The organism is Achromobacter sp. CSND-B12 (assembly GCF_052906545.1).
On sequence record NZ_JBREGJ010000001.1, the window covers coordinates 844,275 to 900,339 of the forward strand.

57 protein-coding genes and 1 pseudogene (2 of these 58 only partly in view) are annotated in these 56,065 nt (G+C 65.6%); 31 read left to right on the forward strand and 27 right to left on the reverse strand.

Annotation, left to right across the window (positions count from 1 at the left end):
• Together ACUTAG_RS03730 and ACUTAG_RS03735 are read right to left on the reverse strand one after the other, a co-directional pair.
• Positions 1-685, reverse strand: partial view of a Bug family tripartite tricarboxylate transporter substrate binding protein gene (locus ACUTAG_RS03730; protein ID WP_148318639.1) — the 5' portion only. Its footprint begins 278 nt before the window's first position; 685 of the gene's 963 nt are visible here — the first part of the coding sequence; the start codon lies at positions 683-685; its stop codon lies beyond the left edge, outside the window.
• A 776-nt stretch (positions 686-1,461) separates the two neighbouring features.
• A complete protein-coding gene (locus ACUTAG_RS03735; RefSeq protein WP_223821449.1) occupies positions 1,462-2,337 on the reverse strand; it encodes an alpha/beta fold hydrolase in 876 nt (291 codons plus the stop codon).
• Between the two features lie 122 nt (positions 2,338-2,459).
• On the opposite strand from ACUTAG_RS03735, the gene ACUTAG_RS03740 reads away from it, so the two are divergent.
• A complete protein-coding gene (locus ACUTAG_RS03740) occupies positions 2,460-3,344 on the forward strand; it encodes a LysR family transcriptional regulator (protein ID WP_045953259.1) in 885 nt (294 codons plus the stop codon).
• 6 nt (positions 3,345-3,350) lie between these two features.
• Here the strand turns inward: ACUTAG_RS03740 and ACUTAG_RS03745 are convergent, their stop codons facing one another.
• The 4 genes from ACUTAG_RS03745 to ACUTAG_RS03760 form a co-directional block, all read right to left on the reverse strand.
• Complete coding sequence (locus ACUTAG_RS03745) at positions 3,351-4,751, reverse strand: MmgE/PrpD family protein (protein WP_058664865.1); 1,401 nt, start codon at positions 4,749-4,751, stop codon at positions 3,351-3,353.
• A 12-nt stretch (positions 4,752-4,763) separates the two neighbouring features.
• Complete coding sequence (locus ACUTAG_RS03750; RefSeq protein ID WP_020928625.1) at positions 4,764-5,771, reverse strand: Bug family tripartite tricarboxylate transporter substrate binding protein; 1,008 nt, start codon at positions 5,769-5,771, stop codon at positions 4,764-4,766.
• A gap of 170 nt (positions 5,772-5,941) precedes the next feature.
• Entirely contained in the window at positions 5,942-7,276 is a 1,335-nt protein-coding gene (locus tag ACUTAG_RS03755) for an MmgE/PrpD family protein (protein WP_148318637.1), read from the reverse strand.
• A gap of 156 nt (positions 7,277-7,432) precedes the next feature.
• Positions 7,433-8,311, reverse strand: coding sequence for a LysR substrate-binding domain-containing protein (locus tag ACUTAG_RS03760; RefSeq protein WP_026382806.1), 879 nt, complete (start codon positions 8,309-8,311; stop codon positions 7,433-7,435).
• 154 nt (positions 8,312-8,465) lie between these two features.
• Here ACUTAG_RS03760 and ACUTAG_RS03765 point away from each other — a divergent pair, with 154 nt between their 5' ends.
• The 7 genes from ACUTAG_RS03765 to ACUTAG_RS03795 are packed head-to-tail and all read left to right on the forward strand — an operon-like array spanning position 8,466 to position 14,699.
• The gene (locus tag ACUTAG_RS03765) at positions 8,466-9,437 is read left to right on the forward strand and encodes a tripartite tricarboxylate transporter substrate binding protein (RefSeq protein WP_148318635.1); all 972 of its coding nucleotides are present in this window, start codon (positions 8,466-8,468) and stop codon (positions 9,435-9,437) included.
• Between the two features lie 13 nt (positions 9,438-9,450).
• Positions 9,451-10,020, forward strand: a complete 570-nt coding sequence (locus tag ACUTAG_RS03770) for a carboxymuconolactone decarboxylase family protein (protein ID WP_148318633.1) — start codon at positions 9,451-9,453, stop codon at positions 10,018-10,020.
• A 34-nt stretch (positions 10,021-10,054) separates the two neighbouring features.
• Entirely contained in the window at positions 10,055-10,855 is an 801-nt protein-coding gene (locus tag ACUTAG_RS03775) for an SDR family NAD(P)-dependent oxidoreductase (RefSeq protein WP_026382809.1), read from the forward strand.
• A gap of 51 nt (positions 10,856-10,906) precedes the next feature.
• Complete coding sequence (locus ACUTAG_RS03780; protein ID WP_047991301.1) at positions 10,907-11,911, forward strand: Bug family tripartite tricarboxylate transporter substrate binding protein; 1,005 nt, start codon at positions 10,907-10,909, stop codon at positions 11,909-11,911.
• Between the two features lie 13 nt (positions 11,912-11,924).
• Positions 11,925-12,734 carry an amidohydrolase family protein gene (locus ACUTAG_RS03785; protein ID WP_047991302.1) on the forward strand — a complete coding sequence of 270 codons (810 nt, stop codon included), beginning with the start codon at positions 11,925-11,927 and terminating at the stop codon, positions 12,732-12,734.
• A gap of 29 nt (positions 12,735-12,763) precedes the next feature.
• Positions 12,764-13,702 (forward strand): SMP-30/gluconolactonase/LRE family protein, encoded by a 939-nt coding sequence (locus tag ACUTAG_RS03790; RefSeq protein WP_148318631.1) that lies wholly within the window; start codon positions 12,764-12,766, stop codon positions 13,700-13,702.
• A gap of 28 nt (positions 13,703-13,730) precedes the next feature.
• On the forward strand, positions 13,731-14,699 hold the full coding sequence (locus tag ACUTAG_RS03795) for a Bug family tripartite tricarboxylate transporter substrate binding protein (RefSeq protein WP_020928634.1): 969 nt from the start codon (positions 13,731-13,733) through the stop codon (positions 14,697-14,699).
• Between the two features lie 71 nt (positions 14,700-14,770).
• Here the strand turns inward: ACUTAG_RS03795 and ACUTAG_RS03800 are convergent, their stop codons facing one another.
• The 3 genes from ACUTAG_RS03800 to ACUTAG_RS03810 form a co-directional block, all read right to left on the reverse strand.
• Positions 14,771-15,763: a Bug family tripartite tricarboxylate transporter substrate binding protein gene (locus tag ACUTAG_RS03800; RefSeq protein ID WP_020928635.1), complete on the reverse strand. Its 993-nt coding sequence runs from the start codon at positions 15,761-15,763 to the stop codon at positions 14,771-14,773.
• A gap of 103 nt (positions 15,764-15,866) precedes the next feature.
• Positions 15,867-17,972 (reverse strand): acetate--CoA ligase family protein, encoded by a 2,106-nt coding sequence (locus ACUTAG_RS03805; RefSeq protein ID WP_148318629.1) that lies wholly within the window; start codon positions 17,970-17,972, stop codon positions 15,867-15,869.
• Positions 17,969-18,775, reverse strand: coding sequence for an enoyl-CoA hydratase/isomerase family protein (locus ACUTAG_RS03810; RefSeq protein WP_020928637.1), 807 nt, complete (start codon positions 18,773-18,775; stop codon positions 17,969-17,971). The genes ACUTAG_RS03805 and ACUTAG_RS03810 overlap by 4 nt, the downstream gene beginning before the upstream one ends.
• Positions 18,776-18,901: 126 nt before the next feature.
• Between ACUTAG_RS03810 and ACUTAG_RS03815 the strand changes: the two genes are divergently transcribed.
• The 4 genes and pseudogenes from ACUTAG_RS03815 to ACUTAG_RS03830 form a co-directional block, all read left to right on the forward strand.
• Complete coding sequence (locus tag ACUTAG_RS03815) at positions 18,902-19,726, forward strand: IclR family transcriptional regulator (protein ID WP_058664870.1); 825 nt, start codon at positions 18,902-18,904, stop codon at positions 19,724-19,726.
• Positions 19,727-20,276: 550 nt separating this feature from the next.
• Positions 20,277-20,639: a hypothetical protein gene (locus ACUTAG_RS03820; protein ID WP_148318627.1), complete on the forward strand. Its 363-nt coding sequence runs from the start codon at positions 20,277-20,279 to the stop codon at positions 20,637-20,639.
• Complete coding sequence (locus tag ACUTAG_RS03825; RefSeq protein WP_020928640.1) at positions 20,639-21,271, forward strand: AAA family ATPase; 633 nt, start codon at positions 20,639-20,641, stop codon at positions 21,269-21,271. The genes ACUTAG_RS03820 and ACUTAG_RS03825 overlap by 1 nt, the downstream gene beginning before the upstream one ends.
• Positions 21,272-21,323: 52 nt before the next feature.
• A pseudogene (locus ACUTAG_RS03830) lies at positions 21,324-21,674 on the forward strand (molybdopterin dinucleotide binding domain-containing protein); the annotation flags it as partial.
• Between the two features lie 19 nt (positions 21,675-21,693).
• On the opposite strand, the gene ACUTAG_RS03835 reads toward ACUTAG_RS03830, so the two are convergent.
• Complete coding sequence (locus tag ACUTAG_RS03835; protein ID WP_020928642.1) at positions 21,694-22,275, reverse strand: hypothetical protein; 582 nt, start codon at positions 22,273-22,275, stop codon at positions 21,694-21,696.
• A gap of 393 nt (positions 22,276-22,668) precedes the next feature.
• Between ACUTAG_RS03835 and ACUTAG_RS03840 the strand changes: the two genes are divergently transcribed.
• Positions 22,669-22,890, forward strand: a complete 222-nt coding sequence (locus tag ACUTAG_RS03840; protein ID WP_396027363.1) for a CrpP-related protein — start codon at positions 22,669-22,671, stop codon at positions 22,888-22,890.
• A gap of 159 nt (positions 22,891-23,049) precedes the next feature.
• Here the strand turns inward: ACUTAG_RS03840 and ACUTAG_RS03845 are convergent, their stop codons facing one another.
• Positions 23,050-23,295, reverse strand: a complete 246-nt coding sequence (locus ACUTAG_RS03845) for a hypothetical protein (RefSeq protein WP_047991308.1) — start codon at positions 23,293-23,295, stop codon at positions 23,050-23,052.
• 406 nt (positions 23,296-23,701) lie between these two features.
• Here ACUTAG_RS03845 and ACUTAG_RS03850 point away from each other — a divergent pair, with 406 nt between their 5' ends.
• Positions 23,702-24,094, forward strand: a complete 393-nt coding sequence (locus tag ACUTAG_RS03850) for a VOC family protein (RefSeq protein WP_148318625.1) — start codon at positions 23,702-23,704, stop codon at positions 24,092-24,094.
• Between the two features lie 348 nt (positions 24,095-24,442).
• On the opposite strand, the gene ACUTAG_RS03855 is transcribed toward ACUTAG_RS03850, so the two are convergent.
• The 6 genes from ACUTAG_RS03855 to ACUTAG_RS03880 all read right to left on the reverse strand — a co-directional run bounded on the left by ACUTAG_RS03855 (position 24,443) and on the right by ACUTAG_RS03880 (position 30,754).
• Complete coding sequence (locus ACUTAG_RS03855; protein ID WP_392388260.1) at positions 24,443-25,729, reverse strand: PQQ-dependent sugar dehydrogenase; 1,287 nt, start codon at positions 25,727-25,729, stop codon at positions 24,443-24,445.
• A gap of 38 nt (positions 25,730-25,767) precedes the next feature.
• On the reverse strand, positions 25,768-26,196 hold the full coding sequence (locus tag ACUTAG_RS03860) for a DUF2231 domain-containing protein (protein ID WP_054445541.1): 429 nt from the start codon (positions 26,194-26,196) through the stop codon (positions 25,768-25,770).
• Positions 26,197-26,270: 74 nt separating this feature from the next.
• Entirely contained in the window at positions 26,271-26,696 is a 426-nt protein-coding gene (locus ACUTAG_RS03865; protein WP_047991312.1) for a CBS domain-containing protein, read from the reverse strand.
• A gap of 104 nt (positions 26,697-26,800) precedes the next feature.
• Positions 26,801-27,142: a hypothetical protein gene (locus tag ACUTAG_RS03870; protein ID WP_053074741.1), complete on the reverse strand. Its 342-nt coding sequence runs from the start codon at positions 27,140-27,142 to the stop codon at positions 26,801-26,803.
• A 4-nt stretch (positions 27,143-27,146) separates the two neighbouring features.
• On the reverse strand, positions 27,147-29,693 hold the full coding sequence (locus ACUTAG_RS03875) for a cbb3-type cytochrome c oxidase subunit I (RefSeq protein WP_148318621.1): 2,547 nt from the start codon (positions 29,691-29,693) through the stop codon (positions 27,147-27,149).
• Positions 29,690-30,754: a cytochrome c oxidase subunit II gene (locus ACUTAG_RS03880; RefSeq protein WP_223821452.1), complete on the reverse strand. Its 1,065-nt coding sequence runs from the start codon at positions 30,752-30,754 to the stop codon at positions 29,690-29,692. The genes ACUTAG_RS03875 and ACUTAG_RS03880 overlap by 4 nt, the downstream gene beginning before the upstream one ends.
• Positions 30,755-30,884: 130 nt before the next feature.
• On the opposite strand from ACUTAG_RS03880, the gene ACUTAG_RS03885 reads away from it, so the two are divergent.
• The gene (locus tag ACUTAG_RS03885; protein ID WP_081322495.1) at positions 30,885-31,235 is read left to right on the forward strand and encodes a c-type cytochrome; all 351 of its coding nucleotides are present in this window, start codon (positions 30,885-30,887) and stop codon (positions 31,233-31,235) included.
• A 16-nt stretch (positions 31,236-31,251) separates the two neighbouring features.
• Positions 31,252-32,097: a c-type cytochrome gene (locus ACUTAG_RS03890; RefSeq protein WP_148318619.1), complete on the forward strand. Its 846-nt coding sequence runs from the start codon at positions 31,252-31,254 to the stop codon at positions 32,095-32,097.
• Positions 32,098-32,151: 54 nt separating this feature from the next.
• Here ACUTAG_RS03890 and ACUTAG_RS03895 read toward each other — a convergent pair whose 3' ends face one another.
• The 3 genes from ACUTAG_RS03895 to ACUTAG_RS03905 form a co-directional block, all read right to left on the reverse strand.
• Positions 32,152-33,129 carry a Bug family tripartite tricarboxylate transporter substrate binding protein gene (locus ACUTAG_RS03895; protein WP_058664877.1) on the reverse strand — a complete coding sequence of 326 codons (978 nt, stop codon included), beginning with the start codon at positions 33,127-33,129 and terminating at the stop codon, positions 32,152-32,154.
• Positions 33,130-33,245: 116 nt separating this feature from the next.
• The gene (locus ACUTAG_RS03900) at positions 33,246-34,160 is read right to left on the reverse strand and encodes an NAD(P)-dependent oxidoreductase (RefSeq protein ID WP_058664878.1); all 915 of its coding nucleotides are present in this window, start codon (positions 34,158-34,160) and stop codon (positions 33,246-33,248) included.
• Positions 34,157-34,570, reverse strand: a complete 414-nt coding sequence (locus tag ACUTAG_RS03905) for a carboxymuconolactone decarboxylase family protein (protein WP_020928645.1) — start codon at positions 34,568-34,570, stop codon at positions 34,157-34,159. Before ACUTAG_RS03905 ends, ACUTAG_RS03900 begins: the two co-directional genes overlap by 4 nt.
• A 207-nt stretch (positions 34,571-34,777) precedes the next feature.
• On the opposite strand from ACUTAG_RS03905, the gene ACUTAG_RS03910 reads away from it, so the two are divergent.
• The 8 genes from ACUTAG_RS03910 (at position 34,778) to ACUTAG_RS03945 (ending at position 42,144) form a co-directional block, all read left to right on the forward strand.
• Entirely contained in the window at positions 34,778-35,998 is a 1,221-nt protein-coding gene (locus tag ACUTAG_RS03910; protein WP_020928646.1) for an ABC transporter substrate-binding protein, read from the forward strand.
• A gap of 27 nt (positions 35,999-36,025) precedes the next feature.
• Positions 36,026-36,886, forward strand: a complete 861-nt coding sequence (locus ACUTAG_RS03915; RefSeq protein WP_020928647.1) for a branched-chain amino acid ABC transporter permease — start codon at positions 36,026-36,028, stop codon at positions 36,884-36,886.
• Between the two features lie 5 nt (positions 36,887-36,891).
• Positions 36,892-37,860, forward strand: coding sequence for a branched-chain amino acid ABC transporter permease (locus tag ACUTAG_RS03920; protein WP_223821453.1), 969 nt, complete (start codon positions 36,892-36,894; stop codon positions 37,858-37,860).
• Positions 37,853-38,593 carry an ABC transporter ATP-binding protein gene (locus ACUTAG_RS03925; protein WP_020928649.1) on the forward strand — a complete coding sequence of 247 codons (741 nt, stop codon included), beginning with the start codon at positions 37,853-37,855 and terminating at the stop codon, positions 38,591-38,593. Before ACUTAG_RS03920 ends, ACUTAG_RS03925 begins: the two co-directional genes overlap by 8 nt.
• Positions 38,590-39,303 (forward strand): ABC transporter ATP-binding protein, encoded by a 714-nt coding sequence (locus ACUTAG_RS03930; protein WP_020928650.1) that lies wholly within the window; start codon positions 38,590-38,592, stop codon positions 39,301-39,303. Before ACUTAG_RS03925 ends, ACUTAG_RS03930 begins: the two co-directional genes overlap by 4 nt.
• Before the next feature lie 117 nt (positions 39,304-39,420).
• Positions 39,421-40,164, forward strand: a complete 744-nt coding sequence (locus ACUTAG_RS03935) for a GntR family transcriptional regulator (RefSeq protein WP_047991317.1) — start codon at positions 39,421-39,423, stop codon at positions 40,162-40,164.
• Entirely contained in the window at positions 40,109-41,341 is a 1,233-nt protein-coding gene (locus tag ACUTAG_RS03940) for an alpha/beta fold hydrolase (RefSeq protein WP_054445547.1), read from the forward strand. The genes ACUTAG_RS03935 and ACUTAG_RS03940 overlap by 56 nt, the downstream gene beginning before the upstream one ends.
• A complete protein-coding gene (locus ACUTAG_RS03945; protein ID WP_020928653.1) occupies positions 41,338-42,144 on the forward strand; it encodes an N-acyl homoserine lactonase family protein in 807 nt (268 codons plus the stop codon). Before ACUTAG_RS03940 ends, ACUTAG_RS03945 begins: the two co-directional genes overlap by 4 nt.
• A 60-nt stretch (positions 42,145-42,204) precedes the next feature.
• On the opposite strand, the gene ACUTAG_RS03950 is transcribed toward ACUTAG_RS03945, so the two are convergent.
• The 5 genes from ACUTAG_RS03950 to ACUTAG_RS03970 form a co-directional block, all read right to left on the reverse strand.
• Complete coding sequence (locus ACUTAG_RS03950) at positions 42,205-43,443, reverse strand: MFS transporter (protein WP_102964901.1); 1,239 nt, start codon at positions 43,441-43,443, stop codon at positions 42,205-42,207.
• Positions 43,444-43,452: 9 nt separating this feature from the next.
• On the reverse strand, positions 43,453-43,800 hold the full coding sequence (locus ACUTAG_RS03955) for a DMT family protein (protein WP_058666082.1): 348 nt from the start codon (positions 43,798-43,800) through the stop codon (positions 43,453-43,455).
• A 69-nt stretch (positions 43,801-43,869) separates the two neighbouring features.
• Entirely contained in the window at positions 43,870-44,526 is a 657-nt protein-coding gene (locus ACUTAG_RS03960) for a hypothetical protein (RefSeq protein ID WP_054445548.1), read from the reverse strand.
• A gap of 151 nt (positions 44,527-44,677) precedes the next feature.
• Entirely contained in the window at positions 44,678-46,009 is a 1,332-nt protein-coding gene (locus ACUTAG_RS03965) for a sigma-54-dependent transcriptional regulator (protein ID WP_047991320.1), read from the reverse strand.
• Positions 45,994-47,316 (reverse strand): sensor histidine kinase, encoded by a 1,323-nt coding sequence (locus tag ACUTAG_RS03970; protein WP_227739976.1) that lies wholly within the window; start codon positions 47,314-47,316, stop codon positions 45,994-45,996. The genes ACUTAG_RS03965 and ACUTAG_RS03970 overlap by 16 nt, the downstream gene beginning before the upstream one ends.
• A 216-nt stretch (positions 47,317-47,532) precedes the next feature.
• Here ACUTAG_RS03970 and ACUTAG_RS03975 point away from each other — a divergent pair, with 216 nt between their 5' ends.
• Positions 47,533-47,901, forward strand: coding sequence for a VOC family protein (locus ACUTAG_RS03975; RefSeq protein WP_148318615.1), 369 nt, complete (start codon positions 47,533-47,535; stop codon positions 47,899-47,901).
• Between the two features lie 54 nt (positions 47,902-47,955).
• Here ACUTAG_RS03975 and ACUTAG_RS03980 read toward each other — a convergent pair whose 3' ends face one another.
• Positions 47,956-48,285: a four-helix bundle copper-binding protein gene (locus ACUTAG_RS03980; RefSeq protein WP_148318613.1), complete on the reverse strand. Its 330-nt coding sequence runs from the start codon at positions 48,283-48,285 to the stop codon at positions 47,956-47,958.
• 93 nt (positions 48,286-48,378) lie between these two features.
• On the reverse strand, positions 48,379-49,287 hold the full coding sequence (locus ACUTAG_RS03985; RefSeq protein WP_148318611.1) for a LysR substrate-binding domain-containing protein: 909 nt from the start codon (positions 49,285-49,287) through the stop codon (positions 48,379-48,381).
• A 97-nt stretch (positions 49,288-49,384) separates the two neighbouring features.
• On the opposite strand from ACUTAG_RS03985, the gene ACUTAG_RS03990 reads away from it, so the two are divergent.
• The 6 genes from ACUTAG_RS03990 to ACUTAG_RS04015 all read left to right on the forward strand — a co-directional run.
• Complete coding sequence (locus ACUTAG_RS03990) at positions 49,385-50,110, forward strand: glutathione S-transferase family protein (RefSeq protein ID WP_446649993.1); 726 nt, start codon at positions 49,385-49,387, stop codon at positions 50,108-50,110.
• 142 nt (positions 50,111-50,252) lie between these two features.
• Complete coding sequence (locus tag ACUTAG_RS03995) at positions 50,253-50,636, forward strand: VOC family protein (RefSeq protein WP_102964902.1); 384 nt, start codon at positions 50,253-50,255, stop codon at positions 50,634-50,636.
• Positions 50,637-50,776: 140 nt separating this feature from the next.
• Positions 50,777-51,991, forward strand: coding sequence for a GGDEF domain-containing protein (locus ACUTAG_RS04000; RefSeq protein WP_227739977.1), 1,215 nt, complete (start codon positions 50,777-50,779; stop codon positions 51,989-51,991).
• Between the two features lie 73 nt (positions 51,992-52,064).
• Positions 52,065-54,770, forward strand: coding sequence for an autotransporter family protein (locus ACUTAG_RS04005; RefSeq protein WP_058664885.1), 2,706 nt, complete (start codon positions 52,065-52,067; stop codon positions 54,768-54,770).
• A gap of 81 nt (positions 54,771-54,851) precedes the next feature.
• Positions 54,852-55,241: a BlaI/MecI/CopY family transcriptional regulator gene (locus ACUTAG_RS04010; RefSeq protein WP_054445551.1), complete on the forward strand. Its 390-nt coding sequence runs from the start codon at positions 54,852-54,854 to the stop codon at positions 55,239-55,241.
• Positions 55,238-56,065 carry the 5' end (the start) of a M56 family metallopeptidase gene (locus ACUTAG_RS04015; protein ID WP_058664886.1) on the forward strand. It continues 876 nt past the right edge of the window, so the window shows 828 of its 1,704 coding nt (coding positions 1-828); the start codon lies at positions 55,238-55,240; its stop codon lies off the right edge, out of view. Before ACUTAG_RS04010 ends, ACUTAG_RS04015 begins: the two co-directional genes overlap by 4 nt.

Here is a 56,065-nt window from a genome sequence, read left to right on the forward strand (position 1 = left end):
CCGACGGCAGGCGCTGGTCCGCCGCCACCGCCAGCGCGCGCAGCTTGCCCGACGCCACGTGCGGCATGATCACCGGACTGGCATCCATCACCACGTCCACCTGCCCGCCGATGGCTGCGTTGACCGCTTCGCTGCCGCTCTTGAACGGCACGTGCACGATATCCACGCCCGCCGTCAGCTTGAGCAGTTCCAGCCCCAGGTGCGGCGAACTGGCCGTGCCCGCCGAACCGAAATTCAGCTTGGCCGGGTGCACCTTGGCGTACGTCACGAAGTCGGCGAAGTTCGCCGCCGGCAGGTCGCCGCGCACCGCCAGCAGATAGGGCGAGCCGGACACCAGTCCGACCGGCGCGAACTTGTCGGCGTCGTAGCTGAGCTTGGCGTAGATCAGCGGATTCACCACCTGCGTGCCCACCGTGCCCATGAAGATCGTATACCCGTCGGCCGGCGCCGTCGCCGCCACCTGCGCCGCGATCACGCCGCCCGCGCCGGGCCGGTTCTCCACCACCACGCTCTGGCCGAGCGCATCGCCCATGCCCTTGCCCACCTGGCGCGCCACGATATCGGTGATGCCGCCGGCGCCGAACGGCACCACCAGCCGGATCGGATGATCCGGAAACGCGGCCTGCGCGCCGCTACCCGCCCCTGCGGCCACCGCCAGCGCGGCGGCCATGATCATGCGCTTCATAGGATTCCCCTTGTGTCCGCCGCTGGATCGCGGCTATGACACAAAGTGTCCTATAGAGCATTGATTTTCCGCAAGGGAAATGTGATTGGGGGAATCCCTGAGCGGCAGGAATAAAGTTCGCCTTTTTTGTTGAAGTTCGCCGCCTTGATGCAGGTGTCCGTGAATTCGAAGGACAACAATCCAGACGGCGAAAGGCGGCTAGCCTCCGCCCCATCAGCGCCAAGAAAGCGAAAAAAATCGCCCTACCGCCGGCGATCTGTTGAGCAATGCCATTCGCCTTGGAAAGGGTTATATGGATCGCAAGACTAGGCCATGCTTAGCTGGCCCGGGACGCTCGGCCGAGAATGACTGTCATTCAACTGCTCGTGCCGCCATACGCTCACGATGACCCTCGAATTGCGTGCCGAGCCAAACGTGTCCGCGTAGCTGTTGGCACGCGCGACCAGGCGAAAGACGATCCCCATGTCCTCGGCAATGCCCTCATCCACGGCCCACAGGTTGTTGGATCGAACCCTCCACACTCCCCTCATCCAACCAGGAAGTCGGCAACGCGCCGGCTCTGGCCGCTGTCGCGCTGAACGTGCCCCATTGAGCGTTCAAGCGCGGCGCGATGAGCTGACTGGAGATACTTGCAATAGCTCGGTCGTGCACCGGAAAATATCAGCCGCCGGCTGCATGAAGGCGACCTTCTTCCGGTCGCTGTTCGACGTGCGATTAGGCCTCGTCAACTCGCACCTATGCAGTCGGTCCATACGTGTTGGCTCCGCTCCAGCATGTTAACGCGAGCGATGTTTGCTAAGGTAGTCCAATACGACAGCAACCACTGCCTCTGGTTGCTCTGGCAGCAACGCATGCGCGGCATTGGGAATCGTGACGTTGGTCACCCGATCGCCCAGACGATCGCTCAATACCCGCGCGAAGCGTTGCGGCGCGATCACGTCGTATTGCGCCTGCAAGTTCAGGATGGGTGCGACCCCGCCCGAAAAGAAATCGTCCACGGGCGTACGCTTTTGCGCGAGCGTCTGCATGGTCAATAGCCGCGTGTTCCATCCTGTCAGCCATACACTGGCGTCATTGCCCGGCGCAAAAAATACTTCTTGCAGGCTCCTGAGACGCACGTCCGTGGGAAGCGACGTGTCTCCACAACGTTCAATAACCGCCCGTGTTTCATGGCTGATCGGCAGTCCCTCAAAGCCCTCGGGCACCTTTCCAGCAGAACCTGCCAGCAGCAACAGCGCGCGCACCAAGTCCGGGCGGTCAGACGCCAGCGTTCTTGCAATCCAATTCCCATGCGCATGGCCCAGGATGAATGCTGGACCGGCGTTCTGGCTTTCCACGACCGCGGCGATATCCTCCGCCCAATCGTGCAAGGTTTTGTCTTCCAGCGGGCCCACACTGCGTCCATTTCCGCGCGGCTCCGGCCGCAGCACCCGGTATCCCGCGGCGGCCAAAGGCGTTGAAATCTCTTCCATATCCACCGCGCCTCGACCGAGCGAGGGCAGCATGACAAGCAAATCCCCCTGCCCTTGCGCATACACCTCGATACGAACGCCATTCCCACGTTCGACAAAGAATGCGCTTGTTGCGCAAACATCAGATTTATCTGCTTCGGCTTCTCGTTCCATGCGAGACTGTTGGACAACCGATTCCATTCGCGCTCCTGATTGCATTTAAGATTTTCACTTCTGAAAAGAACCCGCGCTTAGCACTCTAGGCGCTCGCCAAGCATCCATCCAATATTGAATTCAGCTAACAGTTATCGGAACTCTGACTAATGGACATTCGCCAGCTTCGTTACTTCGTTACCGTCGCGGAAGAACTGAATTTCAGCCGCGCGGCGACGAAGCTGCACATGTCGCAGCCGCCACTTTCCCAGCAGATCAAGGCGCTAGAAGAAGAGATGGGTGTAGTACTCTTCCTGCGCACGCGGCGCGAAGTGAAATTGACGGATGCAGGGAAGGTGTTCCTACGCGAAAGCCGATCGGTGCTTGCGCATCTGCAAGCTGCGGTCGACACCACGCTCAAAACGGCAAAAGGCGACATCGGGGAATTGCGGCTGGGTATGGCGACGTCGGCCGTGTTTCACGTGATGCCAAAGATACTGGGGCGGCTACAGGCCCGGTTTCCAAAAGTGAATGTGGCCGTCACCGATATGGGGTCCCGAGACCAGATTCGGGCGGTGCTTCAGGACAAGATCGATATCGGCATCATTCACGAACAGCCCCACATTGAAGAGCTGGCTGCGCTACCGATATTTACCGAGCCTTTCAGCTTGGCCATTCCTTCCGGCCACGCCTTCGCCGCACGCACGGACATACCGTTGGGCGAAATGCGCGATCAGGCATTCGTGGCGTTCTCGCGCGAGTATGCACCCGCGCTCTTCGACAGCTTCATCGCCGCTTGCGCCGAGGCGGGCTTCAGCCCCAAGATCGCGCATACGGCGCGGCACGCGCTGACGATTTTCCAAATGGTCAGCCTGGGGCTGGGCATCGCGTTTGTGCCCAGTTCATTCGCGCAGAGCGCCGTACCTGGCGTGGTCTACCGCAAGCTTGACCAGGTGCAGCAACGCGTCCGCATCTGCGCCATCTGGAACCCCAAGAACCCCTCGGACGTTGTCGCCAACGTGGTCCGCGGCATTCTTGAGCCCCCTATTTCCTGAGCGTCCCTAGGCACAGTGGCGAGCGGGCGGCGCCGGCTCGGCCATGTCGTGAACGGTTGCGTTGGCCAACAGTTCACGGATTGGCGTTTCGGCCAGCGTCTTGAACGATTCACGCAATCTCGCCGCACCGTTCGAGCCCAACAGCGGTGTCAAAAGGGTAGCGGTCTTGGCCTCTATCGCCTCGCCACGCGAGGCGTTGGCCGCTGACCCCGACGGATTCAACACCGTGTACCGCTTCCACTCGCCATCCAGACACTGCACTTCGACCCAACCGCAAAAATTGCGCGGGTAAAGCGCGTCCAGGTCTTTGTCGTGGATCAGCTCCAGCTGCCCAGCGAGCCTGATGACATCCTCCGACTGCATCCTGCCCGCCTCGAATTGCTCGGGCAGCGCCGCGCCGTCCAGCAGCGCCACCGCCACACTGTATCGGCCGCTCATCTGTGCATTCAGCGCACTGCCGGGCAAATAGTCGTAACCGCACTGCACCCGAACCACCTCGGGCATGCCCACGCGCACGCGGCCGCCCGGCGCCCAGTGGGGCCGAAGCGCGATCGCGGCGTCCACATGCGCATGCACGCTGCCGCAGCACGCATAAGGCTTGAAATTTGTCTCTGGAGCGTGCCAATGCGTGCCAAGGCGATCAGTCAGCGCGGATTCGTCCGGATCTTCCGAGAATGCGCGCAGCCATCCTCCGTCTTCCGCCTCGAACAGCTGGGTAGGACCGGTCAAGCCCAGGCTCGCCAGTTCCGCCGCCATCACGCCGGCATGCGCAGCGCGCCCCGGGTGAAAGCGTTTTGAAGACGCTCCGTCTGCCGTAAACGCAAACAGTCCGCCCGACTGCGTTCCCGCCAGCCCCAAGGCCCAGCTGGTACGCTCGGCATCCAGCCCCAGCATTACAGAAGCCGCCGCCGCAGCGCCCAACGGACCGCACACGGCGGTCAAGTGCCAACCGTGCAGCCGCGCCAGCGCGGGCTTAAGCGCCAGGGAACTTCGGATGATGATCTCGTAGCCCGCGGCCAGTGCGGTCTCGACACGTTCGGGCGTGGCGTCGTGGCTTTCAGCCAGTGCAAACACCGTTGGCACAACCACTGCACCCAGATGTACCTTGGCGTTGTGGAAGTCATCCAACTCAAAGGCATGGGCGGCCGCGCCGTTCACCATGGCGGCGTCGGCCGCTCGCAGTCGTCCTGTGGACTCTCCCCAAATCCGCGACACCCCCTGCAAGCCGGAACCCGGCGCCAGCGCCCAAGACCGGATGGCCTGGGTCCACGGCTGCGCGCCTCCTACCATTGCGCACGCGAACGTATCCATGGCCAGCAGACGCAAGGCGCGCCGCACGCCCTCTGGCACGTCATCGCGCCGCAGACCTGAAATCCATTGCGCAAGCGCCTTCGTGGTGGTCGTCATCACTGCTTCTCCTTAAAACGCCACGCGAATGTTCGCATCCGAGACAATGCCTTTCACCTTCTCGATATCTTTGCGAATCACCTCTGCGAAGGCCGCCGGCGTCGACGGGACGGTGACAAACGACAGTTCCTGGAATCTGGCTTGCAAGGCGGTATTGGTTTTCACCGTCTCGACTTCCTGCGCCAAGCGCTGCACGACCGGCTCGGGCATCCCTGCCGGCCCCCACACGCCGTACCACGACAGCAGTTCGAAACCCGGCAGACCGCTCTCTGCGACGGTGGGTACATCTGGCATTTGCGGCAGACGCTCAGCGCTGGTTACCGCCAGCGGCCGCAACTTGCCGGATTTGACGTGGGGATAGACGCCGGGCATGGGCGACACGGCGGCGGACACGTGGCCGCCCATCACATCCGTGAGCTGCGGCGCCGCGCCCTTGTAGGAGATGATGTCCATGTCCAGCTTCAGTCCATGCTTGATGAGTTCTTCAGCCAGATGGCCCGACGTGCCATAGCCGGACGTCGCCCAGGTGTATTTGTTCTTCCCGCCTTTGACCAGCGACGTGAATTCACGCAAGTCCTTGGCGGGTATGCCGGGATGCGTCACCACCAGCAAGGGCACGTATCCGACCTGCGCGATGGCGGTGAAGTCCTTCTCTGCGTCATAGGTGGCGCGTCCCATCACCAAGGGCATTTCCACCTGGCTCGACGCGTTGAACAGCAAGGTGTAGCCATCGGGTGCAGCGCGCGCAACGTATTCAGCGCCGATCAATCCCGAAGCGCCAGCGCGGTTCTCGACGATGATGCTCTGGCCCAGCCTGGCCTGCAATTGTTCGGCCACCAGACGCGCCATCGTATCGATGGATCCGCCTGGGGTATACGGCACCACCAGGGTGATCGCCTTCTGTTTCGGGTACGTCGTATCGGCCCATGCGGTGGCGGGGAGGGCTGCCGCGCCAGAGGCGATCAGTGCCGCCAAGGGCAGGCTTGCGCGCAGGAGCGCGCGACGTTGATTGGACTTCATGTTGTCTCCAGCCAGGGATGTAGAGTTCATCCGCAGCGCACACCGCGCTCTCACGGTTGCGGGTGCCGACTGCGAATGGCGCGGACGGTCTGTCGCGTCCTTGCAAGCACTCTATCTTTGCGGCTTCAACACAGTCCAATATCGATTTCGACCAACAGTTATATGTCTGACTACGCCATGTTGCGCAGGTCAGCGCGCTGATCGATGCGCCAAAGATCCGCCAGCTTTTCCTTGGCCGCAGCGGCGCCCAGGCATGGGGTCGCGAGCTCGATGAACTTTGACTCAAGCTCGGCGTCGCTGAGCGGATCCTCCGGGTCGCCCTTTCGATTCGCCTGGACGTGAGTCCGCCGCTCCCCGGACATGAATTCAATCTCGATCCGAGCGGAACGATTCGCCGGGAACGCGGCGTCGATATCGGGATCCGCATGCACGTCGATACGGTCGATCAGCGCGCCGAGCACAGGGTCGTGGACACGTTCATCGTCATAGGCGTTCAAGCGGACGCTGCCGTGAAGCAAGGCGTGCGCCACGACGTAGCGCAGGCTGAAGCGTGCCTCGTTGGAGCTCGCGGGCTTGCCATGGCAAGCGATGTCCAACGCGGGACGATAGGTGTGGACATGGATTCGGCTGGCGTCCCGGATGTTGAAATCCTCGCCCGCGCGCAGTGCGAGCGCGGCATCGATGGCCGCGAATGTATGGCCGCAACCCACATGATTCTTGAACGTCAGCCGAGTAATGTGAAAGTCCTTGCCCAAGGTGTCGCCCACGCCATCCCAGGAGGGGCCATCGCTCATGGCTTGGCCCAGCCCCCCTTTTCCGTCCAGCATGTCCCAAGCCCCCGTCAGCCCCCGCCATGCGGCCTTCGAGGCGAGCACGCCGGCTTCTGCCGCCCGCGCAGCATGCAGGGGTTTTGACATGGAGTCGGTGCGAAAGGCTTGCTGCAAACCCGCCGAAAAGCTGGCGGCGGTGCCAAGGGCATGGGCAAACTGCGCTTGGGTCAGACCGTAGGCGGAACCGGCTGCAGCGGCCGCGCCGAACGCGCCCACTGTCCCGGTGCTATGCCAGTACTGATAATGCGCGCGGCCCAGCACCACGCCGATACGGGTGGACACTTCATAACCTGTCACGATGGCCTTCAAAAGCCGCTCCCCGCTCAGACCCTGTTCCTGGCAGGCCGCGAGCGCCGCAGCGATGGTTGCGGCCCCGGGGTGATACATCGCGTCCCGATAGCTGTCGTCCAGTTCCGCGGCATGCGCGGCCGCCCCATGGACGAGGGCCGCCGAGCGCGCCGTCGCCTGCCCCCCCGCCACCAAATCGGCCACGTCGCAGGCGGGTTCGTCTAGCAGCAACGAACGCAATATTCCCACGGCAGGATCAGACGCACCGGGGTAGGCTGCGGCATACCAATCGATCAGGGCGCGCTTGGCGTGCCGGCTGACCTCTGTGGGCAGAGGCTCCTGTTGAATCTTGTCGGCAAATGCGCTCAGAACTTCTATGGCATGCATGCGGCAGCTTCCACGTGACATTCGATTTTCTCAAAGGTGTCTGGTCATCTGGCCAGCCCTGCCGAGTCTAGGGCCGCCAGCGAGGCCGCCGCAACGAGGAAATTCCATCTAATGAAATTAGGTACCAGACGATGCGAAAGGCGCGGGAGACAGGCGCTAGCGCTTGCCGCCCAACAGACTCAAAACGTGGGGCAGGAGCGGCAAGGTATTGGCTGGATTCCATACCGCCGAGTATTCCGCTTCGACCACGAGGCCATCGATGTCCTTGAACACCACGCCCGGGACGCCTGCGCGGGCGAATGACCGTGGCACAAGCGACACGCCTCGCCCCATCGCCACCAGGCTCACCACGGACACGAGGTGCTTGGCGTAATGCATGATCCTGGGGCTGAACCCAGCCTCCATGCAAGCGGCGATTGTCAGGTCATGAAAGCTTGGCCCGCTGTGCCGGGGAATGGCGACGAAGGCATCTTCGGCCAACTCTTGCAGCTTGACGCGCCTGCTTCGCGCCAACCGGTGCCCTTCGTCAAGCGCGATCACCAGCCCGACGCGTCCCACGGGTATCGACCTCATGTCGCCCACGCCCTGAGAAACCTGGGCAAAACCGATGTCGATGCGGTCCTGCTCCAGCGCCTGAAGCTGCTCCCACGACCCCATTTCTTCCCACACGCTTTCCAGACCCGGAAGATCGCGTTCCAAACCCAGCACCACTTCCCTGATGTCCATGAACAAGACCGCCGCCACAAAGCCAATGCGCAGGCGCCCGGCATCGCCACGTTCGGCACGCTGCACCGTGCGGATGGAAAGCTCGGTCTGCGCCAACAATCTGCGGGCTTCCTGGACCAGCGCCGTGCCGGCCACCGTCAGCTTGACGCTGCGTTTGTTGCGGTCAAAAAGCGTGACGCCCAGCCGCTCTTCCAACTGCTGGATCGCCTTGGTCAACGGCGGCTGGGAAATGAACAGGCGCGCGGCGGCGCGCCCGTAGTGGAGCTCTTCAGCAAGCGCAAGAAACATGCGCATCGACTTCACATCCATAGCGCGGGGCGTCAGAAATAGAAAAGTTTGGAGGAGACCGCCAAATTCAGTAATTCCGAAGAAGAATTACTGACATCCGAAAAACATATTGGACGGCTATTACACAGAATAAGCAGAATCGCCCACTAGAACAAGATTCATATCGGAGACTTTCATGCGCAGCCCCTATTCTCGATGGTTTGCAGCAATTGGCACTTGCGTGCTGGCCGCGGTTAGCGGGGGGGCGAAAGCCGACTATCCCGAACGCCCCATCCGCCTGATCGTGACGTTCGTCCCCGGCGGTGGCGCCGACCTGTTGGCGCGATACCTGGGCCAGGCCTTGACGACCGATCTGAAGCAGACGGTGGTAGTAGAGAATCGGCCTGGCGCCGGTGGCATGATCGGCGTGGAGACGGGCCGCAACGCGCCCGCGGACGGCTACACACTGACCCTGATTTCCTCGAGCTACACGGTAAACCCCAGCCTGTACCGGATGACGTTCGACCCGGTCGCGGACATTACGCCCATCGTGCAGGTATCGCGCGGCCCCTTGCTGGTAGTAGCCAGCCCCGGCTTCGCCCCCAATACCGTGCCCGAACTGATCGACTACGCCAAGAAGCATCCAGGCGCCATCAACTATGCGTCTTCGGGCCAAGGCAGCGTCATCCATCTGGCCAATGAAATGTTCAACCGCAAGGCGGGTGTCGAGATGACGCACATCCCTTACAAGGGCGGCGGCAACGCACAGAATGATCTGATGGCCGGCCAGGTGCAACTCTATTTCGCGGCTACCGCCAGCGCGCTGCCACATGTTGCCTCCGGCAAGATGAAGGCGCTGGCCGTCACCACCGCAACCCGCATCGCCGCATTACCCAATGTGCCGACAATCGCCGAATCCGGTCTGCCTGGCTACGACGCCACGCTCTGGTACGGCTTGATCGGCCCCAAGGACCTGCCCGCCGCCATCGTTGAGAAGCTCAACGCCGCCGTCAATCGCGCATTGCTGGCCCCGGAAGCCCGCGAGAAATTGTTGGCCGATGGCGCCGAACCGACAGGCGGCACGCCCGCCGAATTCACCGCCACGATCCGCAACGAGATTTCCCAATGGGGCAAGGTGGTTCAGGACCTGGGCATCAAGCCCGAATAATTCAGGAGTAAGCATGGCACGCGTCAGCCCCCCGCAGGTTCGGGACATGTCCCCCGAACAGAAGCGTATTTACGACCTCATCGCCTCCGGCCCGCGCGGCCGCGTGCGCGGCCCGCTGGCGGTATGGCTGCACCGGCCATCCATGGCCGAACCCGCGCAGGCGCTGGGCCAGTTCTGCCGCTACGACAGCTCCCTCTCTCCCCGATTGTCCGAACTCGGAATTCTCGTGCTCGCACGCTGGTGGGGCTCGGAATTCGAATGGTGGGCGCATAAGGCAATCGCGCTCAAGGCGGGCGTGTCAGAGGCGGTGATCGACGCGTTGCGTGATGGTAAGCCCATCCCGTTTGCAGAAGCCGATGAAGCTTTGATCCACGAGTTCCTGACGCAGCTGCACGAGAAACGCCGCGTGTCTGACGACGTCTACGCACGCGCCGAAGCCATGTTTGGCCAGCACGGCGTCATCGACCTGGTGGCGCTGGCCGGTTACTACACCCTGATTTCGATGACGCTGAATGTCTTTCAGATAGACCCGCCCGAGGGCGAGTCACACGAGCTGAAAGCCGCAGACAGCGTCACTCCTTAAACACGGCATGTCATCAACAGATAGAGCGAGGACCATGAGCAAGAGGCTGGAAGGAAAAGTTGCGATCGTCACCGGCGCGGGCTGCGTCGGCCCCGGTTGGGGAAATGGACGCGCCGTGGCGGTGCGCTTCGCGCAGGAAGGCGCCAAGGTTTTCGCGGTGGACAAAAGCGCGGACGCCATGGCGGAAACGCTGCTGCGAGCCAAGGATGCGGGCGGAGACATCACCGCCTGGACGGGTGACGCGACGGTCAGCGCCGACGTCCACGCCATGGTGCAGGCTTGCGTCGAACGCTATGGGCGCGTCGACATCCTGGTCAACAACGTCGGCGGGTCGCGCCGCGGCGGGCCGGTGGACTTGTCCGAAGCCGACTGGGATGCGCAGATGGACTTCAATCTGAAGAGCGTATTCCTGGCCTGCAAACACGTTATCCCCATCATGCAAGGCCAAGGCGGCGGGGCCATCGTGAACACCGCGTCCACATCCGGCATCCGCTGGACCGGAGCGGCGCAGGTTGGTTACGCATCAGCCAAAGCCGGCATCATCCAGCTGTCTCGCGTCGTCGCCGTGGAATACGCCAAGCACAATATCCGCGTGAATACGGTGGTTCCGGGACAGATGCACACCCCCATGGTCGAAGCGCGGCTGGCCGGACAGCGCGCAGGCGGCAACGTGGATGCCCTGCTGGCTGAGCGCCAGGCCCGCATTCCCCTGGGCTTCATGGGAGATGGCACAGACACCGCAAATGCGGCGCTGTTCCTTGCCTCCGACGAAGCCCGGTTCGTTACCGGAACCGAGATCATCGTCGACGGCGGCATGAGCGTGCGCTGCGACTGACATCGCCCATTGAATAGAGAGAGGCGCACCAAGCGCCTCCCAGGAGACATCATGCATGATTCGACGCAGTTCTTCTCGTTCCAGCGCAGGCGCATCTTGCACACTCTAGCAGGTGCGGCGCTGTTGGCATGTGGCGGCGCACCCGCGCTGGCTGGCGCCTATCCCGAAAAGCCGATCCGGCTGATCGTCGCGTTCTCGCCGGGTGGGCCGACGGACGTGCTGGCGCGGCTGGTCGCCAAGCGCCTGGGCGATGGCCTGGGCCAGCAGGTCGTGGTAGAAAACAAGCCCGGCGCGGGCGGCAACATCGCCGCCGAAATGGTCGCGAACGCGCCCGCCGATGGCTACACGTTGCTCTACAACAGTTCGTCCATTGCGATATCGCCGGCATTGTTCGCCAACGACAAGCTCGACCCGGGGAAGATCTTCACCCCCGTCGCCTCGGTAGCGAACGTACCCTTGGTGTTGATCGTCAACCCCGAAGTCTCCGCCAATACGGCTGTGGAATTCGTCAAGCTACTCAAGGAAAAGCCTGGCAAGCTGAACATGGGTTCCTCCGGCAACGGCACCATCGATCATTTGACCAGCATTCTTTTCGCCCGCCAGACCGCAACCGACTTCGCGCATGTGCCCTACAAGGGCAATGCCGCGGCGCTTCCTGACCTGCTTTCCGGCCGCATTGAATTCATGATGTCCGGCAGCCTGAACGCGTTCCTGCCCTACGTGAAGGAAGGCAAGTTGAAGGCGCTGGCCGTCACGACGGCAAAACGCGTGTCGGCACTGCCGGAGGTTCCCACCCTGGCCGAGACTGTCGCCCCCGGCTTCGATTCCGGCACCTGGCAAGGCATTGTTGGTCCAGCCGGCATGCCCACCGATGTGACTGCGCGCCTGAACCAGGCTGTCAACGATGCCGTCAACGACCCCTCGCTCAAGGCCAGCCTGGACGCGCAGGGCGCCGAAGCCACGCCCGGCACGCCCGCGCGGTATGGCGACTTGATCACGTCTGAATACCGGCGCTGGAGCGCCATCATCAAAGAAACCGGCGCCACCTCAAACTGAATCGAGCCCACCCATGCCCCTGGCCCGCGAACCCTGGGATTGCCATACACACATCTTTGGCCCCTGGAACGAATACCCGCTTGCCGAGCGCCCCACCTATGTGCCCGACGAAGCCCCGTTCCATGCTCTACAAGCCTTGCATGCCGAATCCGGCATCACTCGCGGTGTCATCGTCCAGGCCACGCCTTATGGCGATGACCACCGCGCGTTGCTGGCAGCACTGTCCGCCAGCCACGGCGCGTATCGCGGCATTGCCGTCATCACGGAAAACACGTCCGAGGAAAACCTCGCCCACATGCACCAGCACGGCGTGCGCGGCATACGCCTGGGGATGATGAAACATCTGGCCGGCAAGCCGGATGTCTCGCGTATGGGCGAGCTGCTGGCGCGCATCAAGCCCTATGGCTGGCACGCGCTGGTGCATGCAGAGATGGCCGATGTGCTTGCCACCGTGCCCGCCCTGCTTCGGTATGACGTACCGCTCATCATCGACCACATGGCCCGCGCGCCCGTCGCACGCCCGCAGGAATGGCAGCCGCTGCTGGCACTGCTGCATCACCCCAACCTCTGGATCAAGGTCTCGGGGGCTGACCGCGTGACGGATGGCGCGAACGGTTTCCAGGCCGCGCTGCCGCTGATGTCGGCGCTGATCCAGGGCGCTCCCACCCGCGCCATCTGGGGCAGTGATTGGCCGCACGTCAATATCCGCTACCCCCAACCGCGCTTGCCCGACCTGCTTGCCCTGCTGCGGCGCGCCTGCGGCGAAGACCCTGCCGTGCTGGATGCCGTGCTGCACGGCAACCCCCGCCGGCTCTACGGCTAAGTTCATCCATCCCTTCTTGTGGAGGCCCTATGTGGGAACCCTCTCAGCGCTACCCCGACCCCGCCATTCGAACGCTGGCGCCCCAATTTGAGAAGTACCACCTGCTGTCCGCCGCCGTGGAACGCTTGGCAACGGGCTGCCGCTGGGCCGAAGGCCCCGTATGGTCTGGAGATGGCCGCTATCTGCTGTGGAGCGATGTGCCCAACGACCGCATCCTGCGCTGGGATGAGATCAGCAATTCGGTCCACGTCTACCGCACGCCATCCAACCACGCCAACGGCAACACGCGCGACCGCCAAGGCCGGCTGATCACCTGCGAACACCGCAGCCGCCGCGTGACCCGCACCGAGCACGATGGACGCATCACCGTGCTGGCAGACAGTCACGCGGGCCGGCCGCTCAATTCACCGAACGATGTCGTGGTCAAGTCGGATGGCTCCATCTGGTTCACCGACCCGCCCTTCGGCATCGTCGGTCACTATCAAGGCGAACCTGCCCGCCAGGAACTGCCCGCAAACATCTACCGGATCGACGGTGTATCGGGAGAACTCACCGTTGCTGCCGAAGGCGTGAATGGTCCCAATGGACTGGCGTTCTCGTCCGATGAAAAGCTGCTGTATGTCATCGAATCGCGCGCACGCCCGCGCAACATCCTGGTGTTTCAGGTTCAGGACGACGGCGTCACGCTGTCGCGGCCGGATGTGCTGTTGAACGCCGGTTCCGGAACGCCCGACGGCTTTCGCGTCGATGTCGACGGCAACCTCTGGTGCGGTTGGGGAATGGGCACCGAAGAACTCGACGGCGTGCGCATCTTCTCGCCCGACGGCGAAGCCATCGGACATATCGCCCTTCCCGAACGCTGCGCAAACCTGTGTTTCGGCGGCACGCACCGCAATCGCCTGTTCATGGCGTCATGCACATCCATTTACTCCTTATACGTCAACACCCAAGGAGCGCCCGGCGGTTGAATTGCCGGCTTCCAGGAGTCCCCACACCATGAAAAATAGAATCCTCAGCACCATTCTGGGCGGCGCCTTGGCGACCGCATTCACGTTTGCCAGCGTCAGCATCGCCGCGCAGCCTACGCGTCTGGTCGTCGCTTTTCCCCCGGGCGGTCCCGCCGATTCCTTGGCGCGCATTCTGGCCAAGGAGCTTGAAACCGAGCTCAACACGACCGTCATCGTTGAAAACAAGCCGGGCGCCAACGGCGCCATCGCCGCAAACTATGTGATGCGCAGCCCCGCAGACGGCAGCGTGCTGTTCCTGAGTTCGGCGGGCGCCATCGCGATCAACCCGTCTCTGTATACCAGCCTGTCTTACAAGCCGACCGCAGACCTCACGCCGATTGCGCTAGTGGTGCACACGCCCGAAGTGCTGGTGGTCTCTCCCAAGAATCCGATCAAGACCGCCTCGGACTATGTCTCCGCCGCGGCCAAACGCAGTGAACCCGCTACTCTTGCCTCGTCGGGCGTAGGCAGCATGCCTCACATGACCATTGAGCTATTCAAGAACCAGACGAAGGTCGACTTCCTGCATGTGGCCTACAAGGGCGCCGCGCCGGCCATCGCCGACACCATCGGCGGTCACGTAGAGGCATTTTTTGGCGATGTCTCGGGCTTGATGCCGTTCATCAATGACGGACAGCTTGTAGCGCTGGGCGTCGCGGCGCCCGCACGCTTGAAGTCCTTGCCCAACGTGCCCACGCTGGCGGAGCAGGGCATTCCGAACGTAGAGGCGAGCAACTGGTATGGCGTGTTCGCACCGAAGGGCGCGTCGCCGGAGGTCGTGGCCAAACTGAACGAAGCCGTACGCAACAGCCTGAAGGCCAACGCACTGATCGCCAATCTGGCCAGCCTGGGTGTGGAACCCAGCCCCTCGTCGCCCGAAGCATTCCGCGATCTGGTGCAAAAAGACACCGCAAAATGGGCGGCGGTCATCAAGGCGGGCAACGTCAAAGCCGAATAGGGCGATCCCAAAGCCCACATGCGGCGCGCCCCACTCGGGGCGCGCTTTGCATTCCTGTTATCCGCCGGCGTTCAAGGGTTGTCAGTGATTCCAGCATCCTTGATGATCTTGGTCCAGCGGCTCTCTTCCTGCTTCACGTATTCACCGAGCCCGGCGGGCGTTCCCACAGCGGCGACTAGGCCTTCCAGTTCCAATGCCTTTTGGAAGTCAGGCTCGTTCGACGCCTTCTTGATTGCCTTGTTTAACTGGTCGATAACCTCCTTGGGGGTGCCTTCCGGCACGAACACACCGTACCAGCTATCGACGAAATACCCCGGCTCGCCAGATTCAGCCACCGTGGGAACGCCCGGATAGGCCGGCGAGCGCTCCTTGGTCGTCACCGCCAATGCCCGCAATTGCCCACTCTTTACGTGGCCGCTGACGCTGGCCGACGTAGAGAAGATCATGTCGATCTGCCCGCCCATGAGGTCATTGATCCCGGGCCCCGCGCCCTTGTAGGGTACGTGCAGGATGTCGATCTTTCCCAGACTCTTGAACAGCTCCCCCGCCAAATGCGCAGACGTGCCGTTGCCGTACGAGCCGAACGTCAACTTGCCCGGATTGGCCCGTGCATACGTGAGAATATCCTGCACACTCTTGAACCGGGACTTGGGTGACACCACCAGCACATTGGGAGACTTTCCAATCATCGCCACTGGTGCAAACGCCTTATCCGTGTCATAGGGCAGCTTCTTGTGTATGGCAGGGTTGACCGCGTGCGCAAAGGTCGACATCAACAGGGTGTAACCGTCCGCCGGACTCTTTGCGACGTTCTCGGTGCCGATGATCGTGCTGCCACCCGGACGATTCTCAACCACCACTGACTGACCCAATTCATCAGTCAACCCTTTGGCCAACTGACGAGCAACAATATCGGTACCACCGCCAGGCGTAAACGGCACTACGATCCGCAATGGCCGATCCGGAAAGGCAGCCCATGCCTGCGGCGCCGACAACATGCCCGTCGCCAACAAAATGGCGCCGAACGCCTTGATACGTCGCGTCGCGACCCGGCTAGATTTCATGATTTGTCTCCTGATATTTCCTGCGCCTGTCTGAGTGCAGCGCATGAGAAAAGTGTAGAAGTGGCAAACTTGTTTGCCACCTCACGAATTCCACCTGTTGGAACTAGGCAGACGTATCCCGCAAGACGGCGATGCCGTCGGCCGCGCACACACCCAGCCCCAAAGGCCGGACAAACAGCGGATTGATCTCGGCTTCCAGTAATTGATCCTGCAAAGCCTCGGCCATACGCGAGAACGCCAGCACCGCCTCGACAAGCGCCGGGACGTCTGCAGGCTCCCGTCCGCGATATCCATCCAGCAAAGGCCACGTCTTCAGGCGCCGCAGGGCCGCTTCGACCTGATCCGCTCTCAACGCCGAGCCATCCGCCGGCAGCAGCAGCAAAGTCGTGTCGCGGACCAGTTCGGCAACCACGCCGCCCATGCCCAGCAAAATGGCGGTGCCCAACGGGTCCTTGTGCAACCCCACGATCACCTCCGCCGCGCCGGACACCATTTCCTGGACCAGATACGCCTTGGGCTCCCTACCCGTATGCCGCTGCACATCGGCCGCCATCTGCCGCATCCGTTGGCCGATGTCTTGCGGGGAAACATTGACGGCAACGCCGCCGACATCGCTTTTGTGCGTGATTTCGCCGGACAAGAGCTTCAGTACCACGCGCGGTCCCAGCTTCTGGGCGGCGTCAACGGCCTGCGCTTCGGTGCTCACCACGAACTCCCTGACGCCTTGAACACCAAAGCGGGCGAACAACGCCTTGGCCTGGGCTTCATCGAGCGAACCGTGCTCTTCGCAAGTAACTGGCTCCTGCGCTGCGGTTCGCGTATGGTCCGACTCCGAGTGCACCGCGCGCGCCTGCACTTGCCACATCGCCGACAAGGCCGCGCTGACGCTCTCCGGCGCGTGGAACGCGGGAATACCGTAGCGACTGAGCATCTCCGCCGCGTCTGGGGCATGCGGGCTGATATAGGCCAGCAGTGGCTTGACGCTAAGCGCGAGCGAGTCCCTGAGCGCATCCGCCATCAGTTCCGGCTGCGCCACCGCGGACGAGCCCACGATCACGACGAGTGCATCGTAATCATCGCTTTCGAGCACGATGCGGATTGCGCTGCGCAGCAGGTCCGGCTGCAAGCCCGCCAGCGTGACGTCGATCGGGTTCCGGTCCAAGGCCGCGTGGTCCCCCTTTTGCAGCGCTCGCAGCGCCTCGCCGGTGCGCGCATCCGGGGCCGGCAGCGCGAAGCCCGCGACGCCCAGGCAGTCCGCGACTAGCGTGCCCGCCCCGCCTGTCGACGTCAGGATCGCCACCCGGCGGCCGCCGAGCTTGCGTTCGTTAGCCAAGGCCGCCGGAATATCCAGCAGATCCGAAAAGGTTTGCGCGCGAATGATGCCGACCTCTTCGAACAACGCGTCATACATGCCGTCTGCGCCCGCCAACGCACCCGTGTGCGACGCTGCGGCTTGCGCCCCGGACTCCGACCGCCCGATCTTGAAGGCCACGATGGGCTTGCCAACGAGTGCGGCCTTACGCGCGGCCGCGCGGAATGTCCTGGGGTTGCGAATGGTCTCCACGTACAGCGCGATCACACGGGTCGCCGGATCGTCGGCCAGCGCGTCTACAAAGTCGGCCAGGTCCAAATCGACTTCGTTGCTCGTGGAGATCAGCTTGGAGAAGCCGATGCCCCGGGCCGCGGCGCGCGACAGCAACGCGCCCAGGATGCCGCCACTTTGCGACACCAGGCCAATTGCGCCGCTGTGGAGCTGGTCCATCGCCAGCGCCCCGCTAGCGGACAAAGTGATACGATCAGTCAGATTGACCAGCCCGATCGTGTTCGGCCCCAGGATCCGCATACTGCCTGCCGCTTCACGTAATTCGCGCTGACGGCGAGCGCCCTCCTCGCCCGTCTCGGAATAGCCGCTGGCAAGCACGATTGCCGCGCCCGTACCAATAGCAGCCAGATCGCGGATGGCCTGTTGCGTACGCTCGGCTCCGAGCAGCACGATCGCCACGTCGGGCGCCTCCGGCAAGGAATGCACGTCGGGATAGCAACGCAGGCCATCTATTTCGGAAGCCTTGGGATTCACAGGGTAGATCCGTCCCGGAAATCCATGCTTGCGCAAGTAACCCACCGGCCGGCCCGATGTCTTGATCGGATCGGCAGATGCCCCGACGACGGCTACGCTTTGGGGTTGTAGCAACTTCTCAAGGCCGCTCACTTTGCGTCTCCCTTGGCCTGGGCCATCTTGGCCAGAAACGCGGTCACGGAATCGCGATGCTCAGTGCTCGTGTAGCAAATTCCCTGAGCCTGACTGCCCATCGCGAACACCTGATCCGCCGTCAGTTCGGAGCTCTGATCCAGAATCGACTTGCTCAGGGCCAGCGCAGTGGCGGATCCTTGCGACAATTCCGCGGCCCACGCCTGCGCTGTCCTCAGTTCATCGCCGGCAGGGGCCAGGCGGTCGGCAATGCCCAGCGTGAGCGCTTCATCAGCCGCGACCTTGCGGCCGGAATAGATCAAGTCCTTGGCGCGCGCAAGACCCACCCGGCGAGGCAGGAAGTACATGCCGCCCCCGTCCGGAATCAGCCCCCGGGCGATGTAGCTCCAGGTAAAAGTCGCGTTTTCGGACGCAACAATGAAATCGCAGCTCAATGCGGTATCCGCACCCAGGCCGGCGGCCGCGCCATTCACCGCCGCAATCGTCGGCTTGGGCATGCGGAACAGCAGACTGACCGCATGGTGCACCCGCTGCTGGCGGGACCAACCATTGAAAGCCACCTCGCCCGCGGGCGCATCCATGCGGCGCTGCATGCCCGAGATATCCCCGCCTGCGCAGAACCCCTTCCCCGCGCCAGTCAACACCAGCGCCTTGATGGCGCGATCCTGGGAAACGGATTCCAGTGCATGGATCAGCTCAGCACGCATCGGGTCACTGATCGCGTTGCGCTTCTCCGGCCGGTTCAACGTCAGTGTTGCCACGCCCTGATCCGTTTGAAGTTTGATGAATTCGTAGTCCGCCATCTCTAAGCTCCGTGATATCGAAACGCCAGCGGTTCCCGTTGCGGAATTTTTCCTGGCTAGCTCTGATGACACAGTAAGCGGTACAGTTGCTGAAAACACTTCCTTATTTCCACAGGATGGAATTGCATGGCTGCGTCTGCTAAGCCCGAGCCCTCTACTCGAACTCGTGATCGTTTCGATGGCATCAGCCAGAATCGATCCCTCGAACGCGGCTTGGAAATACTGCGCGCGTTTCGACCTGGCACCGATTTATTGGGCAATGGCGAACTGGCGGAACGCACCGGACTGTCGGCGGCGACGGTCAGCCGACTGACGCAAACCCTGGTGACGAGCGGCTTTCTGGAACACGACCGGGCAGCACGCGCCTACCGGCTTGCCGTGCCAGTGCTGAGCCTGGGGCACGCCATGCGCGCCGCCTCGCCCGCTCTGAAGGCGGCCACCCCGCTGATGCAGGAGCTCTCCAACAAGCTCAAGGTCAATGTCGGCCTGGCCGCGCCGGATCGCGCCGAGATGATTTACCTGGAATCCATCAGGTACAACCGCAAACCGGCCCTACGCACGATCGTGGCAGGCCAGCGAGTGCCTATTGAACTGACATCGCTGGGACGCGCCTATCTGGCCACACTGGACGCCGCCGCTCGCGATGCGCTGATACGCGGCATCAAGCGGAGCTACCGCAGCACAACTTGGAAGCCGGTCGGCGCCGAAATCGACGCCGCGATCGCCCAAGTTCACGCCGATGGCTACTGCGTCGCGTCCTGGCAGCCTGGCGTAGTTGCGATGTCGACGCCTCTGAGACTGTCGAGCGGTCGGACGATGGCGCTGAATCTAAGTCTGACGACTGACGAACCATGCGCGCCGGTGGCGCGACGATATGTGGGAGAGCTGTTGGCGCTGAAGGATCGTATTGCTCATGGGCTGGCGCTTTCTGAACCCGATACTTTCCCTTAGCGGGTCCACATGCAAGCGTCTGAAGGATCTCGCGCGAGACAGACTGCAGCCGCGCGTTTCCTCCCAATATGCGTTCGAGCATCAAGCGCTTTGTCTCCTCCTTCATCGAATCATTTTGCTCACGCTTGAACGCGATCAAGCGGGTAACGCCCGCGTTCTCGATCAGCACATCCCCTAGAGGTGGGTCCATGGGGGATTGCTGCAGCAGATTTACGCATATGGGGCGCATCTCTCCGCCGGTCTGTTGCCCAACGATCAAGCCCAAACTCTAAAGAAAGTTTCCTATGACAATATTTTCGTACGGGTCCATAGAGTCTGCACATCCGTGGCGGTCTGATTGGAACAAACGACGGCACAACAGATTAACGGCAGCACTTTTGACAGACTCGCCGCACCACCTGTATGTCGGCGGGAGGCGGGCTCCCAAGAAATTACGGTGTCTCTCCTGCCAGCCTCCCCGTGCAGTTCCATAAGGCCAATTAAGGGAAAAAGGGTAAAATGGGCAAAAAGCCTATTAAGGCTCAACCAACCCGCTGTAGGGAGAACGATCATGGCTGCTTCCGCATTGCTCGCTGAACCTATCACCCGCCTGCCGACGAAGCCCGCCTCGGCAGTCAAGAAGGACGGCTGGCGGGGTGTCGTGCGCAGTCTTGCCGCCGCCGAAGGAAGGCTCGTCGTCACGAACCACGATGAGCCGGAGGCCGTGATCATGACGGTGGCCGAGTACACACGGATCATGGACGCGCTGAGCGCTGCCCAGGCCGCCGTGCCGGACCTGGTCGAAGACCTGCGCCGCAGCTTTGATCAACGACTTGCCGCGCTGTCCGCCCCCGACGCGGCCGAGCGCCTGCGAAGCGTTATGCGCAACCCTGGCCCGTTGGCTGGCCGGGTTAAGGCCGGATCCACATTTTGATGGAACGCCCGATTCTGTACGTGCTGGCGGGAGTGAATGGCGCCGGCAAAAGCTCAGTGGGCGGCCATATCCTGACTCAGGCCGGCATGGCCTGGTTCAACCCTGACACCTTCGCTCGTGAGCTTGTACAGCGCTTGGGCCGGTCCCAGGACCAGGCCAATGCCGAGGCCTGGGCGGAAGGGGTGCGGCGGCTGGACGCGGCCGTGGCGGCGGGCGGGTCGTTCGCCTTCGAAACCACTCTGGGCGGCCAGACCATCGTGGAAAAGCTCATCGCCGCGGCGTCGACACACGATGTGCTGGTCTGGTACTGCGGCCTGCGCGACGCCGAGCACCATATCGCGCGAGTGCGGGCCCGGGTGGCGCGCGGCGGCCACGACATCCCCGAAGAACGCATCCGCGAACGCTGCAAGACGTCCTGCCGCAATCTGCTGAAATTGATGCCGCGCCTGGTCAGCTTGCGGGTCTACGACAACAGCGTGGACGTAGAGCCTGGCGAGGCCGTGCCTGAGCCGGCTCTGGTCCTCTACGTGGACGAGGGCCAGGTGCACTATCCCACTTCGCTTGCGCAGATGCGGGACACGCCTGATTGGGCGAAGCCGCTCGTTGAGGCCTCGTTGTCGGCCAGCGAGTAGTGCAGCCTGCGCTCAGTATAAAAGAGGCCGCGCCGGCGCGGCTCCTCGGAGCACGCTGCATCCCGGCGACGCGGCGGCCCGCGGCATCGGCGAAGGCGACATCGTGCGGCTGTTCAACGATCGCGGCGCCTGCCTGGCCAGCGCCACGCTCAGCGACCGCATCATGCCAGGCGTGGCGCAACTGCCCACCGGCGCCTGGTACGACCCGGTGCGGGACGCGCAGGGCGAAGTGACGATGTGCGGCCACGGCAATCCCAACATCCTGACACGTGACGTCGGCACCTCGTCGCTGGCGCAGGGTTGCAGCGGCCAGTTGACGGCGGTGCAGGTTGAGCGCCATGACGGACCATTGCCGCCGGTCCGGGCCTTCGATCCGCCCCAAACGGCAGCGTCCGCGCGCTGACACCGCGCCCCGCTGCCCGCTATCCCGGCAGCTTGCCGTGTTTGTGCTCGGCGCGTTCGGCCAGTCGCAGCGCCATGTCCTGCTGGCGCTGCATCAGGTCGGCGATCTGCTCGGCATAAAGATCGATGAGATCGCCGCCCACCGGCTCCGGATCAGCTCCGTCGTCGATCGCCACGACGGCCCCCGCCTGGTCCACGCCCCAGATCCGGCTGCCGTCGCCCACGATCTTCAGCACCGGCAGGATGCCGGGCAGACCGGCCTCGGCAAGCTGACGTTGCTGCGCCGAAATGCTGGCCCATTCGGGCAACTCCGGCGCATCGATGCCCAACAGCACCACGCCGCGCCAGAAGGTCCAGGCCGGGCCGACTTCGAACTCCTTGGGGCGCGGCCAGACTTCCTCGCGCGCCATCACGCACAGGCCGTTGGTGCGCTGGCAGAAGGCCGCGAACGCCACCGGCAGCGGGAACCCGACAGCGGCCTCCAGGCTCGCGATCGCGGCCGCATCGGGCGCGGGCGCGGCCACCACCTCGAAATACGCGGAGTCCACGGGGTCCAGGATCTCCCATATGCGTTTGTGGAACTGTTCGGCGGTCATGGTCATGCAAGTTTCCTGAATCAAAAGACAAGTCCCGGCCCGCCGCCAGGACGGGAGGCCGGAATGGCACAACACTATAGCCGCGAAGGTGGCCGCGTGGCCCCCGTTTTGGCGCGACATCGGCGGGCAGTGGCATCTCTCCGATGGCCGGCTGCCGGCTGCCCGCGGCGATCAGTATCTGGGAAAACTCATTGCGGAATGCGCCGCCTCGACATCCCCGCATCGCATGGCAATACAGCATGCGGGGCGGCCGTTGATTCAATTCGCGTATGCGCCACGCTGACAGTTGTGTCCAACGATGAAAACCATGGCGACATTCCGCACCATCCGCCATACTCGACACCTCTGACGCGTCAAACAGGCAGAGGAGGATTCGCGATGAAAGACGCGGCTCGACATATGGGATATCGGGCGGCAGCGCGCGGACAGTCGCTAGAGTCGTGCCCTTTTATGCGGGCCGACAAGTTGCCCACTCGCACAGGCGAAAATCTCACTCACTGGCGCGAGAAAGTTGAAGCGTGGGAGCACGGTTGGCACGAGTGCGTCAATGCACGCCTTCCCCTCATACGCGATGAGGCCAAGGCTGCCGACAAGGCTCCGGAAAAAGACAGCAGCCATTAGCAGCGCCAGCTTCGACAAATGCCGTATTGCACGACATCGGAACCCGATGTAATTTTCCGATGCCCTTGGAGGGGGTGGAAACCTCCGCGGGACATCCACCCGGTCACGCGCCTTCTTCGCCGCGTGTCGCGGGTGGGCCGCAGCTGGCCAACTCGCCTCCTAACCTCGGCGGCGCGGCCCGGTCCACCGCTCAAGCGCTTGCAGCCGCGCAGCCTCGGCCTGCCGCAGCGTCCGGTAGAACATCGCGCCGCTGGCGACCAGCGCGCCAAGATCCTTCTCGTCAAGCTTCGGGGCGAGTCGCTCCAAATGGCCGGCATAGATCACCAGCACGCGATCCCAGTCGTCGAGGTTCGGCGCGGGTGCGGGTGTCGAGATCATCATGGCCAACAATTCTTCACTGTCCATACGCGGCCTCTGTCAGAAGCAGTCAGGATCTCATGCCGCACGGCAGCGATCGGAAAGCAAGAGTAAGAACAGCCTACCGGCGTCACAAGCCTTGCCAACCGTTGCACCCGGGCGGACCATTCAGCAAAGTTACGCTGGCAAACATCCCAAGGACCGCGGCGCACCTGGCCAGTGCAGCAGCACTATTGCGTCGCCCCCCGATCGGGACAACACTAATAACCGTCTCCACCCCGACGGTAAAGCCTGAATTCCCATAGGGCCCAGCGCAGAAGAGGTGTGACCTGGGCTGGCGAGACATCACGGCCGACCGCTACGAACATCACGAACGGACTGCAATGCTCCGCGCCCTACGCCACGGGCCCTGGCCGGCATGAACAGGCCGGTGAAGATTTCCGGGGGCTTTCCCATGTACGCTCACATCCAGATTGGTGTTCATGACCTCCACGGCATGACCACCTTCTATGATCGGGTGCTGCACGAGCTAGACTTGGTGCGCCTCACCGACCTGCGCCAGATCGGGCCGGCCGGTGTCATCTGGCGCAGGCCCGGTGCACGCTGGCCCCAGTTCGTCATCAATCTGCCCCTCAACGGCGAGCCGGCAACGACGGCAAACGGCTCGCAGGTGAGCTTCCTGGCGCCCAGCCGAAGCGCGGTGGATGCCGCCTGGGAAGAAGCGCTTGCCGCGTCTGGCAAGGACTTGGGCCGACCAGGTCTGCGTCCCCGGTACGCGCCTGATTTCTATGCGGCTTATTGCCTGGATCCGGAAGGCAACAAGCTGTGTTTCGTGCATACCCCCTAGCCAGGCGCCGCCCGCTCCGCCAGGGCGCCGCCCCCCTCTCTTGCTGGCACGATCCATGCTGGCGCCCAAGGAACGCGAGCCCACGCCAAGGAAGACAACGGCGGACATTCGGCTTGGCGCGTCAATCCAACCGCCTCGCTGGGCGCAAGGGGACAGCAATGCGCAATTCGGAAGATTCCCGCATGCCTCGCGGCGGCCGGGGCGAAAGGCAGGCAATCCACACGCCACGGCGTACCCGGGGGCCATGGCAGCTGTTGGCCCTTTGGATTCTGGTGGTCGCCGTCCTGCTCCTGGTTGGCCTCGTGTGGCGCTGGTCGCAGTAGCGGCAAGCCACATAAGCCATCTGGCTCATTCGCTCTGGGCGTTGGGCACGGACCGCGACGACTGCGCTGTAGGCACTGGCGTTACGCGCCAGATCGTGTTCGATAGATCGTCGGCGACGATCAGCGCACCTTTCGGGTCAACCGTCACGCCTACGGGGCGGCCGCGAGTCGTGCCATCGCTATCGCGAAACCCGGTGACGAAATCGACCGGCGGACCAGACGGCCTGCCGTCCCGGAACGGGACGAACACCACTTTGTAACCCACGGGCTCGCTGCGATTCCAGCTGCCGTGTTCGCCAACGAAGACCCCGTTGGCGAACCGCCGCCCCATCGCATCCGTCGAAAAGTCGACGCCCAATGCCGCAACGTGCGCACCCAGGCTGTAATCCGGCTTGATCGCCGCCGCGACCTTGGCCGGGTCCTGAGGCCTTACGCGAACATCGATATTCTGCCCCCAATAACTGTATGGCCAGCCATAAAAAGCGCCCTCTCGCACCGCCGTCAGATAATCGGGGACCAGGTCCGGGCCGATCTCATCCCGTTCGTTTACGACGGCCCACAGCTGGCCTGTATCCGGCTCAATGGCCAACGCCGTCGGGTTGCGCAACCCCGTGGCGTAGGTCTTGTATTCGCCGGTGCTTGCGTTTATCCGCCAGATACGCGCTCGATCAACCTCCGCCGCCATGCCCCGCTCCGTGATATTGCTGTTGGAACCAATGCCGACATAGAGATATCGGCCATCCGCGCTGGCAGCCAGCGCCTTGGTCCAGTGATGGTTGATTTCCGATGGCAGCAGCGCCACCACCTGGGGCGGACCCGTCGCCTTGGTCTGCCCCGGCTGGTAGTCGAACCGCACCACGGCATCCTGGTTGGCAACATAGAGCTTGTCGCCTACCAACGCGAGGCCATAAGGCGCATTCAGGTTCTCGGCAAAAGTCGAAACCTCGTAAATGCCATCGCCGTCGGTATCGCGCAGCAGGCCCAACCGGTTGCCGCCTTCCACCTGGCTTGTGCCGCGGGCCTTGATGATGCCGGCTATCACGTCCTTGGGCCTGAGCTTGGCAGCGTTGCCGCCCCGGCCCTCCGCCACCAGGATGTCGCCATTGGGTAATACCAGCGTCTGCCTCGGAATTTTCAACCCGGTCGCGATGGCTTTTACCCTATAGCCATCAGGCACTGTCGGAACGCTATCGCGCCATTGCTTGGGCTGCGCGATCACCATGTCGGGCAACAGCCTGCGCTGCGGCTTCGGCAAATCGGGAGACGGACCCACCTGCGCGGTTTCCGCTTGGCCGCTACAAACCCCAACCATGACTGACAGCGGGAATGCGGCAAACAAGCCCACGTATCTCATACGGTTCCCCTGACATACGGAGCGCGCAAGCCCAGCCACATCGCCGCACAGGCAAGCACCGTCGTAACCACCGACAGGGCCAGGCCAACCGGCATGCTGCCCCATGCGTCGCTGGCATGTACCAGCGCGTTGAAAACGCCAATTATCCACACGGCCGCGAGTAGCAACGCATAGGGCACGGTCCTGCGCGGCTGCCGGCCACGCCGGAACAAATCGACAATGGCGAAGGCCAGCGCGATACCGCCGAACACCAACGCCCCCAGGAGCAGCCAGGCGGCGAAATTATTCCACTGGACGTGTAAAGATTTCGCATACGCTATATCGCTGAGGGCCGTCCCGAGAAACAAGGGAAACATCCCCGCCAGGAATACGGCGTGCACGGGATGTACGGTCAAAACGTACCTGTCCACGATATTGGGGGTCACGTCAATCTCCTCCTGAGCGACCGGCGCCGGCCATCGCGGTGCCACGCGCTCGCTACCACCGCCTGCGCGCGGGGTCACCTCGCCGGTTGCGCCGGTTCAGACACCTGCGCCAGGGTTGCGCCCGCCCCATCGGCCTTGGCCGCGATATCACCCAGGGACACTACGCCAACCAACTGCTTGTCCCTGTTCAGGACCAGCACGCGGCGCACCATTTCAGATTCCATCATCGACTTCGCCACCTCGATCGGGTCGTCCTCGTAGCACCAAATGGGCCGCTCCGACATCGCATCGTCAACCGTGGCCGCATCGGGCGCCGCGCCACGAGCAGTACACCGAACGGTGATATCCCGATCGGTGATGACGCCCACCAGCCGCCTGCCGTCGCAAATAGGAAGCTCTCCAACATCGAGGTCCGCCATCAATTCGGCGGCCCGCCGAATTGATTCTCCCTGGACGATGTAGGCCGGTTCGGGGGTCATGATTTCAGATAGACGCGTCATAATGTGCTCCTTGGCGTGTGTGTGGATGCGTTGCCTGGCGTGCTTGCCGCGCGGACATGCCGTTGCGCAGCAAGCAGCATGCCCTGCCTGGTCAATCGAAGCCGTCAGCCACACGGGGAGGTCGTGAAGACCGGCAGTGTCTCCCAGGCGATCGCGACCGAGCAAAGAGCACAGAGCAGCCCGGTCAACCTGGCGTGAAACGCTGGCAGGCCGCGGGTGCGGACGCGCCTGTACTGGCGCAGGGCCACCGCGCCCATGCCGGCAAGGGCTGAAGCGCTGGCGGCCACGATGATCCATGACGATGCCGCCAACCCGAGCCAAGGCGCGGTCGGGACATGACCCGCGCACGCCGTGGCGTTGATCGCATAGATGAAAAGGTAGTGAGCCAGCCATATCATGGGCGGCGCAACCAGGAGAAGCAGGTCAGCCCCGGAGCGTGATTTCATGGCGCTAGCCTGCCAGAAGGGGGAAGCCGTGTGTCAAGCCCAGGCTCAAACATCCCTGCGCCACGGTGTAGTGCCAAAGAATCGCCGTGCTGTCGAAACAGGCCCGGCGGGACGCGCTGAGCCTGCCAGCCGCGCTCCTGGCGATCGTGAATGCGCCCATCAGGGCGCAAAACGCGACGAAGGCGGCCTGCAGGCCCACCAGCGCATAGACCGAGGCTTCGTAAGCGGATGCCTGCGGCCGCAAGCCGGCCCGCCAATGCTCCTGTGCGTCCAGGCACACCGATACCGATAACAAGGCAATCGCCAGGGCAATAGCCGATTTCAGGTATCCAGGCCGGCCTCTTCGCAGCGCGCGCCCGGCCAAGGCCACCATCGCCGACGATCCCAACAGGAGCGCAGCCGATAGCCAAACCCATGCCGAAGCCAGGCCGTCGCCAACCGGGAAGGACTTCGCCGGAGCCGCCATCCGCAGGAAGAGGTGCGAAAAGGCCAGCGAACCGAAGATGCTCGCGCATACCATCACCAGCATGATCATCGCCCACCAGGCATGCGATCCGCTGCCCATGCACGCCGTGGGCAACCGCAGCCCTGCGCCTATGTCCACCTCCATCCGGTCCGGCGCCGTGTCGGTATCCCAGAGCCAGCGCCACAACGACACGACAGCCAGCAGGCCGAACAGACCCGCAACCATGGGCAGCTTGAAGGTGAGCAAAAGGAAAAATCCCGCGGTGCCCACGGCCGCCAACAACGGCGACCAGGCCGGGCCGGGCAACGCCAACACGTAGTCGGGCCGGGCGTCCACCGCGCTGGTGACCAGCGTGGTGCGCAGGCCCGCGGGAGCATGGGGCAGGAAATGCCTGCCGGCCTCGACCTGCGCGGCCAGTTCGGGCTGGTCCCACAACGGTTCGCGGCTGGCGACTCGTGGCACGCTGCGCACGCCATAAGTGTCGGCCGGCAGCCATTCCAGCGTGCCGGCATCCCAGATGTTTCCCGCCCCCGCGCCCAGGGTGGGCCGAAAGCGGCGGACCAAATCGAACAGGAACACCAGTACGCCGGCGGCAATGAGATAGGCGCCAGCCGTGGACAGGAGGTTCAATGCGCTCCACCCCTGGCTCTCGGCATAGGTGTATACCCGCCGGGGCATCCCGGCCAGGCCAGTGAAGTGCATCGGAAAGAAGGCCAGATTGAATCCTGAGAACATCAGCCAGAACGACCAGCGGCCCAGGCGTTCGGAAAGCGCCCGCGCGCTGACGAAGGGCATCCAGTAGTAGAACGCGGCGAACAGCGGAAACACCATTCCGCCGAACAGCACATAGTGCAGATGGGCGACGACAAAGTAGGTGTCGTGCACTTGCAGGTCAAACGGGATGACGGCCACCATGACGCCGGTCAACCCGCCCAGGACGAACGTGAAGAAGAATCCCAATATGAAGAGCATCGGCGTCTTCAGGGGCCGCAGCCGGGTCGCGGCGGCGATGGTGGCGATCCAGGCGAACACCTGAATCGCCGTCGGCACCGATACCGCCATGCTGGCGGCCGACGCGAAACTGAGCGAGAGCGGCGCGATGCCCGTGGCGTACATGTGGTGCACCCAGAGCCCGAAGCTGATGAATCCCGTTCCTACCACGGCCGCCACCACAAGCGGGTATCCCACCAGGCGCGCTCCCGTCATGGCAGGGATGATCATCGACACCATGCCGGCCGCTGGCAGGAAAATGATGTAGACCTCGGGGTGGCCGAAGAACCAGAACAGGTGCTGCCACAATAACGGCGCTCCGCCACGTTCGACGATGAAGAAGGGCATGTCGAAGGCCCGTTCCAGTTCCAGGAGCATGGTGGCAACGATGACGGCCGGGAACGCAATGATCACCATGCCACAGAAAACCAGCATCACCCAGGCGTAGATCGGCATCCTGTCCAATGTCATCCCGGGGGCACGCGTGCGCAGTATGCCCACGGCCAGCTCTATCGCTCCGGCGATTGCCGAAATTTCAATGAATCCGATGCCGAGCAACCACAGGTCTGCATTCAGGGCCGGCGAGTATGCGGCGCTCGTCAATGGCGGATACATGAACCAGCCGCCATCCGGCGCGAGCCCGACGAAGATGCTGCAGAAGAAGACCAGGCCGCCGATGGCGTACGCCCAGTATGCGTAGGCGGACAAGCGCGGAAACGGCAGATCGCGCGCGCCCAGCATGTTCGGCAAGAGCAGCACCGCGACAGCCTCCACTGCTGGCACGGCGAAGAGGAACATCATCACCGTCCCGTGCATGGTGAACAGTTGGTTGTACAGCGCATGCCCGACCAGCGCATTGTCCGGCACTGCCAACTGGGTACGCATGACGAGCGCGAGCACGCCAGCCAGCAGGAAGAACAGCATGGCGGTGCCGATATAGAGCAGGCCTATGGACGTGTTGTTGACGATCGTCAGCGCGCGCCACCCGGTGGGACGGCGCCATGCGCGTTGCAGGCCCTCCAGCTCTCCGTCCGGGCGCGGGAGGGGATTGGGGAGCTCGCTTGGCGCGCGGGCACGTGTCGGATCCGGCTTCACTTCAGGGATCCAAGATAGCCAGCCACGGCGCGCAATTCTTCGCCGGACAGGTTGCCAAAGGCTGGCATGAGATTTCCTGGCTTGATGTGCTGGCTGCCCGCGATCCAGCCTGCCAACGCGCCTGTGTTGTTGGCCAGCGTACCCGCCGCCAGTCGGCGCCGGTCGGCCACGTGGGTCAGATCCGGCCCCAAGGTGCCTGCCGCCTGCGAGCCCCGCACGGTGTGGCACTGGGCGCAGTCGCGCAGGAAGATATTCGCACCCGCTCGCAATTCGGCGCCCGGCTCGGCGGCTGAACGGCGTTGCGCCATCAGCCATGCATCGAAGTCCGCGGCGCTCAGCGCCTGCACGTCGAACTGCATCTTGGCGTGCTGCGCGCCGCAGTACTCCGCGCACAGGCCACGAAACACGCCCGGCTCGCGTGCCAGCAGGCGCAGTCGGTTGACCTTCCCGGGAATCAAATCCAATTTCCCGGCCAGAGCGGGCACCCAGAAGCTGTGGATGACATTGGCCGAGGTCAGCCTGATCTCGACCGACGCGCCGACAGGGATCCGTATGTCATTCGCCGTTTCAAACAGCAGCGCGCCAGTCCTGTCCCGATAATGCACTCGCCACCACCAGAGTTCTCCCGCGACATCGATACTAATCGCGGCTTCCGGGCCGCGCCCCATGGTTGCGGCCACCTGCAGCGCGTAGGCAAGCAACGCCGTAAGAATGGCGACGGGGAACGCCACCCCTGCCACCACGATCAACCTGGGCCGGCCAAGCATGCCGCGAAGCCTTGCGGGCCCGAACATCGCCGCGCCGAGCATGATCAACGTCAACAGGAAAATCAGTCCGGCCCCCACCGACAATACCCAGGCGGTTTCGGCGATCGAGGCAGCCTCTTCCCCCCTTGGATGCAGGACCGATGGCATGCCCGCCCACGCACCGGGAGAGGCAGTGGCCACTATGGAGGGAAAAAGGGGTGACATATCCACGAGCGGCGCCACGAAGAAATTGTCAGGGGCAGGCCGAACCGCCGGCCTGCGCGGATGACCGAACTTGAGGACCCGCTTCAGCATGTGGCATGCCCGGTATGCGCGTGCAGTCTACCGGTACGGCATTTGCTGAGCGCGGGAGTCAACGTCTCTACAGGCCCAGACCTTGCACCGCCTCGCCCGCCCCGCTCCGGCGCTCCTGGCCGTCGCCCTCATGCTATTGGGTGCGTGCGGAGACGCCCGTCAATCGCTGGCGCCTCCCGGCCGGCCAGGGCAACTGGAGGGCGCCGATCCCGTCCGGGGCCGGCTCCTGATATCCGAAAGGGGATGCCTGAGCTGCCACAGGGTTGCGGGAATAAGCGGTCCGGCCTCTCGAATCGGGCCACCGCTCACTGACGTGGGCAGGCGGGCCTACCTGGGTGGCTGGTTGCCGAACACCCCTGACAATCTGGTGCGCTGGCTGCTTGACCCGCCCGCGGTCAATCCCCGCACCGCCATGCCCGCCGCGGACCTCACGCCCTCACAAGCGCGTGATATCGCCGCCTTCCTGCTCAGCCGCCGTTGAGCTCCCGGACACCGCCATGAGCAGCCTGAAAGTCGCCGGCCTGACCATCCTGGCATGCGTGGCGGCCGGCGCTGTGCTGGGCGCGGCGGCCGTCTGGTTCGGCTGGTACGACGTAAGCGCCACCGGCTCGCATACCGCCGTCGTGCACGAACTGCTGGATACGGCGCAGACACGCTCGGTAAGGCGCCGGGCGAGCAGCATCGACGTCCCGGACCTGAACGCGCCGCGCATGCAGCAAGAGGGATATGCGCTCTACCAGCGGCATTGCCTGCAGTGCCACGGCGCGCCGGGCATCGCTCCCGAACCTTATGCGCGGGGATTGAACCCGGCTCCCGCCGCGCTTGTCGCAACGGCCCGCGACCGCAGCGCGGCCGATATCTTCTGGATCACCCGGCAAGGAATCAAGATGACGGGCATGCCCGCCTGGCAGTATCGGCTGACGGACGCCGAAATCTGGAGCATTGTCGCGTTCCTGCGCGTCCTGCCGACGCTGTCGCCCGAGGCCTACGGGAAGTGGGAAACGGGGGCGGCACCCTCGCCGCCTGCCAGGCCGGCGCCAACCACGACACGCGCGGGGGACCCCGTTGCCGGTCGCGCAGCGCTGCAACAGCATCTCTGCGCGACCTGCCACGTCATTCCGGGCGTGGCGGGCGCGCGCCATCATGTCGGGCCTTCACTGGCCGGTATCTCGCAACGGCCGTACATCGCGGGCGGGGTGCCCAACACCTCGGCCAATATGGAACGCTGGCTGCGCGACCCTTCCGCGGTGAAACCGGGATCCGCGATGCCCAACCTCGGCCTGGACGAACAGGATGCGCGCGATATCACTGCGTTTCTCGGATCGCTGCCCCCCGCCGACTAGCGGCGCAATAGCGTTGCCCGCGCCGCCCGCATGCGGCGGGGCACAAGGAAACGCTCAGTTCACCGTGATGTTCGCCTGTTTGATCAGGTCGGCAAACCGCGGGACATCCCGGGCGATGAGCGCCTGGAAAGCGGCCGCCCCCTGCTCCTGCTCGGCCGGCGCCTGGGCCGCCAGCTTGTCCAGGGATTCGCGCACGCCGGGGCTTTTCAGCGCCCCGGCCAGGGCCTGTTCCAGCCGCGCGACCACGGCGGGCGGGGTGCCGGCGGGCGCGGCGATGCCGTTCCACACGCTCATATTGAAATCCGGCACGCCCGCCTCGGCGAACGTCGGCACGTCGGGAATCTGCGGCAGGCGGGCGGCGGACGCCACCGCCAGGGCCGTGACGCGTTTGCCCTCGTGGATGGGAATCATCGTGACGGTCTGGTCGATCACGGCGTCCACCGTGCCCGCCATCAGGTCGGCGATCGCCGGGCCCGCGCCGCGATACGGGATCTGCATCCCTTGCGTATGGGTCACGTGCATGAAATAGGCCGCGGCGATATGGCTGGTGGATCCGGACCCGGCGTTGCCGAAATTCACGTCGGCGCCGTTTTTCTTCAAGCGCGCGACGAACTCGGGCAGCGTGGCGATGCCGCTTTTCTTGCTGACCGACAGCACCATCGGCACCGTCGCCACCAGCCCCACCGCGCTCATGTCGCGGCGCGGGTCGAACTTGCTCTTGGGGTACAGCGACGGCGCAATGGCCAGCGAACCCATGTTGCCGAAGGTGATGGTGTAGCCGTCGGGCGCGGCGCGGGTCACGCGCTGGTTGCCGATCATGGTGCCGCCACCGCCCAGGTTTTCCACCACCACGGTCTGGCCCAGGTTTTCGCCCATGGCCTGCGCCACGATGCGGGCCAGCCCGTCGGTGGATCCGCCCGCGGCGTACGGCACCACCATCGAGATGGCGCGCGTGGGATAGTCTTGCGCCGATGCGTTGGCGCCAAGCGCGATCAGGCCGGCGCCCAGGGTCGCCAGAAAAGTCTTCTTCATGTCTTGCTCCTCGCTGTGTTCGCCGGCGGCAGCCGGCCCTCCGCCTTGTCCTGGCGGATTCTCGTGATGCAGGTTGAAAAGGCGGCGCGACCGCGGCCGCGCCGTGTCGAAGCGACCTAGCGCTTCCTGGCGGCCAGCTCCACGCCGGCCAACTGCTCGGACAGGCGCGCGACGGCGGTGTGGTCCTGTCCCTTGCCCAGGGTCTTGCCCGCGGCGGCCCACAGCTCGCGGCACAGCGCGGCGAACGGGGTGGGCGTGCCGGTATCCGTGGCGATACCCAGCGCGATGCCCAGGTCCTTGACCATCAGGTCCAGGCCAAAGCCGGAATTGAACTGGCGCGACAGCACGAATTGCTTGAACTTTTTCTGCGTGGAATTGTTCATCCCCGTCGACGCATTCAAGACATCGACGATCACTTCGGGATCCAGGCCGAACTGCTGGCCAATCAACATGGCCTCGACGCCGATCAGGAAACCGCCGGCCGACACCAGGTTGTTCAAGGCTTTCATGGCGTGGGCGCTGCCCACCTCGCCCACGGCCGTGATCGAGGTGCCCATGGCGGACAGCGCGGGCCGCACGCGTTCCAAGGTGGCGGCGGGGCCGCCGAACATGATCGCCAGTTCCCCGCTGCGCGCACGCGGCACCCCGCCCGACACCGGCGCGTCCACCATCTGGCTGCCGGCGGCGGCCACGGCCTGGGCCAGCCGCTGCGTATGCGCCGGCACGCCGGAACTCATGTCGACCACGACGCTGCCCGGTCGCAGGCCCGCCAGCACGCCTTGTTCGCCGGACAGCACCTGCTCGACGATGGCGCTGGTGGGCAGCATGGTGAAGACGATGTCCGATTGCGCCGCCAGCGCCGCGCAGGTGGCGGCAGCCTGGCCGCCGACCTCTTGCGCGAACCTGTCGGCCTGGCCCGGCACGGCGTCGTAGACCGTCACTGCGTAGCCGGCCTGCGCCAGGCGCGCCGCCATCGGCCAGCCCATGCTGCCGATGCCGATCAGGCCCGCGCGTTCTAGCGATGCGCTCATGCCCGTTGCTCCTTGAAGGCGCCCTCTTCCTCCAGCACCTGGTTGGCCACCTTGAAAGCGTCCAGGCCCGCGGGAATGCCGCAATACACGGTGGCCTGCAGCAGGATTTCCTTGATCTCCTCGACGCTGACGCCGTTGTTCAGCGCGCCCTTGACGTGCAGCTTGATCTCGGCCGGACGGTTCAGCGCCGTGAGCATGGCCAGGTTCAACATGCTGCGCGTCTTCTTCTCCAGGCCAGGACGGCCCCAGGCGTAGCCCCAGCACCACTCGGTCGTGATGCGCTGGAACGCCATCATGAAATCGTTGGCGCGGGCCAGCGAGCCGTCCACGTATTCGGTGCCGAGCACCTCGCGGCGCAGGTCCAGGCCTTGGTCAAAGAGGGCTTGGGTTTCGGATTTGGTGTCTGCCATTGGGTTCCTCGTTGGTGGTGACGACGGGCGTCGAACCGGCGCTGGTTCGGCCTCGTTTGTCTGATTGTCAGTCAATTTTCGTCCGAACGTCAATAGTCCTATTGTCAGACAATATGCTTGACCGCTTAAAAAATGAACACAATAATGCGGCAAAGCGCCGGGCTGGCTGCCGTGCGCACCTCCCCCACAAAAAGCCAGGAGACAAGCATGAACAACCACCCCAAGCAGGCCGTGCGCCAAGGGCGCCGGCAATTCGTCGCCGGCCTGGGCGCGGCCGCCCTGGCGGCCTCGCTTCCCGGCCGCGCGCTGGCGGCGCCCGCCGACATCAATGTCGGCGTGATCCTGCCGCTGTCCGGCGCCAACGCGCAGTTCGGCATCAATTCGCGGCAAGGCCTGGAACTGGCCGCCGACGAAATCAATGCGGCCGGCGGCATCAAATCGCTGGGCGGCGCCAGACTCAAGCTCATCATCGCCGACGCCACCTCGCAGCCCACCACCGCCGCCACGGTCGCCCAGCGTCTCATCACGCAGAACCGCTGCGTGGCGCTGATCGGCGCCTACGCGTCGTCGCTGACGCTGGCCGTGTCCGAGGTGACCGAACGCCGCGGCATTCCCCTGCTGACCATGTCGTTTTCGGATGTGCTGACCGAACGCGGCTTCAAGCACATCTTCCAGGTGGTGTCCAAGGGCTCGGTGCTGGGCCGGGCCCAATACGACTACGCCGCATCCGTCGTGGCCGGCGCGTCCGAAATCAGGAAGATCGCGCTGCTGTACGAAGACACGGCCTACGGCACATCGCAGGCCGTCGGCGTGCGCAATGCGGCCAAGGCGGCCGGCGCGCAGATCGTGCTGGACGAAGCCTACCCGCTGGGCATCACCGACGTCACGCCACTGATCAGCAAGCTGCGGGCGTCGGATGCCCAGATCGTGTTCCCGGTTTCCTACCTGAACGACAGCCTGCTGATCATCCGCGTGATGCGCCAGCAGCGGTTGACGGTGCCCATCGTGGGCGGCGCGGCGGGCTACGTGATCCCCGATTTCGCGAAAGCGCTGGGCCAGTATTCCCAGGCGGTGTTGTCGATCGCCCCTGCCAACTACGACCAGGCGCCGGAATACACCGAACGCTACCGCAAACGCTTCGGCACTTTCATGCCCCATGAAGCGCTGGAACATGCGGTATGCGCGGGCGTGCTGGCCCAGGCGCTGGAGGTGGCCGCATCCGACAAGCCCGAGGCGGTGTCCAAAGCGCTGCGCGCGCAAAAGTACGACCAGGGCTGGGCGGGCGTGATGTCGGGCGGCGGCGTGCACTTCGACGCCAACGGCCTGAACACCCTGGCGCAGCCCGTCATGGTCCAGTGGCAGGACAACGAGCTGGTCTCGGTGTGGCCCCAGGCGCTGGCCAAGGGCCGCGTCATCACCGCCAGCTGAGCACGCGGCGCGAACCGGAGGATCGACATGCAATTCTTGCAGGCGCTGGTGGACGGCATTCTGCTGGGCGGCGTTTACGCGGTCATCTCGATCGGGCTGACGCTCGTGTTCGGGGTGGTCTCCATCGTCAACTTCGCCCAGGCCGAATTCCTGATGGTGGGCATGTTCGTGGCGTACTTCGCCTGGAAACTGTTGGGGCTGGACCCGCTGGCGGGATCGCTGCTGTCGTTCGCGGTGGCCTTCGTGCTGGGCGTGCTGACGCAGAAGTTCCTGATAGACCGCGTGCTGAGGGCCCCGGCGGTCGCGCAGATATTCCTGACGGTGGGCTTGCTCATCGTCATGGAAAACCTGGCCTTGATCCTGTTCGGGTCGGAGTTCCGCTCGGTGCAGACCCCGTACCAGATGACCGCGCTGGCGGTCGGCCCGATCCTGCTGGCGGCGCCGTATCTGCTGGCCTTCACCGTGGCCTCGGTGGCCGGGCTGGCGCTGTGGTGGGTGCTGAAGAAAACGTGGTGGGGCATGGCGGTGCGGGCGACGGCGCAGGATCCCATGGCGGCGCGCCTGTCCGGCATTTCCACCCATCGCGTGCACCAGCTTGCCTTCGGCCTGGGCGTGGGACTGACAGCGCTGGGCGGCGGCATCATCCTGCCCTACCTGACCGCCTCCACCACCGTGGGCGCGCAGTTCAGCGTGCTGATGTTCACGGCGGTGGTGCTGGGCGGGCTGGGCAGCGTGATGGGCGCGGTCGTCGGCGGCATCGCGGTCGGCGTCATCCAGTCGCTGTCCTCGCTCGTGCTGCCCATGCAGCTACAGAACCTGGTGCTGTTCGCCATCTTCATACTGGTCCTGGCCGTGCGCCCGGAAGGTCTTCTGAAAAGGGCTGCGTGATGGCCATGAATCGACAACTCCTTCCGTGGGCCGCGCTGCTGGCCGTTGCCTTGGCCGCGCCCTGGATGTTCGAGGACCAGGGTTACGGCATCCGCGTCCTGACGCTGGTGCTGCTGTTCGCCGCGATGGGCCAATCCTGGAACATCGTGGGCGGCCTGGCCAACCAGATTTCGCTGGGCCACGCCGCGTTCTTCGGCCTGGGCGCGTATACCTCCACCCTGTTGCTGATGCGCTACGGCATTTCTCCCTGGCTGGGCATCGTGGCCGCGATGGCGGTGGCCGCCGTCGCGGGCGCGCTGCTCAGCCTGCCCACCATGCGGCTGCGCGGCCACTACTTCGCGCTGGCCACGCTGGCGTTCGGTGAAGTGCTGCGCGCCATCGCCAACACCTGGGCGTCGGTGACGGGCGGGCCGGTCGGCCTGTCCATTCCGTTTTCGGAAGGCCTGGCGCAGATGCAGTTCAAGTCCAGCATCCCGTATTACTACCTGATGCTGGGCGCCGCGCTGATCACGTCGGTCGTCTTCGCCGTGATCAGCCATTCGCGCCTGGGCTACCGGCTGCGCGCCGTAAAGGCCAATCCGCAGGCGGCGGAGGTGATCGGCGTGGACACGGCGCGCACCCGCATCCTGGCCGCCGTCATCTCGGCCGCGCTGATGGGCGCATGCGGCACGCTGTACGCGCAGTTCATCTACTTCTTCGATCCCGACACCGTGTTCTCGCTGGTGGGCATTTCGGTGCGCGTGGCGCTGATCTGCATCATTGGCGGCGTGGGCACCGTGGCCGGGCCGCTGATCGGCGCGCTGGTCATCATTCCGCTGGAAGAAGTGTTCAACGACTGGCTGTCGGGCCACACCGCCGGGGTTTCCCAGCTGGCGTTCGGCCTGATCCTGATCGCCATCATCCTGATCGAGCCGCGCGGCCTGTCGGCGCTATGGACGCGGCTGCGCAACCTGACGCGGGGCCAGCATGCCTGACATCCTGAAGGTATCGAACATCCAGCGCCGCTTCGGCGGCCTGAAGGCGGTGGACGACGTGTCGTTCAGCGTGGCCCGCGGCGACATCCTGGGGCTGATCGGTCCCAACGGCGCCGGCAAGACCACATTGTTCAACCTGCTGGTCGGCCTGTACGCCAGCCAGGGCGGCCGCATCGAGCTGGACGGCGAGGACATAACCCGGCTGCGCCCCCATCAGATCGCCGCGCGCGGCATGACCAAGACGTTCCAGAACGTCGCGCTGTTTCCCGAGATGACCGTGCTGGACAACGTGCTGGTCGGCGGGCTGCTGCGCCATGACGTGGCGCGGGCGCGCCGGGTCGCGCGCGACAACCTGGACCGGGTCGGCCTGTCCGCCATCGCCGCCAAGCCCGCCGGCGAGCTGTCTTTCCCCGAACAGGCGCGGGTGGAACTGGCGCGCGCGCTGTGCACCGATCCCAAGGTATTTCTGCTGGACGAGGTGATGGCGGCGCTGAACGAATCCGAGATGGATGCGCTGCTGGACCTGATCCGCGCGCTGCGCGACGAGTCCGGCATCACCTTCATCGTGGTCGAACACCACATGCGCGCCATCATGCGCCTGTGCAACCGCATCCTGGTGCTGTCTTTCGGCCAGAAGATCGCCGAAGGCGCCCCGGCCGCCATCGCCGCCGACCCGACGGTGATCGAAGTCTATCTGGGCAAATCGATGGAACAGGTGGAGGTGGCCGCATGAGCCTGCTGCAGATTCAAGGGCTGACCGCCTCCTACGACCGCAGCCCCGTGCTTCACGACGTATCGCTGGACGTGCCCGAAGGCAGTTTCATCGCCGTCGTCGGCGCCAACACGGCGGGCAAGAGCACGCTATTGCGCTGCATTTCCGGGCTGCTGGACAAGGTCGGCGGCAGCATCGCTTTCGACGGCCGCCAGATCCTGCGCCTGCCGCCGCACCGCATCCCGGAGTTGGGCATCGCCCACGTCCCGGAAGGGCGCCACGTCTTTCCCGAAATGACGGTGGAGGAAAACCTGTACCTGGGCGGCTACACGCGGCGCCGGGACGCGGCGGGCCTGAAGCGCGGTTGCGAGCGCGTCTATGCCCTGTTCCCCCGGCTGCATGAGCGGCGCCGGCAGTTGGCCGGCACGCTGTCCGGCGGCGAACAGCAGATGGTCGCCTTCGGCCGCGCGCTGATGCTGGATCCGCGCCTGCTGCTGCTGGACGAACCCAGCCACGGCCTGGCGCCCAAGGTGGTCGAGGAAATGCACCAGGCCATGATCGACATCCATCGCAGCGGCTTGACCATCCTGCTGGTGGAGCAGAACACCCGGCTGGCCCTGTCCGTGGCCGAGCACGCCTATGTGTTGCAGTCCGGCACGATGGTGCTGTCCGGGCCCAGCGGCAGCCTGCTGGAAGACAGCCGCGTGCGCGCCGCCTACCTCGGGCTGTAACCATGGGCCGCCGGCGGGATATATTGCGTCTTTACGTTGAACCGGCGGTTCGCCGCGGCCGGGCCAAAAGCCCGCGTTGCCGCCCGCGCCCGCCGCTATGCTAAGCGAGAGACAGCCATGCCCACCCCCACCGGCGCAGTATTCGAAAAACCGACCACCCTGCGCACCCGCGTCGAGGAATACCTGCGCGCCTCCATCATGGACGGGCGCATCAAGGGCGGCGAACGCCTGCGCGAAGTCGAACTGTGCGAACAGTTGAACATCAGCCGCAGCACGCTGCGCGAAGCGCTGCGCACGCTGGAAGCCGAGCGCCTGATCTCCATCGAGCCGCACCGCGGCCCGACGGTGGTGCGCATCACCGAAAAGGCGGCCCGCGACCTCTATTCGCTGCGCGCCCTGCTGGAAGGCTACGCCGCGCATGAATTCGCGCGGCTGGCCAGCGACAGCGACGTCGAACGCCTGCGCAAGGCCGTCGACGCGCTGCACCGCCAGGCCAAGGGCAGCAACAAATCGGCATTGCTGGCGGCCAAGCGCGATTTCTACGACGTGCTGCTGTCGGGCTGCGACAACGACCTGATCAAGGACATGCTGCCCGGCCTGCTGTCGCGCATCAACCTGCTGCGGGCGACCTCGTTCGCGCGCCCGGAACGGCTACCGGAAAGCATGGCCGAAATCGACTACATCTTCGAGCGCATCCATGCTCGGGATCCACAAGGCGCCCAGGCGGCCGCACAGAGCCATATCGTCAACGCGGAACGCACCGCGCTCGACGTGCTCAGGCGCCAACAAGAGGAGGCATCCGCAAGTGAAGGCGATCGTCCAGGAACTGAGGGCCGCGGCGGCCCTGGCGCAGCAGGATAGCGAATTCATCGCCGCAGCCAGGGGCCTGCCGTGCGCCATCTGGCTGCAAGCCGGCGCGGATCCGCAAGACCGGGTCCCTGCCTGGGCGGGCCAGCCCGCCGCCCCCTCGCAATGCCTCGTCATCAGCGCGCCGCCCGACACCTGGCGCAAGCTGCTGGATCCCGTGCCCCCTCCCGGCTACCACTCGTTCACCGCCGCGCAGCGCCAGGCCCAGGGCCTGCGCGTCAAGGGCGATGCCCTGGCCATCGCCCAGGCCCTGCATCCCCTGGAACGGCTGTTCGAGATCCTGCGGGGCCAGATCGACGCCGCCCCCGCCCTGCTTGACCGCGGCGCCATCGCCGGCCATTACGCCAACCTGGACCTGGGCGCGGCGTCCGCCTCCCTCTACTATGAAACCAGCGGGCTGTCGGATGGCCCGCCGCTGCTGATGCTGCACACCGCCGGCGCCGATTCGCGCCAGTACCACGCGCTGATGGCGGACGCGGCCCTGCGCCGCCAATGGCGCATGATCGCCTTCGATCTGCCCGGCCATGGCCGCAGCATGCCGCTGCCAGGCCGCGCCTGGACCGAAACGGGCCTGACCCGCGACGCCTATCTGCAGACCTGCCTGGCCGTCATACGCCAGGTGGCCGGCGCGCCCGCCGTCCTGCTGGGCTGTTCGATGGGCGCCGCGATGGCGCTCGTTGCCGCCGCCCGCAGTCCCGGCGACGTGGCGGGCGTCGTGGCGCTGGAAGCCCCCTGGAAAGCCACGGGCCGGCGCACGCCCATGCTATGCCATCCGCAGGTCAACCAGGCGGCGCACAACCCGGCCTACGTGCGCGGGCTGATGGGACCGGCCGCCACGCTGGCGGCGCGCCGCGACGCCGCCTGGATCTACGCGCAGGGCGGTTTCAACGTCTACGCCAACGACCTGTGCTTTTACAGCGAGGACTTCGACGCCGCCGAGCACCTGACCGGCCTGGATACCGCGCGCTTCGGTGTGTCGCTCCTGACCGGCGCCTACGACTACTCCGCCAGCCCCGACGACAGCCGCCGCGTCGCCGCGCGGATTCCGGGCGCGCGATTCACCGTCATGCCGGAGCTGGGCCACTTTCCCATGGTCGAGAATCCGCAACGGCTGCTGGACTATCTGATGCCCGAACTCGACCACATCCGCACCGCCCGGGGAATCCAATGATGCTGCCCAACCACGAAGTCTATGCATTGCGCTACGCCACCGTCGCGCGCCGCCGCGGCCAGAACTTCATCTCGCCGCCCGACCCGCATGACGGCCCAATGCCGATGGATTATTTCGTCTGGGTCATCCGCCAGGGTCCGCGCGTCTGGCTGGTCGACACAGGATTCAACGAAGCCGCGGCCCGGGCGCGCGGCCGCGAGTTCCTGCGCTGCCCCATCGATGCGCTGCGGACCCTGGGCATCGCCCCGGCCGACATCCAGGACGTTATCGTCACCCACCTGCACTACGACCACGCCGGCAACCTGCGCAAGCTGCCGCGCGCCCGGCTGCACTTGCAGGAAAGCGAACTGCACTACGCCTGCGGGTGCAACATGCGCTTCGACATGCTGCGCCACGCCTACGCGGTCGAAGATGTGGTCGACGTGGTGCGCGGCGTCTATGACAAGCGGGTGGACTTCTACCACGGCCACGACGAGCTGGCGCCGGGCCTGCAGCTGCTGCACATCGGCGGCCACACCCAAGGACTGCAGGCCGTGCGCGTGCATACGGCGCGGGGGTGGATCGTGCTGGCTTCCGACGCCAGCCACTACTACGACAACATGAGGCTGGATGCGCCCTTTCCCATCGTGCTGAACGTGGCCGACATGCTGGCCGGTTACGCGACCCTGCTGAAGTACGCCGAAAGCGCCGACCACATCGTGCCGGGCCACGATCCGCTGGTGCGCTTGCGCTATCCCGCCGTTGTGCAAGGCAACGCCGAGATCGTCGCGCTGCATCGTGATGTGCAGCCGGGAACGCCATAGGATGCGCACCTTCACCACGTTCGACCTCGGCAACGACCGCAAGGCCCAGCCCTTCGCAATTCAGCCGTCTTGGCGGGATTGGGCGATTGCGAACGGGCGCCGCGCTGAAATGCGCGGGCGCAACGCCAGCAACACCAGCGCCGCGGCCGCGACCGCGCTCAATCCCACGAAGGCCGACGCGTAGCCATGGCGTTGCGCCACCCATCCCGCCAGCGCCGGGCTGAGCGCGGCCCCGACGCCCTGGATGGACATGACTGCGCCCAGCCCCAGGTTCACATGGCCGCTGCCGCGCAAGACCGAAGCCACCAATCCCGGCAGCGCGACGCCCAGGAGCCCGGCGGCAACGCCATCCATGACCTGCGCCGGAATCAGGGCGCACGACGGCGGCAACGCCGCGGCCAGCAATCCGCGCGCGGGCAGCACCCAGCAAGCGAACGCGACCAGCCTCCAGTAGCCGAAGTGCCGGGCGAATCGCCCGGCCAGCAACGCCGCGGGAATCATCACGAGTTGCGCAATGATGATCGTCAACGCGGTATAGGCGCTGGGGTCGCCCTGGCCGCGGGCAATGGCGGCCTGGCCGAGCAGCGGCAACATCGCCGCGTTGCCGAGATGGAACAGCATCATGACCAGCGCCACCAGGCGCAGATCGCGTGAACCCGCCAGTACTTGCCAGACCGAGGGCACCGGCGCCTCCGCCCCGCCGGGTTCCAGGCCCCGCGCGACGCCATGGTCGATGTCGCGCGGCCGGATGCGGCGCAGGCAAATGAACGCCCCGCAAGGCATCACCGTCATGAGGACAAACACCGCCGACAGGCCCCACCGGTAGCCCGCCAGGCCGGCCAAGGCGGCGGCCGCGACGTTGCCGGCGTGGTTCCAGGCTTCGTTGACCCCCAACTGCCGCGACAGCCCGCGTGGACCGACCAGTCCCAGCGTCAGTCCCATGATGGCCGGCGCGAACAGCGCCCCGATGATGGCGCCGAGAATCTGCGTGATGGCGGCGACGCCAGCGACGGGCGCGGCCCACAGCGCCAGGTTGCAGACAATCAGCGCCAGGGAGGCGCCCGCCAGCAACCCGCGCTTGCGGCGCGAGGCGTCCACCCAGGCCCCCATCGGCGCGGTGGCCAGCATGCCCGCCAGTCCGGCCGCGGTCATCAGGTAACCGATGTCGTCGGCGCGCCAGCCATGTCCCACCAGGAACACACCCAGGAACGGCCCAAGGCCGTCGCGCACATCCGCCAGGAAGAAATTGACGCCTGCGAGCCAGCGGCGCGAGTCGCCGTGCGCGTTCAGTGCCACCATCGTGGGCTCCTAAGGCAACGGCCCCTTGAAGACGAAGAAGGCGCCCAGCCCGATACAGCCGAACCCCACCAGGTGATTGAGCGTCAGTTTTTCGCCCAGGTAGAACACCGAGAACACGGCGAACACGGTCAGGGTGATGACCTCCTGCATCGTCTTGAGTTCGGCGGCACTGTAGACGGTATGGCCGATGCGGTTCGCCGGCACCGCGAAGCAGTACTCGGCCAGGGCGATGAACCAGCTGACCAGCACGACCACGTACAACGGACGTTCGCCGAACCTGAGATGGCCATACCAGGCAAAGGTCATGAAGACGTTGGACACCAGCAGCAGGAGGACGGGCAAAAACTTTGGAGACAACATGGAAAAATCCGGGAAAGACAAGGCATGCCGCCGCGGACGACCGGATCCGCGGCGGCATGCAGGCGATCAGGGCGCGCGGTCGTACAGGGGTTGCAGCGTGGCAAGGCTGGTTCCCAGGCTGGTGGCCTCCAGCGAGATGCCCAGGGCGTTGCGCGTTCCCAGACCGTCGGCCGCGAATGGCGCGCCGGGCAGTACCGACAGGCGCAGGCTTTCGGGCGGAAAGCGCACGATGCTGCCGTCGGTCAGGAGAACGCCGTTGGCTTCGCCGCGCGGACCGGTCAGCACCGCGTCGACCCGGCCCTCGACCCGTTGCGGACGCAGCGCCTGGGCGCGCAGGTGCGGCGGCGGCGGCAGTCCCGCTCCCGGCGAGGGGGGCTGGTCGTACAGGGTCTGTCCGCTGCGGGTGTTGACAATGGCGTCCGCCCTGACCGCATCGCGCGCCTGCTGCCGGCCGATGATGCGCACCGCGTCGCCAGGCTTGACGGCGGCGCTCAGCGCCTGCGACAGGTGCGGAGGGAACTGCACCAGCGTGCCGTCCGTCAGGCGCAGGCCATCGATCTCCCCGTAGGGGTTGAGCAGCAGCCGCTGGACCTGGCCTTGCGCCACCGTGGGCGCGGTCATGCCAGCCGTGGGCGGCGGCGGAACCGGCGGCGGCGCCGCGACGGCGGCGGCCGTGGCGAAGCCCGCCGCGAGGGCAAACGGGAATAGCGTGCGTCGGAACATGGCGGACTCCTTGAGCCGGCAGTGGATACGTCTGCATTGGACGCAAACCGCATGCCAGCGAGGAGTCCCAGTCAAATCAACGACTTGCGCGACGGCACCTGGATCAGATGTCCGATTCTGTGACACGACCGAGTCACAGGACCGGACAGGTTCATTCCACGCCGTGCTCGGCCAATTTGCGATACAGCTGCTGGCGCGACAGCCCCAGGCGCCGCGCGGCCTCGGCGCGATTGCCGGCAGCGGCCGCCAAAGCGCGCCGGATCATGGCGCCTTCCAACGCCGCCACTGCCTGGGCCAGGGAGCCATCCAGGGGGATGGCGAACCCATCTTGGGCGATCCCCAGCGGCTGCAGGCCGATGTGTTCCGGTTCGATGCTGGCGCCACGACTGAGAATCGCCGCGCGTTCCATGGCATTGCGCAGTTCGCGCACGTTGCCGGGCCAGTTGTGCGCCAGCAGCCGTTGCGCGGCCGCGGCGGAAAGACGCTTCGGCGTGCCGCCGCCGCGTCGCAGGAAGTGCTCGGCCAGCAGCAGCACGTCGCCCAAACGCTCGCGCAGCGGCGGCAAGGCGATGGGCACCACCTGCAACCGGTACCACAGGTCTTCGCGGAACCTGCCGGCCGCGACCGCGGCCGGCAGATCCCGATGCGTCGCCGCGACGATGCGCACATCCACCGGCACCGTGCGGGCCCCGCCGACCGGCGTGATTTCGCGCTCCTGCAGCGCGCGCAAAATCTTGGCCTGGGTCGCAAGCGGCATGTCGCCGATTTCGTCCAGGAACAGCGTGCCGCCTTCGGCCTCGCGGAAACGGCCGGCGCGATCGCTGGTGGCGCCGGTGTAGGCGCCCTTGACGTGGCCGAACAGTTCGCTTTCCATCAAGTCGGCGGGAATGGCGGCGCAATTCACGGCGACGAACGGCCGCGCGGCGCGCGCGCCGTTCCGATGCAGGGCGCGGGCCACCAGTTCCTTGCCCGTGCCGGTTTCGCCCTGAATCAGGACAGTGGCATCGCCGCGCGCGGCCATGCCGATCCGCTTGAAAACCTCGCGCATGGCCTCGCTGCCGCTGACCAACTCGAATTCGTCGGCCGGCGCCGTGTCGGCGTCGGCGCCGTCATCACCGGCGACCCTGGCACTGTCCAGGGCGCGTTCGAGCGTTTGCACCAGCGCCGCGCGCGCCACCGGTTTGGTCAGGTGGTCGAAGGCGCCCAGGCGCATCGCCTCGATGGTGTTGCCGCCGCTCGCATAGGCCGTCAACATGATGCAGGGAACCGGCGCGATGCCGGCCGCCTTGCGCAGGAACACCAGGCCGTCCTCGCCCGGCATGCGCAGGTCGACGATCGCCAGGTCCACCGCCTCGGTACGCAGGCGATTCAAGCCGGCGACGGTGGACGAGGCCTGCAACGCGGTGTGGCCCAGGTCGTGCAGCGTTTCGGAAAGGCTCTCGCGGAAAGCCGCGTCGTCATCGACGATCAGGATACGGGCCATGGCAATTCCATTTCGATGCGAGCGCCGCGCGCCGTTTGCGCCAGGCGGGCCTGGCCGCCATGCGCCTGAACGATTTCACGGGCCAGGGCAAGGCCGAGGCCGGAACCGCCGGCGCGCGCCGTGGCGAAGGGCTCGAACAACGTATCGCGCAATTCTTGCGGCACCCCGGCGCCATCGTCGGCCACCCACAGCATCAAGGCGCCCGTCGGCGCCCGCCCCGCGCCCAGTTCGATGACGCCGCCCGCGCCCGTGTGCGCCAGCGCATTCAACAATAGATTGTCGTATACCCGCGCCATCTGCGACGGATCGAACCAGGCGCGCGCGTCCTCATCGCCCGTCAATGACACGTCCAGGCGTACCCCTGCCTTTTGCGCAGCGGCCATGTGAACGCGCCTGCGCTCTTCCAGGAAATCGACCAGCGCGACAGGCTGCCGCTCGACCCGGAACGGCTGCGTCAGCGCCAACAGGCTTGCAACCAATGACTCCAGGCGCTCGCTCTGCGCCAGCACCGCCTCCAGCGCGCTGGCCACACGCGCCTCGCGCACCGCCGCGGGCGCCGCCATCGCATTTTCCACCTTCATGCGCATGGTGCCGAGCGGGTTGCGGATCTCGTGCGCCAGCCCCGCGGACATCCGGCCCAGGGTGGCGAGACGCTCGGCCTGTTGCAGCTGGCGCTGCATATCGTCGGTCTGCCGCCGCCAGCGGGCGAACGTGCGGCCGAGCCACAGGCCGGATGCCACCACCACCCCCAGCAGCAGGCTCACCGCGAGAATGAGCGAGTTGATGACGTCGCCGCCGATCAACGGCACGCGCGCCATGGTCCAGGCCGCGAGCGGGGAGCCCTTGACGTCGGCGGGACACGCGGCAAAGACCACGGCTTCCCGCAGGCCTGGCCGCAAGTCGGTGACCAGGCCGCCGCCATCGAGGGCGCGCTGGGCGGTCGCGCCGATGCGTTCCAGCTCCGCGCTGGGCGGATCACGCTTGATGCCGGTGCCGTCGTAGGTCGGGAAGGCGTAGGCCACCACGCCCGGCCCAGGCTGCCAGAAGCCGCCTTCCATGCCGGGCCGGTCCCGCAGCGCCAGATCGAGAATGGCCTGGGCGCCGGGAAGATCGGCCGGGTTCGCGCTCGCAGGCGCGGGCGCTGCCGCGGGCAGGCGCGCCGCCCCGGCGCGCAACGCCTCGCAACTGATCGCCACCAGCTCGCGCGCCCGCGCAATCTGGGCGTTCGCGCCCTGGCGGCTGAGCGCCACCAGCAAAGCGGCCAACGCCAGCGCGACGATGGCGATCCAGAACCAGAGGATCGCCAAGTCTCGACGAATCGACTTCTGTGGTGACAGGATCGCGCTCCCAGGCATGGACACCGGCAAGAATACCCGATCCAGCCACGCCGCATCGGGGCCGGCGCCACACGATCCGCCCGCGCCCTGCGCGCCGTGCGCCGACGCGCGCGCGCCTGCTTATACTGCCGCATCGGCCGTGTGTTGCCGCAGGCGGCACGGCCTCACCTCCACGGAGCGCGAAATATGTTCGACCACATAGGCCTGGGCGTCAGTGATATCGATGAAAGCCGCGAGTTCCTGCTGCGGGCGCTGCTTCCGCTGGGCATTGAACTCGCCATGAAGGGGCCGAACAGCGTCGGGCTGGGCAAGGCGGGCAAGCCGTCGCTATGGCTTTACGCCACTGCCGCGGTATCACCGCCTTTGCATATCGCCTTCGCCGCCGACACCCGCGCGGCCGTGGATGCCTTCCACCAGGCGGCGATCGCCGCGGGCGGCAAGGACAACGGCCCCCGGGGGCTGCGTCCGCACTACCATCCCCACTACTACGCCGCCTTTGTCATCGGGCCTGACGGCCACAACCTGGAAGCCGTTTGCCATCTGCCCCCGGGTTGAAAGGGAATGCGAGGGGCTCCCGCCGCGCCCGCATGGCGGTTTTGGCGCCGGCCGCTACCCCATTTTTTCGCACGCCTGCGCGCAGCGCTTGCAGGCTTGCTCACACTCCGACATGCCACTCAGGCCGGCGCAGCTATCCGCGCATGCCCGGCAGATCTCCGCGCACGCGGCGCAGACGCTGCCATGCTGCTCGATGCCGATCAGCATGATGTGGGCGGCCGTCCGGCAGATTTCGGCGCATGCGAGCATCAGGCGAAAATGCCCTGGCTCGACGTGCTCGCCGCCGGCCTCCAGGCAATGCTGCGACGCGGTCTGCAGGCAGGTCCGATAGCAGTCGAGGCAAAGGCGCGTACACGCCTCGATACCCTTGTCATGTCCAGGCATGGTGTCCTCCTTGTGTTTGATCGGGACGAACCTGTCCAGCAAACGCCATGCCGGGGGGCGAGGGCCTGCCTCGCGCGTATTTAGCCGTCAGGATCAGGCCACCGCGCCATCGCCGGCACCCTCTGCCTGCGTCAGGAAATCGATCACCGCGCGCACGGCGGGTAGCTGGCCACGTTTGTGCGGCGTCAAGATCGTTGTCGTCACACGGCCGGCGGTCCAGGCCGGCAAGACCCGCATTAATGTTCCCTCGCTCACGGCCTGCGCCGAGATCGTCCGCGGCAGGCAGACGATGCCGAGTCCCGCTTGCGCGGCCTGCATCAATGCCGTGGATTCGTCGGCATGCAAGCGCGGGCGCGGCGCGACCTCCACGATGTGGCCGCTCGCGTCGCCCAATCGCCAGGACTTCGTCGCCATGCCGGCCATCAGTCCGTCGTGATCGCCCAAGGCCTGCGGCGCTTGCGGCGCGCCGTGCTCGGCGACGTAGGACGGCGCAGCCACCAGCGTGATCGGCTCCTCGGCCATGCGCCGCTGCACCAGGTCCGAGTCCGGCAGCGCCGCGAAATGGCTGCGGATGGCGATGTCGAAGCCCTCCTGCACCAGATCGACGAAACGGTCGGTGACGTGCAACTGGACGCGCAGCTTCGGATACCGCCGCGCCAGCACGGGCAGGCGATCCGCGAGCTGAAACTGCGCAACGGGCACCGATGCCGTGATCCGCACGGTGCCGCTTGGCTCCGCCAGCCGCCGATGCACCACCATTTCGGCGGCCTGCGCCTCGATCATCACCGCGCGGGCGTGGTCGTACACGTCGCGCCCGACGTCGGTCAGCGTGAAGCTGCGCGACGTGCGGTGCAGCAGCTGCACGCCAAGCGCTGTTTCCAGCGTCGCAACCCGTTTGCTGACCGTGGACTTTGGACAGCCCAGCCGCCGGGCGGCCGCGGCGAAACCGCCGCTGTCGACCGCCTGGGCGAAAAAATGCAGATCGTTCAGGTTCAGCATCATGGTCTCTATATGTGGACTTTGAGTCGCAATTTATCCATGTATTCAATCAATGTCCACAAACGTATATTTCCAGGCGTCAACCAACGGAGCAATGAAAATGAATCCCACATCTGGACCGATCCTCGCGGCCGGCTTTCCCCTGGGCAGCTCGGCCGGGCTAGTGACCGCCTTTGAATGGCTGGGCCAGCCTTATCGCATCACCCGGGTGGACATGCTGGGCGAGATGCGCACCGACGCCTACAAGCGCTTGAATGGCCGGGTGGAAACGCCGGTACTGATCACCGAAGCAGGCCAGGTGGTCACCGAAACGATGGCGATCGCCCTGTGGCTGGAGGCGCGCGACACCGAAAGACGCATCAGCTTCGAGCCCGGCACGCGGCAGGCCGACCGGCTGCACCAGTACCTGGCCTTTCTCAACACCGGCTTCACCGGCGCCTTCTATCCCATGTGGGTCGCGCTGGAAGCGCAGGAAGCCACCGAAGGCGAGAAGGAAACCCTGCGCAAGTTCGGCCGCCAATTCGTCGCCCTGCGGCATGCGCAACTCGAAGCGATGATGGGCGACAACGACTATCTGCTGGGCGACCGGCCGACGCTGGCGGACGCGGTGTTCGCGGGCGTGGCGCGCTGGGCGGACTTCCATCAGGCGATCGAGCCGCGGGACTATCCGCGCACCCTGGAACTGCGCCGGCGCATCGAGGCCGATCCCGCGTTTCGCTTCGCCTTGGCGATCGAAGACGGCAAGCCGGCGATCGGCAGCGGCGCCATGACGGGCCTGGTCCCGCTCGAACAGGTGCTGCGCGATACGGGCGGCGCCGCGGCGTGACGCGGACGCGGCGTTATCCGCGCCGAAGCGTGTCAGCGCGCGGGGCGCGGCGCCCAGGTTGCAAATCGAAGCGCCACTGCCCTGTCGCCGGGCCTATGCTGGCGAGTCCGGCCCTTGGCGGCCAACCTCCGGAGAAAGCGATATGTTGGATCATGTCGAATTGCACGTGAGCGACTTCGAACGCAGCCGCGCCTTCTACCTGCAAGCGCTGACGGCCTTGGGCCACGTGCCGCGCAAGCAGCTGTCCACCGGCATGGGCTTCGGCGTGGGCCAGGCGGACGACGCCGGCGACCCGGGCGGCGAATTCTGGATCCACCAGGGCACGCCCAGCACGCCGCGCGTGCATGTAGCGTTTCGCGCCCGCAACCGGGCCGAGGTGGATGCGTTCCATCGCGCGGCGCTGGCGGCCGGCGGACGCGACAACGGCGGCCCCGGGCTGCGTCCGCAATACCACCCGCACTATTACGGCGCCTTCGTCCTGGATCCCGACGGCTACAACGTCGAGGCGGTGTGCCATCACGCTTGACAATCCTTGACTGTTGCGCGCTGGCGATACATTGCGACACACTGTAATCTTTTTCGACACAGATTGTGTCGGTCGGGCATGTGCCGGACTGGTTCGTTTCACCTATCCCTGCCATGCCCGCAACCCTTCTCGAGTGGTCCGTGCCCGCGGCGATCCTGATGTGCGCAGCCGGCCTCTGCGCCGCGCGCTTCATCGGCTTCAACACGCTGCGCTGGGGCGGCGCCCTGGCTTGCCTGGGCGCGGGCTACGCCATCATGCTGGTGCAGGCCGCCGGGCTGGCGCCGTACAAACAGGTGGTCGAGGATGCCTTCATCCTGGGCGGTGTCATCCTGGCCTGTCGCGCGCTGCAGGGCCGGCGCGGCCGCCAGGCGCCGCCTTGCTTTGACGTTGCGATCCTGCTTGCCTCGACGGCGATGGTGGTGGTCTCGGTGGTGCTGTTTGCCAGCGCGAAGCTGGAAACGTTCTTCGTCCAGGCCTGTTGCGCGCTGGTGACCTGGCGCGCCGCGCTGTCCTTCGCCAGGCACGCCGCAACCACCTCGGACAGGGTGCTCACCGCCGCTTTCCTTTTCATCGCGCTGGTGCTGACGGGCCAGTGCATCCTGTACCTCGCCGCGCCGACGCCCGCGCTCGCGGCGGGAGAATGGCGCACGTCCGTGTGGGGCATCCTGATCCAGTACACCGGGCTGCTCGGGAGCATCGTGCTGACCTTCGCGGTGTTCATCGCGACAAGCTACGACGCCATAGAGAAATACCGCCGCCACGCCCATACCGACGCGCTGACGGGCCTGCTGAACCGGCAGGGCCTGGACAACCTGCTCGCTTCCAGTTCCGCGCGCCCGCTATCGGATGGCCCGACGCCGACCGCGCTGATCATGGCCGACATCGACAACTTCAAGCGCATCAACGATCGGTTCGGCCACCCGTTTGGCGACATGGTGCTGGCGCGATTCGGCGCCCTGCTGCGGCCTCGGACGCACGCCCAGGCTCATGCCGCCCGGCTGGGAGGAGAAGAATTCCTGCTGCTGCTGCCCGTGGCGGATCTGGCAAGCGCCGCCGCGATCGCCGAGGAGATCCGCGAGGATTTCGTCGCGCAGCGCTGGGCGCCGCAGGCTCCCGATTCGCGTTTCACGGCCAGCATGGGGGTGACGCTGGCGCAGGCCGGCGAGTCTTTCACCAGCGCGCTCCAGCGCGCGGACGACCTGCTCTACGCGGCGAAGCGACGCGGACGCAATTGCACGGTTGCGGGTCACGCGCAGGCGGACGCCGGACCGGGCCTGGCCGCGTTCCGGGACGCGGCGAGTGGAGAAAGCAGCACGCATGACTTTGAAGCCCGCGCCGCCGTCCAGCGTGGGTAAACACCTATAAAAAAACCGTGTCGGATGCCGTATTGCTCGCGTGCGGCGCGCAATCTACCTGGGAGGATGTGTCGTGGTCGAAGAGAATTTCAATCGTACGGTGTTGTCAACGTGGGTAATCCTGCTCGCATCCGCGGCCAACTTCGCGCAGCCCGCGAACGCGCAGTCCGTCTCCGGTACCGGCGATGTAACGCCCGGACTGGTTTCGCCGGACTGGACGGTAGGGGGAGACCTGACCGTCGGAGAATCCGCCGCCGGCACGCTGACCATCAGCAATGGCGGGTCTGTGCGGAACGATTGGGCCTTCATCGGCTATGTCAACGGCGGCGATGGCACCCTGACCGTGACGGGCGTTGACGGCAGCGGCAAGGCGTCCAGCTGGACCAGCCTCAACCCCGTGTATATCGGCGCCGATCCAGGCAGTACCGGCACACTGCGGATTCTGGACGGCGGCGTGGCGCAAAGCTACTCGGGCACCCTTGGCAGCAGCGCCGGCAGCGTCGGCACGGCTATCGTATCCGGGCCGAAATCGACCTGGAATCTCAATGCGGCCAACGCCTTCATTATCGGTGCGGAGGGCAAAGGCACTCTACAGATCGACAATGGCGGCGCCGTGCACAGCGGCCAGGGAATGATCGGCTGGAACACCGGCGGCGAAGGAAACGTTACGGTATCGGGCCGCGCATCGGCCTGGAACCCGTTCAACAACATCTACGTCGGTTTCGACGGCACCGGGGAACTGCTTGTCCAGGATGGCGCCACGGTGCATACCGAGGCCTCGACCTCGCCCGGCGCCCCGGCATCGATCTACATCGGCCAGAACGCAGGGGGCGTCGGCACGGTCACCGTATCGAGCACGACAGGCGACATCTCGACCCTCTCGGCCACCGACCGCATCAATGTCGGCTGGGCTGGCACGGGAGCGCTCACCGTGGCGAAAGGCGGGCTGGCCATCGCGGCCCGCGATACCTGGGTCGCCATTGACGGCACGTCCACCGGCACGCTGAACCTGACAGGCGACGCCAGCGGTCGTGGCGTGCTCGAGACCGGTTCGGTCATCAAGGGCGCGGGCAATGTCACCGTCAACCTGGATGGCGGCATCCTGCGCGCCAACCGCGACGAAGGCGATTTCCTCAAGGGCTTCGCCACGCAGGCGGTGGCAGCCGGCGGCGCCTGGTTCGACACGAACGGCCGCGAGGTCGGCGTGGGCACCGCGTTCTCGGGCACGTCCGTCTTCAACAAGCTGGGAGCCGGCAGGCTGACCTTGTCGGGCAACAGCGCGGCCTTCACCGGCAACACCCAGGTGCGGGCCGGCACGCTGCAGGTCGATGGCGTCCTCGGCGGACCGGTGGACGTGCTCGCCGGCGCGCGGCTGACCGGGACCGGGCGCGTCGGCGCGACGACCAACAAAGGCACCATCGCGCCGGGCCCGCGCAGCGGCTTCGGCACCCTGACGATTGCCGGCGACTACGCCGCGCAGGGCGGCAACCTGGAAGTCCGCACCCGGCTGGGCGGCGATGACTCGCCGACCGACAAGCTGGTGATCACCGGCGCCACCGCGGGCACCACGCCCGTCACGGTGACGAACATCGGCGGCGCCGGCGCGCAGACCCAGCGCGGCATCCAGGTCGTGCAGGTCAACGGCCTTTCCGCGGGGCAATTCAACCTTGCCAACGGTGACTACGTGATCGGCGGACGCCCGGCGCTGGTGGCCGGCGCCTATGGCTACACGCTGCAACAGGACTCGGGCGACGGCAGTTGGTATCTGCGGTCGTCCCTGGCCGACCCTGGCGCGCCGCAAGCCGGCGGTTCGCCGGCCGCCGGACAACGCCCGTTGTACCAGCCCGGCGTGCCGGTGTATGAAGCCTACGCCAACACCCTGATGCAACTGAGCAAGCTGCCCACGCTGCGCCAGCGGGTCGGCGATCGTCTCTACGATCCGCAGGGCGCCGGGCGCAACGGGGTGTGGGCTCGCATGGAAGGCTCGACCAGCCGCCTCGAACCCGCCGTGTCCACCACCGGCCAGCGCCAGGACATCGACGACTGGAAGATGCAGATCGGGGTCGACCGCGTGCTGGCCGGCCAAGAGGACGGTTCGCGCCTGGTGGGCGGGCTGGCCCTGCACTACGGCACCTCCGACACCCGGGTGTCGTCGGTGTACGGCAACGGCTCCATCGACACCACCCGCTACGGCCTGACGCCCACGCTGACCTGGTATGGCAGCGACGGCGTCTATGTCGACGCCCAGGCGCAGGCGACCTGGTTCGACAGCGACCTGAAATCCCGCCTGGCGGGCAAGCTGAAGGACGGCCGCAAGGCGCAAAGCTATGGACTGGGCCTGGAAGCCGGCAAGGCGTTCGGGTTGCGCGAAGGCCTGGCCCTGGTCCCGCAGGCGCAGCTGACGTATGTCTCCACGCGCTTTGACCGCTTCAGCGACAGGTTCGGCGCGCGGGTCGAAAGCGACAAGGGCGACAGCCTGCAAGGCCGCCTGGGCGTCGCGCTGGACTACAGGAGCAACGGCCAGGAGACGGGGAGCGACCGCCGGTCCAACGTCTATGGCGTGATCAACCTGAAGCACGAGTTCCTGGACGGCACGCGGATCCAGGTCGCGAATGTGCCGGTGGTAAGCCGCATGTCGCGCACCTGGGGCAATCTCGGCGTGGGCGCCGACTACGCCTGGAGCAAGCGGTATGCCGTCTATGGCCAGGTCGACGCGGACGCGGACTTCTCCGGCAGCTACGTCGTCACCGGCACCGTGGGTTTCCGGATGATGTTCTAGGATCTAGACAAAATTTTCTAGAATGCCTATCCTGCCGGATATAGAACATTTTTTCTATATCTGCGCAGGACCCATCCCTTCATGACCGCGAAATCCCTGGCGGGCGGCAAGCCCACCAACGCCGAGCTCGATATCCTGCAAACCTTGTGGCGCACCGGACCCGCCACCGTCAAGCAGGTCCATGCGGCCATGGCGGCCGGGCGCGACAGCCTCACCTACGCCAACGTGCTGCGGCTGATGCAGATCATGCACGGCAAGGGCCTGCTGACGCGCGACGAAGCCGAGCGCTCGCACGTGTATGCCGCCGCCCAGAGCCAGAAGGCGACCCAGGGCGGCCTGGTCAAGGACCTGATCAGCAAGGCCTTCGCCGGCTCCGGCAAGGCCCTGGTGCTGGCCGCCCTGCGCGAAGGCCACGTCAGCAGGAAAGACCGGGCCGAGATCGAGGCCCTGCTGCGCGACGACAAGCTGTGAGCGACGTCGCCTTCGCCATGGCCTGGACGCTCGGCGCCAGCCTGCCCGCGCTGGCCTGGAAGATCCTGTGCCTGCACGCGGCGACGCTGGCGCTGCTGTGCCTGACCCGTCGCGACGATGCACGGCTGCGCTACGCGCTGCTGGGCGCGGCGCTGCTGGCCGGCGTGGGCATCGGCGCAACCGACGTGGCGCTCGCCTGGCGCGCCCTGCCCGCCCCCATGGCCGCGCCGGCCTCCAGCGCGGCCGCCACGCTCTGGCCGTTGTGGCTGGCGGCGGCCTGGCTGGTCGGCAGCGCGCTCGCGGCCCTGCGGGTGCTGTTGGGGCTGGGTTGGCTGCGTGGCGTGCTGCGCGCCAGCCAGCCCTGGGCCGATCCCGCCTGGCAGGCGCGCGTGGCCGGGATGGCCGGCCGCCTGCGGCTGTCGCGCGCGGTCGGCCTGCGCGTGGTGCGCAACCTGTCCACGCCGGTAACGGCTGGTTGGCTCAAGCCTGTGATCCTGGTGCCGGCCTCGCTCGTCACCGGCATGCCGGCGGACCTGCTGGCCGCGTTGCTAGCGCATGAACTGGCCCACGTGCGCCGCCATGATTACCTGGTCAACCTGCTGCAGCATGCGGCCGAGGTGCTGTTGTTCTTTCACCCGTCGATCTGGTGGCTGTCGCGGCGCCTGCGGATCGAGCGCGAGCGCATCGCCGACCAGATGGCGGCCACCCTGATCGGCAGCCCCATGCCGCTGGCGCGGGCCCTGCACGCCCTGGCGCGCGCCGCCACCGAGTCACCGGCGCCGGTGGCGCCCGCCGCGCGCGACGGCGACCTGCTCGACCGCATC

Coding starts and splice junctions, on each gene's coding strand:
- ACUTAG_RS03790 (WP_148318631.1), top strand. CDS start 12,764: ATGTGGGAACCCTCTCAGCGCTACCCCGACCCCGCCATTCGAACGCTG.
- ACUTAG_RS03960 (WP_054445548.1), bottom strand. CDS start 44,526: ATGTTCCGACGCACGCTATTCCCGTTTGCCCTCGCGGCGGGCTTCGCC.
- ACUTAG_RS03825 (WP_020928640.1), top strand. CDS start 20,639: ATGGAACGCCCGATTCTGTACGTGCTGGCGGGAGTGAATGGCGCCGGC.
- ACUTAG_RS03845 (WP_047991308.1), bottom strand. CDS start 23,295: ATGGACAGTGAAGAATTGTTGGCCATGATGATCTCGACACCCGCACCC.
- ACUTAG_RS03915 (WP_020928647.1), top strand. CDS start 36,026: ATGCAATTCTTGCAGGCGCTGGTGGACGGCATTCTGCTGGGCGGCGTT.
- ACUTAG_RS03895 (WP_058664877.1), bottom strand. CDS start 33,129: ATGAAGAAGACTTTTCTGGCGACCCTGGGCGCCGGCCTGATCGCGCTT.
- ACUTAG_RS03950 (WP_102964901.1), bottom strand. CDS start 43,443: ATGGTGGCACTGAACGCGCACGGCGACTCGCGCCGCTGGCTCGCAGGC.
- ACUTAG_RS03780 (WP_047991301.1), top strand. CDS start 10,907: ATGCATGATTCGACGCAGTTCTTCTCGTTCCAGCGCAGGCGCATCTTG.
- ACUTAG_RS03745 (WP_058664865.1), bottom strand. CDS start 4,751: ATGACGACCACCACGAAGGCGCTTGCGCAATGGATTTCAGGTCTGCGG.
- ACUTAG_RS03755 (WP_148318637.1), bottom strand. CDS start 7,276: ATGCATGCCATAGAAGTTCTGAGCGCATTTGCCGACAAGATTCAACAG.
- ACUTAG_RS03985 (WP_148318611.1), bottom strand. CDS start 49,287: ATGATGCTGAACCTGAACGATCTGCATTTTTTCGCCCAGGCGGTCGAC.
- ACUTAG_RS03750 (WP_020928625.1), bottom strand. CDS start 5,771: ATGAAGTCCAATCAACGTCGCGCGCTCCTGCGCGCAAGCCTGCCCTTG.
- ACUTAG_RS03835 (WP_020928642.1), bottom strand. CDS start 22,275: ATGACCATGACCGCCGAACAGTTCCACAAACGCATATGGGAGATCCTG.
- ACUTAG_RS03735 (WP_223821449.1), bottom strand. CDS start 2,337: ATGGAATCGGTTGTCCAACAGTCTCGCATGGAACGAGAAGCCGAAGCA.
- ACUTAG_RS03800 (WP_020928635.1), bottom strand. CDS start 15,763: ATGAAATCTAGCCGGGTCGCGACGCGACGTATCAAGGCGTTCGGCGCC.
- ACUTAG_RS04010 (WP_054445551.1), top strand. CDS start 54,852: ATGACCGCGAAATCCCTGGCGGGCGGCAAGCCCACCAACGCCGAGCTC.
- ACUTAG_RS03975 (WP_148318615.1), top strand. CDS start 47,533: ATGTTCGACCACATAGGCCTGGGCGTCAGTGATATCGATGAAAGCCGC.
- ACUTAG_RS03890 (WP_148318619.1), top strand. CDS start 31,252: ATGAGCAGCCTGAAAGTCGCCGGCCTGACCATCCTGGCATGCGTGGCG.
- ACUTAG_RS03770 (WP_148318633.1), top strand. CDS start 9,451: ATGGCACGCGTCAGCCCCCCGCAGGTTCGGGACATGTCCCCCGAACAG.
- ACUTAG_RS03760 (WP_026382806.1), bottom strand. CDS start 8,311: ATGGATGTGAAGTCGATGCGCATGTTTCTTGCGCTTGCTGAAGAGCTC.
- ACUTAG_RS03905 (WP_020928645.1), bottom strand. CDS start 34,570: ATGGCAGACACCAAATCCGAAACCCAAGCCCTCTTTGACCAAGGCCTG.
- ACUTAG_RS03820 (WP_148318627.1), top strand. CDS start 20,277: ATGGCTGCTTCCGCATTGCTCGCTGAACCTATCACCCGCCTGCCGACG.
- ACUTAG_RS03865 (WP_047991312.1), bottom strand. CDS start 26,696: ATGACGCGTCTATCTGAAATCATGACCCCCGAACCGGCCTACATCGTC.
- ACUTAG_RS03815 (WP_058664870.1), top strand. CDS start 18,902: ATGGCTGCGTCTGCTAAGCCCGAGCCCTCTACTCGAACTCGTGATCGT.
- ACUTAG_RS03945 (WP_020928653.1), top strand. CDS start 41,338: ATGATGCTGCCCAACCACGAAGTCTATGCATTGCGCTACGCCACCGTC.
- ACUTAG_RS03740 (WP_045953259.1), top strand. CDS start 2,460: ATGGACATTCGCCAGCTTCGTTACTTCGTTACCGTCGCGGAAGAACTG.
- ACUTAG_RS03840 (WP_396027363.1), top strand. CDS start 22,669: ATGGGATATCGGGCGGCAGCGCGCGGACAGTCGCTAGAGTCGTGCCCT.
- ACUTAG_RS03850 (WP_148318625.1), top strand. CDS start 23,702: ATGTACGCTCACATCCAGATTGGTGTTCATGACCTCCACGGCATGACC.
- ACUTAG_RS03775 (WP_026382809.1), top strand. CDS start 10,055: ATGAGCAAGAGGCTGGAAGGAAAAGTTGCGATCGTCACCGGCGCGGGC.
- ACUTAG_RS03925 (WP_020928649.1), top strand. CDS start 37,853: ATGCCTGACATCCTGAAGGTATCGAACATCCAGCGCCGCTTCGGCGGC.
- ACUTAG_RS03930 (WP_020928650.1), top strand. CDS start 38,590: ATGAGCCTGCTGCAGATTCAAGGGCTGACCGCCTCCTACGACCGCAGC.
- ACUTAG_RS03995 (WP_102964902.1), top strand. CDS start 50,253: ATGTTGGATCATGTCGAATTGCACGTGAGCGACTTCGAACGCAGCCGC.
- ACUTAG_RS03920 (WP_223821453.1), top strand. CDS start 36,892: ATGAATCGACAACTCCTTCCGTGGGCCGCGCTGCTGGCCGTTGCCTTG.
- ACUTAG_RS03880 (WP_223821452.1), bottom strand. CDS start 30,754: ATGCTGAAGCGGGTCCTCAAGTTCGGTCATCCGCGCAGGCCGGCGGTT.
- ACUTAG_RS03980 (WP_148318613.1), bottom strand. CDS start 48,285: ATGCCTGGACATGACAAGGGTATCGAGGCGTGTACGCGCCTTTGCCTC.
- ACUTAG_RS03965 (WP_047991320.1), bottom strand. CDS start 46,009: ATGGCCCGTATCCTGATCGTCGATGACGACGCGGCTTTCCGCGAGAGC.
- ACUTAG_RS03990 (WP_446649993.1), top strand. CDS start 49,385: ATGAATCCCACATCTGGACCGATCCTCGCGGCCGGCTTTCCCCTGGGC.
- ACUTAG_RS03795 (WP_020928634.1), top strand. CDS start 13,731: ATGAAAAATAGAATCCTCAGCACCATTCTGGGCGGCGCCTTGGCGACC.
- ACUTAG_RS03765 (WP_148318635.1), top strand. CDS start 8,466: ATGCGCAGCCCCTATTCTCGATGGTTTGCAGCAATTGGCACTTGCGTG.
- ACUTAG_RS03870 (WP_053074741.1), bottom strand. CDS start 27,142: ATGAAATCACGCTCCGGGGCTGACCTGCTTCTCCTGGTTGCGCCGCCC.
- ACUTAG_RS03910 (WP_020928646.1), top strand. CDS start 34,778: ATGAACAACCACCCCAAGCAGGCCGTGCGCCAAGGGCGCCGGCAATTC.
- ACUTAG_RS03900 (WP_058664878.1), bottom strand. CDS start 34,160: ATGAGCGCATCGCTAGAACGCGCGGGCCTGATCGGCATCGGCAGCATG.
- ACUTAG_RS03785 (WP_047991302.1), top strand. CDS start 11,925: ATGCCCCTGGCCCGCGAACCCTGGGATTGCCATACACACATCTTTGGC.
- ACUTAG_RS03935 (WP_047991317.1), top strand. CDS start 39,421: ATGCCCACCCCCACCGGCGCAGTATTCGAAAAACCGACCACCCTGCGC.
- ACUTAG_RS03810 (WP_020928637.1), bottom strand. CDS start 18,775: ATGGCGGACTACGAATTCATCAAACTTCAAACGGATCAGGGCGTGGCA.
- ACUTAG_RS03885 (WP_081322495.1), top strand. CDS start 30,885: ATGCTATTGGGTGCGTGCGGAGACGCCCGTCAATCGCTGGCGCCTCCC.
- ACUTAG_RS03855 (WP_392388260.1), bottom strand. CDS start 25,729: ATGGTTGGGGTTTGTAGCGGCCAAGCGGAAACCGCGCAGGTGGGTCCG.